The organism is Limnohabitans sp. 2KL-17 (assembly GCF_003063415.1).
Taxonomy (GTDB): Bacteria; Pseudomonadota; Gammaproteobacteria; order Burkholderiales; family Burkholderiaceae_C; genus Limnohabitans_A.
On the sequence record NZ_NESK01000025.1, the window covers coordinates 1 to 56,266 of the forward strand.

The 56,266-nt window shown below is 60.7% G+C and carries 52 protein-coding genes, 1 tRNA gene and 1 pseudogene; 24 read left to right on the plus strand and 30 right to left on the minus strand.

The features are described 5' to 3' along the window. Nucleotides 1–142: 142 nt before the first annotated feature. The 5 genes and pseudogenes from B9Z45_RS12935 to B9Z45_RS12955 all read right to left on the minus strand — a co-directional run bounded on the left by B9Z45_RS12935 (nt 143) and on the right by B9Z45_RS12955 (nt 4,553). Nucleotides 143–352, minus strand: a complete 210-nt coding sequence (locus B9Z45_RS12935) for a hypothetical protein (protein ID WP_108407641.1) — start codon at nt 350–352, stop codon at nt 143–145. 82 nt (nt 353–434) lie between these two features. After that, nucleotides 435–1,234: pseudogene (locus tag B9Z45_RS12940) on the minus strand (SDR family oxidoreductase). 33 nt (nt 1,235–1,267) lie between these two features. Then, complete coding sequence (locus B9Z45_RS12945) at nt 1,268–2,629, minus strand: MmgE/PrpD family protein (protein ID WP_158270427.1); 1,362 nt, start codon at nt 2,627–2,629, stop codon at nt 1,268–1,270. Continuing rightward, nucleotides 2,626–3,606, minus strand: coding sequence for a tripartite tricarboxylate transporter substrate binding protein (locus B9Z45_RS12950; RefSeq protein WP_108407643.1), 981 nt, complete (start codon nt 3,604–3,606; stop codon nt 2,626–2,628). The genes B9Z45_RS12945 and B9Z45_RS12950 overlap by 4 nt, the downstream gene beginning before the upstream one ends. A gap of 191 nt (nt 3,607–3,797) precedes the next feature. Beyond that, on the minus strand, nt 3,798–4,553 hold the full coding sequence (locus B9Z45_RS12955) for an IclR family transcriptional regulator (RefSeq protein WP_233252195.1): 756 nt from the start codon (nt 4,551–4,553) through the stop codon (nt 3,798–3,800). A gap of 164 nt (nt 4,554–4,717) precedes the next feature. Between B9Z45_RS12955 and B9Z45_RS12960 the strand changes: the two genes are divergently transcribed. Genes B9Z45_RS12960 through B9Z45_RS12970 form a run of 3 tightly spaced genes read left to right on the plus strand, consistent with a single transcriptional unit; the run spans nt 4,718 to nt 7,801 of the window. Then, on the plus strand, nt 4,718–5,992 hold the full coding sequence (locus B9Z45_RS12960; protein WP_108407645.1) for a Rieske 2Fe-2S domain-containing protein: 1,275 nt from the start codon (nt 4,718–4,720) through the stop codon (nt 5,990–5,992). A 40-nt stretch (nt 5,993–6,032) separates the two neighbouring features. After that, nucleotides 6,033–7,016 (plus strand): tripartite tricarboxylate transporter substrate binding protein, encoded by a 984-nt coding sequence (locus B9Z45_RS12965; protein WP_108407646.1) that lies wholly within the window; start codon nt 6,033–6,035, stop codon nt 7,014–7,016. 5 nt (nt 7,017–7,021) lie between these two features. Then, nucleotides 7,022–7,801, plus strand: coding sequence for an SDR family NAD(P)-dependent oxidoreductase (locus tag B9Z45_RS12970; protein WP_108407685.1), 780 nt, complete (start codon nt 7,022–7,024; stop codon nt 7,799–7,801). A gap of 67 nt (nt 7,802–7,868) precedes the next feature. On the opposite strand, the gene B9Z45_RS12975 is transcribed toward B9Z45_RS12970, so the two are convergent. Further along, on the minus strand, nt 7,869–8,396 hold the full coding sequence (locus B9Z45_RS12975; RefSeq protein WP_158270428.1) for a heme-binding protein: 528 nt from the start codon (nt 8,394–8,396) through the stop codon (nt 7,869–7,871). Between the two features lie 238 nt (nt 8,397–8,634). Here B9Z45_RS12975 and B9Z45_RS12980 point away from each other — a divergent pair, with 238 nt between their 5' ends. The 3 genes from B9Z45_RS12980 to B9Z45_RS12990 all read left to right on the plus strand — a co-directional run bounded on the left by B9Z45_RS12980 (nt 8,635) and on the right by B9Z45_RS12990 (nt 9,790). Next, a complete protein-coding gene (locus tag B9Z45_RS12980; protein WP_233252196.1) occupies nt 8,635–9,108 on the plus strand; it encodes a BLUF domain-containing protein in 474 nt (157 codons plus the stop codon). A gap of 124 nt (nt 9,109–9,232) precedes the next feature. Beyond that, on the plus strand, nt 9,233–9,679 hold the full coding sequence (locus B9Z45_RS12985) for a MerR family transcriptional regulator (RefSeq protein ID WP_108407648.1): 447 nt from the start codon (nt 9,233–9,235) through the stop codon (nt 9,677–9,679). A gap of 34 nt (nt 9,680–9,713) precedes the next feature. Beyond that, nucleotides 9,714–9,790 (plus strand) — tRNA-Pro (locus B9Z45_RS12990). Between the two features lie 325 nt (nt 9,791–10,115). Here B9Z45_RS12990 and B9Z45_RS12995 read toward each other — a convergent pair. Genes B9Z45_RS12995 through B9Z45_RS17070 form a run of 3 tightly spaced genes read right to left on the minus strand, consistent with a single transcriptional unit; the run spans nt 10,116 to nt 16,563 of the window. Next, nucleotides 10,116–12,920: a BPTD_3080 family restriction endonuclease gene (locus tag B9Z45_RS12995; RefSeq protein ID WP_108407649.1), complete on the minus strand. Its 2,805-nt coding sequence runs from the start codon at nt 12,918–12,920 to the stop codon at nt 10,116–10,118. Nucleotides 12,921–12,931: 11 nt separating this feature from the next. Then, complete coding sequence (locus tag B9Z45_RS13000) at nt 12,932–16,360, minus strand: site-specific DNA-methyltransferase (RefSeq protein WP_108407650.1); 3,429 nt, start codon at nt 16,358–16,360, stop codon at nt 12,932–12,934. 59 nt (nt 16,361–16,419) lie between these two features. Further along, entirely contained in the window at nt 16,420–16,563 is a 144-nt protein-coding gene (locus tag B9Z45_RS17070) for a hypothetical protein (RefSeq protein ID WP_158270429.1), read from the minus strand. Between the two features lie 62 nt (nt 16,564–16,625). Between B9Z45_RS17070 and B9Z45_RS13005 the strand changes: the two genes are divergently transcribed. Then, nucleotides 16,626–16,811 (plus strand): hypothetical protein, encoded by a 186-nt coding sequence (locus B9Z45_RS13005; RefSeq protein ID WP_146180915.1) that lies wholly within the window; start codon nt 16,626–16,628, stop codon nt 16,809–16,811. A gap of 283 nt (nt 16,812–17,094) precedes the next feature. On the opposite strand, the gene B9Z45_RS13010 is transcribed toward B9Z45_RS13005, so the two are convergent. Genes B9Z45_RS13010 through bchF form a run of 15 tightly spaced genes read right to left on the minus strand, consistent with a single transcriptional unit; the run spans nt 17,095 to nt 34,370 of the window. Further along, entirely contained in the window at nt 17,095–17,538 is a 444-nt protein-coding gene (locus B9Z45_RS13010) for a BLUF domain-containing protein (RefSeq protein ID WP_108407652.1), read from the minus strand. Beyond that, complete coding sequence (locus tag B9Z45_RS13015) at nt 17,535–18,656, minus strand: phytoene/squalene synthase family protein (RefSeq protein WP_108407653.1); 1,122 nt, start codon at nt 18,654–18,656, stop codon at nt 17,535–17,537. Before B9Z45_RS13015 ends, B9Z45_RS13010 begins: the two co-directional genes overlap by 4 nt. Beyond that, nucleotides 18,643–20,202, minus strand: a complete 1,560-nt coding sequence (locus tag B9Z45_RS13020; protein ID WP_108407687.1) for a phytoene desaturase — start codon at nt 20,200–20,202, stop codon at nt 18,643–18,645. Before B9Z45_RS13020 ends, B9Z45_RS13015 begins: the two co-directional genes overlap by 14 nt. A gap of 8 nt (nt 20,203–20,210) precedes the next feature. Next, complete coding sequence (gene puhE / locus B9Z45_RS13025; RefSeq protein WP_108407654.1) at nt 20,211–20,996, minus strand: putative photosynthetic complex assembly protein PuhE; 786 nt, start codon at nt 20,994–20,996, stop codon at nt 20,211–20,213. Then, entirely contained in the window at nt 20,990–22,072 is a 1,083-nt protein-coding gene (gene acsF / locus B9Z45_RS13030) for a magnesium-protoporphyrin IX monomethyl ester (oxidative) cyclase (RefSeq protein WP_108407655.1), read from the minus strand. Before acsF ends, puhE begins: the two co-directional genes overlap by 7 nt. A 29-nt stretch (nt 22,073–22,101) precedes the next feature. After that, nucleotides 22,102–22,581 carry a photosynthetic complex assembly protein PuhC gene (puhC, locus tag B9Z45_RS13035; RefSeq protein ID WP_108407656.1) on the minus strand — a complete coding sequence of 160 codons (480 nt, stop codon included), beginning with the start codon at nt 22,579–22,581 and terminating at the stop codon, nt 22,102–22,104. Further along, nucleotides 22,578–23,261 carry a photosynthetic complex putative assembly protein PuhB gene (gene puhB / locus B9Z45_RS13040; RefSeq protein WP_108407657.1) on the minus strand — a complete coding sequence of 228 codons (684 nt, stop codon included), beginning with the start codon at nt 23,259–23,261 and terminating at the stop codon, nt 22,578–22,580. The genes puhC and puhB overlap by 4 nt, the downstream gene beginning before the upstream one ends. Then, nucleotides 23,258–24,022, minus strand: a complete 765-nt coding sequence (gene puhA / locus B9Z45_RS13045) for a photosynthetic reaction center subunit H (protein WP_108407658.1) — start codon at nt 24,020–24,022, stop codon at nt 23,258–23,260. The genes puhB and puhA overlap by 4 nt, the downstream gene beginning before the upstream one ends. Before the next feature lie 32 nt (nt 24,023–24,054). After that, the gene (locus B9Z45_RS13050) at nt 24,055–25,506 is read right to left on the minus strand and encodes a BCD family MFS transporter (RefSeq protein WP_108407659.1); all 1,452 of its coding nucleotides are present in this window, start codon (nt 25,504–25,506) and stop codon (nt 24,055–24,057) included. After that, nucleotides 25,503–26,210 (minus strand): magnesium protoporphyrin IX methyltransferase, encoded by a 708-nt coding sequence (gene bchM, locus B9Z45_RS13055; protein ID WP_108407660.1) that lies wholly within the window; start codon nt 26,208–26,210, stop codon nt 25,503–25,505. Before bchM ends, B9Z45_RS13050 begins: the two co-directional genes overlap by 4 nt. A gap of 29 nt (nt 26,211–26,239) precedes the next feature. Further along, nucleotides 26,240–27,151, minus strand: coding sequence for a ferredoxin:protochlorophyllide reductase (ATP-dependent) iron-sulfur ATP-binding protein (gene bchL, locus B9Z45_RS13060; protein ID WP_108407661.1), 912 nt, complete (start codon nt 27,149–27,151; stop codon nt 26,240–26,242). Beyond that, nucleotides 27,148–30,921, minus strand: a complete 3,774-nt coding sequence (locus tag B9Z45_RS13065) for a magnesium chelatase subunit H (protein WP_233252197.1) — start codon at nt 30,919–30,921, stop codon at nt 27,148–27,150. Before B9Z45_RS13065 ends, bchL begins: the two co-directional genes overlap by 4 nt. Before the next feature lie 25 nt (nt 30,922–30,946). Next, nucleotides 30,947–32,542: a ferredoxin:protochlorophyllide reductase (ATP-dependent) subunit B gene (gene bchB, locus B9Z45_RS13070; RefSeq protein WP_108407663.1), complete on the minus strand. Its 1,596-nt coding sequence runs from the start codon at nt 32,540–32,542 to the stop codon at nt 30,947–30,949. Between the two features lie 17 nt (nt 32,543–32,559). Continuing rightward, nucleotides 32,560–33,858, minus strand: a complete 1,299-nt coding sequence (locus tag B9Z45_RS13075) for a ferredoxin:protochlorophyllide reductase (ATP-dependent) subunit N (protein WP_108407664.1) — start codon at nt 33,856–33,858, stop codon at nt 32,560–32,562. After that, nucleotides 33,855–34,370, minus strand: coding sequence for a 2-vinyl bacteriochlorophyllide hydratase (bchF, locus tag B9Z45_RS13080; RefSeq protein ID WP_108407665.1), 516 nt, complete (start codon nt 34,368–34,370; stop codon nt 33,855–33,857). Before bchF ends, B9Z45_RS13075 begins: the two co-directional genes overlap by 4 nt. 247 nt (nt 34,371–34,617) lie before the next feature. On the opposite strand from bchF, the gene B9Z45_RS13085 reads away from it, so the two are divergent. The 7 genes from B9Z45_RS13085 to B9Z45_RS13115 all read left to right on the plus strand — a co-directional run bounded on the left by B9Z45_RS13085 (nt 34,618) and on the right by B9Z45_RS13115 (nt 42,167). Further along, nucleotides 34,618–35,424 carry a B12-binding domain-containing protein gene (locus B9Z45_RS13085; RefSeq protein WP_108407666.1) on the plus strand — a complete coding sequence of 269 codons (807 nt, stop codon included), beginning with the start codon at nt 34,618–34,620 and terminating at the stop codon, nt 35,422–35,424. A gap of 131 nt (nt 35,425–35,555) precedes the next feature. Continuing rightward, the gene (gene ppsR, locus B9Z45_RS13090) at nt 35,556–36,944 is read left to right on the plus strand and encodes a transcriptional regulator PpsR (RefSeq protein ID WP_108407667.1); all 1,389 of its coding nucleotides are present in this window, start codon (nt 35,556–35,558) and stop codon (nt 36,942–36,944) included. A 73-nt stretch (nt 36,945–37,017) separates the two neighbouring features. After that, the gene (chlG, locus tag B9Z45_RS13095; protein WP_108407668.1) at nt 37,018–37,941 is read left to right on the plus strand and encodes a chlorophyll synthase ChlG; all 924 of its coding nucleotides are present in this window, start codon (nt 37,018–37,020) and stop codon (nt 37,939–37,941) included. After that, nucleotides 37,938–39,317, plus strand: a complete 1,380-nt coding sequence (locus B9Z45_RS13100; RefSeq protein WP_108407669.1) for a BCD family MFS transporter — start codon at nt 37,938–37,940, stop codon at nt 39,315–39,317. Before chlG ends, B9Z45_RS13100 begins: the two co-directional genes overlap by 4 nt. Then, a complete protein-coding gene (locus tag B9Z45_RS13105; protein ID WP_108407670.1) occupies nt 39,314–40,522 on the plus strand; it encodes a geranylgeranyl diphosphate reductase in 1,209 nt (402 codons plus the stop codon). The genes B9Z45_RS13100 and B9Z45_RS13105 overlap by 4 nt, the downstream gene beginning before the upstream one ends. A 64-nt stretch (nt 40,523–40,586) precedes the next feature. Next, nucleotides 40,587–41,093 (plus strand): TspO/MBR family protein, encoded by a 507-nt coding sequence (locus tag B9Z45_RS13110; RefSeq protein ID WP_108407671.1) that lies wholly within the window; start codon nt 40,587–40,589, stop codon nt 41,091–41,093. Between the two features lie 240 nt (nt 41,094–41,333). Then, complete coding sequence (locus tag B9Z45_RS13115; protein WP_233252198.1) at nt 41,334–42,167, plus strand: B12-binding domain-containing protein; 834 nt, start codon at nt 41,334–41,336, stop codon at nt 42,165–42,167. An 84-nt stretch (nt 42,168–42,251) separates the two neighbouring features. On the opposite strand, the gene bchO is transcribed toward B9Z45_RS13115, so the two are convergent. The 5 genes from bchO to B9Z45_RS13140 all read right to left on the minus strand — a co-directional run bounded on the left by bchO (nt 42,252) and on the right by B9Z45_RS13140 (nt 48,146). Beyond that, the gene (bchO, locus tag B9Z45_RS13120; RefSeq protein ID WP_108407673.1) at nt 42,252–43,139 is read right to left on the minus strand and encodes an alpha/beta fold hydrolase BchO; all 888 of its coding nucleotides are present in this window, start codon (nt 43,137–43,139) and stop codon (nt 42,252–42,254) included. 57 nt (nt 43,140–43,196) lie between these two features. Beyond that, nucleotides 43,197–45,176, minus strand: a complete 1,980-nt coding sequence (locus B9Z45_RS13125) for a magnesium chelatase subunit D (protein ID WP_108407674.1) — start codon at nt 45,174–45,176, stop codon at nt 43,197–43,199. Between the two features lie 15 nt (nt 45,177–45,191). Then, entirely contained in the window at nt 45,192–46,226 is a 1,035-nt protein-coding gene (gene bchI, locus B9Z45_RS13130) for a magnesium chelatase ATPase subunit I (RefSeq protein WP_108407675.1), read from the minus strand. Nucleotides 46,227–46,291: 65 nt separating this feature from the next. Further along, the gene (locus B9Z45_RS13135) at nt 46,292–47,542 is read right to left on the minus strand and encodes a Coenzyme F420 hydrogenase/dehydrogenase, beta subunit C-terminal domain (RefSeq protein ID WP_108407676.1); all 1,251 of its coding nucleotides are present in this window, start codon (nt 47,540–47,542) and stop codon (nt 46,292–46,294) included. Between the two features lie 13 nt (nt 47,543–47,555). Further along, nucleotides 47,556–48,146: an NnrU family protein gene (locus B9Z45_RS13140; protein WP_108407688.1), complete on the minus strand. Its 591-nt coding sequence runs from the start codon at nt 48,144–48,146 to the stop codon at nt 47,556–47,558. A gap of 201 nt (nt 48,147–48,347) precedes the next feature. Here B9Z45_RS13140 and B9Z45_RS13145 point away from each other — a divergent pair, with 201 nt between their 5' ends. The 10 genes from B9Z45_RS13145 to ccmI all read left to right on the plus strand — a co-directional run bounded on the left by B9Z45_RS13145 (nt 48,348) and on the right by ccmI (nt 56,066). After that, the gene (locus tag B9Z45_RS13145) at nt 48,348–48,674 is read left to right on the plus strand and encodes a high-potential iron-sulfur protein (protein WP_199221905.1); all 327 of its coding nucleotides are present in this window, start codon (nt 48,348–48,350) and stop codon (nt 48,672–48,674) included. A 215-nt stretch (nt 48,675–48,889) separates the two neighbouring features. After that, a complete protein-coding gene (gene ccmA / locus B9Z45_RS13150) occupies nt 48,890–49,543 on the plus strand; it encodes a cytochrome c biogenesis heme-transporting ATPase CcmA (protein ID WP_108407678.1) in 654 nt (217 codons plus the stop codon). Further along, nucleotides 49,540–50,247: a heme exporter protein CcmB gene (gene ccmB / locus B9Z45_RS13155; protein WP_233252199.1), complete on the plus strand. Its 708-nt coding sequence runs from the start codon at nt 49,540–49,542 to the stop codon at nt 50,245–50,247. Before ccmA ends, ccmB begins: the two co-directional genes overlap by 4 nt. 1 nt (nt 50,248) lies before the next feature. Then, complete coding sequence (gene ccmC, locus B9Z45_RS13160) at nt 50,249–51,007, plus strand: heme ABC transporter permease CcmC (RefSeq protein WP_108407679.1); 759 nt, start codon at nt 50,249–50,251, stop codon at nt 51,005–51,007. Continuing rightward, nucleotides 51,004–51,198, plus strand: a complete 195-nt coding sequence (gene ccmD, locus B9Z45_RS13165) for a heme exporter protein CcmD (protein ID WP_108407680.1) — start codon at nt 51,004–51,006, stop codon at nt 51,196–51,198. Before ccmC ends, ccmD begins: the two co-directional genes overlap by 4 nt. Further along, nucleotides 51,195–51,641, plus strand: a complete 447-nt coding sequence (gene ccmE, locus B9Z45_RS13170) for a cytochrome c maturation protein CcmE (RefSeq protein WP_108407681.1) — start codon at nt 51,195–51,197, stop codon at nt 51,639–51,641. The genes ccmD and ccmE overlap by 4 nt, the downstream gene beginning before the upstream one ends. Before the next feature lie 30 nt (nt 51,642–51,671). Next, the gene (locus tag B9Z45_RS13175) at nt 51,672–53,660 is read left to right on the plus strand and encodes a heme lyase CcmF/NrfE family subunit (RefSeq protein ID WP_108407682.1); all 1,989 of its coding nucleotides are present in this window, start codon (nt 51,672–51,674) and stop codon (nt 53,658–53,660) included. After that, nucleotides 53,657–54,277 (plus strand): DsbE family thiol:disulfide interchange protein, encoded by a 621-nt coding sequence (locus tag B9Z45_RS13180; RefSeq protein ID WP_370445842.1) that lies wholly within the window; start codon nt 53,657–53,659, stop codon nt 54,275–54,277. Before B9Z45_RS13175 ends, B9Z45_RS13180 begins: the two co-directional genes overlap by 4 nt. Then, nucleotides 54,274–54,789, plus strand: coding sequence for a cytochrome c-type biogenesis protein (locus tag B9Z45_RS13185; RefSeq protein ID WP_108407683.1), 516 nt, complete (start codon nt 54,274–54,276; stop codon nt 54,787–54,789). The genes B9Z45_RS13180 and B9Z45_RS13185 overlap by 4 nt, the downstream gene beginning before the upstream one ends. Then, nucleotides 54,789–56,066 (plus strand): c-type cytochrome biogenesis protein CcmI, encoded by a 1,278-nt coding sequence (ccmI, locus tag B9Z45_RS13190; RefSeq protein WP_108407684.1) that lies wholly within the window; start codon nt 54,789–54,791, stop codon nt 56,064–56,066. The genes B9Z45_RS13185 and ccmI overlap by 1 nt, the downstream gene beginning before the upstream one ends. Nucleotides 56,067–56,130: 64 nt before the next feature. Here the strand turns inward: ccmI and B9Z45_RS13195 are convergent. After that, on the minus strand, nt 56,131–56,266 hold a 136-nt coding region (locus tag B9Z45_RS13195), incomplete at its 5' end, for a uroporphyrinogen decarboxylase family protein (RefSeq protein WP_304481801.1).

The window sequence follows — 56,266 nt, forward strand, 5'->3', positions numbered from 1 at the left end:
CAGCCTGACCGCCTCCATCTTGAATTCCAGCGTGTACTTGGCCCGTTTCCTCGTTTCACTCATTTCGTTCTCCTTGAACTGATTTTTAACCATCAGCTAAGCAGTACGTTTTTCGGGGGCAAGGTCAAACCATTTGTTAGCATCAGGCTTTCGCGGGCTTGCACTCACCGCACATGAACATGCTCTGGTTGAGCAATCGCCTGAATATCCCCAGGGCTCGCGGTTTGTGAAGCCCACATTTGTAGCAACTGATCGATGACATGTTGGCCGAGTCCTGGAAGGGAGATCCGCCTTCTTTGGACTTGTAGCGCAACCCGTCCTTGGCGATTTTGGAATCTTGTTCTTTGCTCATAGGTGGATTCTAGGCTTGCAAGCTTGCAAAATGTTATTTAAGTTATGAGTGAGTGATCAGACCGTTGAACCGGAGTTTTCCCTCAAATAAGGGGCACCAGCGCACCATCCATCGCGATGTTGGCGCCCGTGATGTAGCTGGCCTGGCTGGATGCCAAAAATACCACGGCCTGTGCCACTTCCTCGGGCCGTGCGATGCGTCCCAGCGGCAGCTTTTCGGTGATCCGTGCCAATGCAGTCTCGGGTGAGATCTGGTTGCTTCGTGCATCGGCCGCAATGGCTTTTTCCAGGCGCTCGGTGTAGGTGCTGCCCGGATTGACCGCGTTGACCCGGACACCCTGGCTGGCGTAGGCATTGGCCAGACCCGCAGTGGCCAACATGAGGGCTGCGTTGGCCGATCCGCCAGGCAGGTGGATCGGGCTGGCCACCTTGCCGCCATTGCCCACCACGTTCACGATCGCACCTTTGCCGCGAGCAGCCATCGTTTTGATGGTTGGATCGATCATGTGGATGTAGCTGAAAAATTTCGATTGCATCGCATCGTGCCAGGCCTGTGGCGTGAGTTCTGCGGCCGGCGTGCGTTTGGAAGCGCCAGCGGAATTCACCAGAACATCGATCGGCCCGCCAAGGGCCTGGGCTTGCGCCAATGCCGACTGTGCTGCCACAGGATCGGTCAGGTCGGCGACCACCGTGTGCACCTGCCCGCCTGTGGGAGCGCTGGCACGCAAGGATTTCTGAGCAGCCTCCAGAGTTTCGGGGTTGCGAGCAACCAGTGTCATATGCGCCCCCTCTTGCAGGAAGGCTGCGGCACAGGCCAGGCCAGGCCAATGCCCTTGCTGCCGCCGGTGATCAGGACATGGTGGTTTTGCAGGTTCAGATTCATGGTGGAGTGTTTCGCTAAAAAGTGTGAAAAAGATTAGGCGTTTGGCCGGGTGAGGGTGAGCAGCTCGGCGGCATCAGGTGCAAAGAGAAAACTGTCCAGGGTCGCAAGCAAGTGGTCGGCGTTGCAGTGGGGTGCGCCATGTGCCACCAGTTCGCGGAACTTGCGCGTCAGCGATGCATTGCTCATGGCTAAGGGTGGCTGATCCAAGGGTTGGCAGATTTCTCGCACCTGGCTGCGCCCGTCGCGCCAACGCAGCTCAACTCGGGCGCACTCGGCGGTGAATTGATCGTCCGCGACCACCTCGGTCTTTGCTCGCAGGGCGCGTGCCCCATCGTCGCACACCGCCGCATCGGTAAAGCGTTGTACCCCCGCATCGCCATACAGTAGAGCGACGGCCACGGCGTGTTGGGTGCTGAGCTTGGATGCCAGCGCATCGGTGGGGTGGGGTCGATCAGCTCGCACAAGCGCCAAGGGGCTGACCGAGACAATGATCCGGTCAACCTGATCGATCGCGCCGGACGAGACCGATAACCGATCAGGGGCCGCCAGGCACGCATCCAATGCGGGGTGCAACAGAAAGCCACAGGGGTAGGGCTTGAACGTATTACGCGCTGCTTCCCAATGCTTCCCCAAGCCCTCGCACACTGAATCGTTCAGCGAACCTGAACCCAAGACATGGGCGAATCCGAAGCGCGTCTCCAGCGCCTGCTCATTGGCTGTGATGCTGTGACGCGCAAGTTGTGCTGCCACCAATCCGCTGCGGGCGGCGTGTGCGATGTTCAGGCTCTTGGCCATGGTGCCCAGGCTGGCTACCAGACCCGCAGACTGTGTGGCGGCGTGCCCCAAGGCCCAGGTCATTTGCTGAGGACTTAATTTCATCAGCCGTCCAACGGCAACCGCTGCGCCAAATACACCGCAGGTGCCGCTGATGTGCCAGCCCTTCTCATAGTGACCCGGTGAAACGGCAAGGCCGATCCGGCAGGACACCTCCATCCCGAGCAGGAAGGCGTGCATCACTTCTTGGCCGCTGACCCTTTCCTGGCTGCTCCACGCCGCCAGTGCCGATGCCACAGGGCCGGCTGGGTGAATAGCCGTGGCCCAGTGGGTGTCGTCGTAATCAAGGATGTTGGAGGCGAAGGCATGCAGCAAGGCCGCTGTTGCGGGGTCCGTCTGGCCGGGTCGCCCGATCAAAGGGGCCGTGCCGTTGCCGGCAAGAGGTTGAAGGGCCAAGACCAGACGGTCCATGGCCGGATCATTCGCCCCCCCGATGGCGCACCCCAGCCAGTTGAGCCATGAACGCGATGCAGCGGCTCTCGCTTCCTCGGAGATCTGAGGCCACTGAGAACCCACCACCCATTCGGCAAGGGTCTGGGTGGGGGAGGGTGAAACAGTCAATTGGCGACGATGCCAGCCCGTTTGACCACCGGGCCCCAGCGATCAAGTTCCTGGCGCATGAAGGCGGTGGCCTGCTCTGGCGTTCCCCCGATGGCCTCGGTCCCCTGCGCCGCAAAACGCTCCAGCATGTCCGGTGAGCGCAGTGCCAGATTCACTTCGCGGTTCAGGCGCGCCACCACATCCGTCGGGGTGCCCGCCGGCGCCATCAGGCCGTACCAGAGCGCCACGTTGACGGCTGGATAACCGAGTTCGGCGAAGGTTGGAACGTTGGGCAGCAGCGGGTTGCGCCGGGGGCTGGCGGCAGCCACTGCCTTGATCTTGCCCGTGTTGATGTGCTGCATCAGCGAGGGCGCGCCATCGAACATCACGTGAACCTGCCCACCCACGAGATCCGCGACCGCCGGACCACTGCCTCGGTAGGGGGCGTGGATCATGTCGAGCGACGCCGCAGCCTTGAACAACTCGCCAGACATGTGCGGAGCGCCACCATTGCCGGATGAGGCAAAGGCCAGCTTGCCCGGCCGCTCCTTGGCGACGGCGATGAACTCAGCGAGGGTATTGGTTTTGAGATCGGCGTTGACCGTCATGATCAGGGGCAGACTGGCCAGCATGCTGATCGGCGTGAAAGAGGCCATCGGGTCATACGGCAATTTGGCCATCAGGTGCGGGCCGATGCCATGCGTGGTGATGGAGCTTTGCAGCAGGGTGTAGCCGTCGGGCGCTGACTTGGCAACGAAATCGGCTGCGACAGAGCCACTGGCGCCTGCTTTGTTCTCGACCACCACCGGCTGGCCCATGGACGTTGCCAACTTGGCAGCCAGCAAGCGGGCAATAAAGTCTGCTGCGCCGCCGGGTGGCACGGTCACGATCAGTTTGATGGGGCGGTTGGGGTAGCCGCCAGTTGTCTGGGCCGAGGCCGAAAACACCCCAAAAACCAGCGCCATTGCCGCCATGCATACCGACAGTTTCGATGCCATCTTCAGGACCTTTCAAAAAGGAGATAAAAAAGTTCAAGCACAGTCTACTTGTTCCACAGCCTTGCTACACAGTCCAATGATGATTGACCCCTCACATCAGCGTGCGCAAAACCTGCCGTTTATAAATAGTAAAAAACATCAGCCATCACTGCATGTTTCACCGCTTGATTGGGGCCCGCTTTTTATGAAATTCAAACCTGCCCCAAGGCCTTTGACAGTGCGGCTGCCTCTTTCACCAAGATGGCACTGAACTGGCGTACCTTGTCTTCTTTGAGGCGAGCCCCCGGCCCAAAAACAGCAATGGAGCCTGCCACCTGGCCATGGCTGTCGAAAAATGGTGCGGCAATGGCCACAGCACCTTCAATCAATGCGTTTTTGCTGGTGGCATAACCGCGTGTCCGGATCTGCCGCAGTTCTTGTGCAAAGCGAATCGGGTCCAGGGCCATGCCTTCGGCGTAGCGTTCTATGGCCTCAATGGACGTGTTGGCATACGCCAAAATGACCTGACCACTGGCGCCCAGGACAATGCGCTCCTGGTAGCCCATGCCGCGTTTGAAACTCAGTGCCTGTGGGCTGGGCATTTCGGCAATGCAAAGCCGCATATTGCCCTGGGGCACAAACAGGGCCACGGTTTCCTGGGTGGATTCCCACAACCGGTGCAGCATGGGTTGGCCAAGGGCCGCGATGTTTTGACCCGATGACCAAACGTGCGTGAGTTGTCCAACGGCCGGCCCCAGCCTGAATTTTTGGGGCTCGCCCGTGGACACCACAAACCCCGATTGCACCAAAGTTTGCAGCAAGCGGTAAAGCGTAGGCCGGCTCAAGTTGACCCGTTGCAGCAACTGGGCGGCGCTCAGTTCATGGTCGTTCACCGTAAAGGCCTTCAGGATGTCCAAGGCCCGCTCGACCGCACGAACCCCATCGCCGCTGGTGGATTTCAAGTTCAAGTGTTTTCCTTCATGGCTTTGGAGGCGGGCTGACATGCAAAACCCTGTCCTCACTGTGTGTATAAAGTTGTCCGCCTGGTGGACTTAACTATGATTTTAATGAGACAGCTTCAGCCCTCATGGTCTGAGCTCTGGAATTCACTGATGCAATGGAGACGTTTTTTATGAACAAGGACATGGCTGAAACCCTGACACGGGTAGGTCCTGGCACACGCATGGGCAACTTGATGCGGCGCTATTGGGTGCCGGCCTTGATGACCCGCGAAATCGAGCAAGCCGACGGCCCGCAAGTTCGTGTTGAGCTGATGGGCGAAAAGCTGCTGGCCTTTCGCAACACCGATGGCAAAGCCTGCATCATCAGCGAGTTTTGTTCACACCGTGGCGTGTCGCTTTACTTCGGGCGTAACGAAGAAAACGGCATTCGCTGCGCCTACCATGGCATCAAATTTGATGGTGACGGCCAGTGTGTGGATGTCCCTTCCAACCCTCAAGCGTGTGCTAACCGGCACATCAAAGGCTACCCTTGTGTGGAGCGTGGCGGCATCGTCTGGACCTACATGGGGCCTGCGGACAAGATGCCCGAGCCGCCCGAGTTGGAGTGGTGCACCTTGCCTGCGAGCCATGTGTTCGTGTCCAAGAGGTTGCAATACTCCAACTACCTGCAAGCCATGGAAGGCGGTATCGATACCAGCCATGTCTCGTTTGTGCACCGCTACGAGGTGGACACCGATCCGATGCACAAAGGCGTGAAAGCGCTGGACTACATCAAGGCCGATGGCAACGTGGTGTTCGAGATCGAGAAGACCTCCTTCGGCATGACCTTGTTTGGGCGTCGCATGGGCGAACCCGACAGTTTTTATTGGCGCATCACGCAGTGGCTTTTTCCCTGGTTCACCATGATCCCGCCGTTTGGCCACCACGCGCTGGGCGGGCATGCTTGGGTGCCGATCAATGACCACGAATGCTGGGCCTGGAGCATCAACTGGCAACCCAAACAAGCCCTGACCGTTGAAGAAAACGAAGCCATGGCTGCAGGCAAAGGCATTCATGTCGAATACGATGCGCCGGGCAGTTTTGTGCCCAAGTCCAACCGCGACAACGATTACTTGATGGACCGAAAGGCCCAACAAGAAAAACGTGCCTACAGCGGGGTTTTTGGTTTTTCGGCCCAGGACTATTCGCTGCAAGAAAGCATGGGCGCCATCCAGGACCATGCTGCCGAGATGCTGCTGCCCTCTGACCGTGCCATTGTGATGGCGCGCCGCATGTTGCACGATGCAGCGGTGGCACTGGAGCAAGGCATCGAGCCGCCGGCCCTGGATGCAAGCGAGCAGCGCGTGCGCCCTGCGGGTGTTTTGCTGCCCAAGGGTGACGACCCCTTGGTGTGGGCAAAAACGCATTTGGCCAACGGCCTGGACGAGCCGGTTTTTTCGATTTAACCCCCGGATACCACATTACTTCACGACAACAGGAGACAACATGACAACTTTCAAACGCCGCCAGGTGGCCGCCCTGGCTCTGGCCAGTCTGGGCCTGTTGGCTGCAACGCAAGCATCGGCCCAAGAGTGGTCCCCGACCAAGCCTGTGCGCATCATCGTGCCCATTACGGGCAGCACCAACGATGTGCTGGCCCGGTTGATTGCGCCCAAACTGCAAGAGGTCTTGGGCCAGCCCGTGGTGGTTGAAAACAAACCCGGTGCGGGGGGGAACATTGGTGCCGACATGGTGGCCAAGGCCGCACCCGATGGGCACACTTTGCTGATTGGCTACAACGGCCCTTTGGCCATCAACGTGAGTCTGTTTGACAAGATGCCCTATGACCCGGTGAAGGATCTGGCCCCGATCACCCTGATGGTCAAGGCGCCGCAGTACCTGGTCGTCAATCCGGCATCGGGGATCACCAGCGTCAAGGATTTTGTGGAAAAAACCAAGGCCAATCCGGCCAAGTACTCTTACGGTTCGGTGGCCTTGGGCAGTGCTTCGCACCTGACCATGGAAATGTTCAAGTCGGCGGCAGGGTTTCACATCACGCACATTCCTTACCGTGGCGCAGGCCCTGCGGTCAGTGATTTGATTGGCGGAAACATCCAGGCCGCTTTTTTTGTGCCGGGCAATGTGCAGCAATTTGCCAAAGAGGGCCGGCTCAAGCTTTTGGCCACATCGGGCCTCAAGCGTTTTGCCAGCACACCCGATATTCCCACCCTCAGCGAGTCGGGCTATCCCGACTTTGAAGCCACCTCATGGATCGGATTTCTCACTGCGGGCGGCACACCTGCACCCATCATCGATCGCTACCACCGTGAGATCGTGAAAATCGTGCGCTCGCCCGAGATCACCAAGCGCTTGCTGGAAATGGAGTTTGAAATTGTGGCCACCACACCCAACCAGTTCCGGGACTGGATCGGCTCCGAAATCAAGCGCTGGGGCAAAGTGATCAAAGACACCGGCACCAAGGCGGAATGAGCGGTATGGGCCCATCGCGTCTGCCAGGCAAAGTGGCCTTGATCACCGGGGGAGGCTCAGGCATCGGTGCCGCCACGGCACACATTTTTTGCCAGGAGGGCGCCTCGGTGTTTTTAGTGGATGCCGATGCGCAGGGGCTTGAGCGAACACGCCAGTCGATTGTGCAAAACCTGCCCCACGCCCAGGTACTTTGTACCCAGGCGGATGTCACGGACCGTGACTTGGCCCTGCAAGCGGTGTCCGATTGTGTCAAGGCGTTTGGTGGCCTGGACATCTTGGTCAACAACGCCGCCATGCGCAACTATTCACCCGCAGCTGAGGCCTCTGCTGACGAATGGCACGCCATTGTGGGGGTCAACCTGGTGGGCATCACACACTATTGCCACGCGGCTTTGCCGCACCTGCGAAGCAAGGGCCAGGGCAGCATCGTGAATGTGTCGTCTTGCTATGCCGTCAAAGGCCGCAAAGGCATGGCTTTGTACGACGCCACCAAAGCCGCGCAATTGGCGCTGACCCGTTCATTGGCCTGTGAAGAAGCGGTGCATGGTGTGCGTGTCAATGCGGTGTGTCCCGGCTCAACCTTGACCGACTTTCATGTGGGCCGGGCCCAAAAAATCGGCAAAAGCGTTGAGCAACTCAAAACCGAGCGCAAAGACAGCTCCTTGCTGGGCCGCTGGGCGAGTCCTGAAGAAATCGCTTGGCCCATTTTGTGGATGGCTTCTTCAGAGGGCTCTTTCATCACCGGCAGCACCCTGGTGGTGGACGGCGGCTTGCACATCGTTTGAATCACACCGCAGGCATGCAGGCTTGGCGCGCGCTTTGGCTGCGCGTCGCGTGCACAGTCGAAACCGATCAGGGTTCGATCTGGATCAGAATTTCATTTCTGCGGTTCCAGGGCAGCGTGAACGGATCGTCGTACCGCGCGACCTGCACTTGGGGGCTGAGTTTCAATTTTTTGGCCAACGCCCAAGAACGCAGCTGATCGGTTTGCGCCTGAATGGTCGCCTGCGTTGTCCAGCCACTGAAGCGCACGGCAACCACCTCGTGCTCTGGGACCTTGCGCAGCTGAATTTGCGGGCTCAAAGGTTGCGGCAAGGATTGCAGGCTTTCTGCAGAAGGCATCACGAAATGAACACGCCAACCTTGTTCGATGGGGGCCACGGTCACTGGGGCGGTCATGGCAATTTTTCGTTGTTCACCCACTTCGGCTTGAAGGTTATTGCCAAAAATATAAGAGGCAATGCGCCTGAAACCACTGCGACTGGCCGCATCAAAGTCGCCATCCATTTGCGTCTCTGCCACAACGAAAGCCGAGTAAAGCCGGCGCTCAAATGGCGGGGCTGAGTCGATCACCGTGTATCGGGGCTCTTCAATGGCCATGGCGGCCTCACAAATAAAAATAAGAAGTGAAAGTATCCATCGCATCTTCGCATCCTGTTGGTGGTCAAAAAAGTGCAGTCCAGCACCCCGGCATTGGTAAATCCAGCTTTGATTTGGAGGCAAGCCCAGGCCATGCCCTTGGGTTTAAGTGTAGGATAAACCCACTGCTTGTTTCCCACCCCGAAAGTCCGGTTTGCCCACGGCTGAAGTCCGGTTTTTCAATCCAGCAGCATCCCTGATGAACACACAAACTATGCAAAATGATGAAGGCTATCGTGGCCACTCTGGCCCTTCACTTCATAACCTTGTTTACTGCAGCCGTGCAGCCCCCGGGATGGATGCGGCAGCGATCGCCAAGATCATTGCGACAGCCAAGCACCACAACCCCAGGTTTGGTATCACCGGATTGTTGGTATTTGGCAGCGGCATATTTTTCCAATGGCTGGAGGGGCCACGCGACAACATCACCAGCCTGATGCAGATCATCACCGCGGACCCCCGCCATACAAGTGTCGTTCTGATCAGTGAAGAAAATGAAGTGCGCGACAGGTTGTTCCCTGATTGGGACATGGAGTTGGTGGAGGCCGCCGATATCCGGGATGTTTTGGCAGACGCCATGCAAGAAGCAACCGATGCAAAACAAAAACAAGTTCTGGCTCAACTGCTCGATGAACTCAAGGCGGGGTCTCTCGGGGAGTTGGGCGCTGCTTGAGCGTTGGGGCTGAAGAAACACGGCGCGGAAGACACTTTCTGTGTAACTTCAAGACAAAGACGCTGGACGCCATTGGGTTAGTTGAAGTAAGCTACAAGGTTTTCAACGCAACTCGTTGTCGCCCATGGACAGTCCGCTTCCTTCCATTCCAGCCAAACGCTATTTCACGATCGGTGAAGTGGGCGAGTTGTGTGGTGTCAAGCCGCATGTCTTGCGCTATTGGGAGCAGGAATTCACCCAATTGCGGCCTGTCAAGCGCCGCGGTAATCGCCGCTATTACCAGCACCATGAGGTTCTGATGATTCGGCGCATTCGTGACCTGCTGTACGACCAGGGCTTCACCATCAGCGGTGCGCGCAACAGATTGCAAGAATTGGTGCACGGAGACAGGTCGCTAAATCGTGGCCTGAACGAGCCATCCGGTCTGGATGGCGAATCAACGGCACTCAACGAACATGCTGGCGAGTTTTCGGTTTTTGCCTTGGCCGATGTCGACTTTTCCAGCGACAACAGCCATGACACGTCGCTGCAAAAAGAGTTGGTCGCCATCAGAGCCTTGCTCACCATTTGAACGGCACTTTATACGGGTATAATTTGAAGCTTGTCGGCGTGTAGCGCAGCCTGGTAGCGCACTTGCATGGGGTGCAAGGGGTCGCGAGTTCGAATCCCGCCACGCCGACCATATGAATCAAGGACTTAGCTTCGAAAGGGGCTAAGTCCTTTCTTATTTGTTGCTCCAGGTTGTCAAATTGCCCCCACCATTGCCCCCACTGCTGCAAAAGCTGGCGGCTATCCAACTCAATTACCTTCACCAAATCAGTAGGGCAAAGTTAGCGTTGAACTTTCAGGGTAGCCCTCATGGGGGGGGCGGACGGGCAGATCAGCGCTCAGATCAGTTAAGTAGGCTGCGCGACAGTCGCACCCGCAACGACCGCTGCTTGAATATGGGCTTTAGCTCAAACATCAAAAACCATCAGGTGTCAGACTGAACTGATAGTCCCTGCCGCCTATTGAACATGCCTGTCCACCACATCCTGCATCCCAGCAGCATCCCCCACCACAACATCCCACGCCCAGGTGCCAAACCCACCATGGGCATTGACCGCCTCCACCCACTGCGCCAGCGCTGCACGCTTGGCTTGGTCTTGAGGTGAATCCACACCCTTGATCTCCAGCACCAGGGTTTTGCCCGACTCGTAACGCACCAAAAAGTCGGGAATGTATTTGCGTTTGGACCCATTCCACAAATACAGAATGTGAAACCCCAGGTGATCATTTTTGACCCAGGCTGCCACCTTGGGGTGCGCCTCGACCACATTGGCAGCGTACTTCTCCCAGCCACTATCGACCACGATGTGGCTGACCTGGCAGCGTTGCGTGGGCTCGGCAATACGGGTTGTGTACCAAGTGCGCATGTCGCGGGTGCTGCCAATGGGCCGTTCACCGTCAAACACAGGCTCCAGCTTGAGCGTGTTTTGCTCGATCACATACTTCATCAAATGCTGCGTGATCAGGTCGATATGCAACGAATACAAAATCCGCTTGCGCAGCGGGTCTTGGTGGAACAGCGACGGAATGTCGATCTTGTTCGACGCCAAAAACTCTTCCACCAACCGCACCAGTTGGAATAGCAGGTATTCCCGCTGGCCCTTGAACTGCTCTTGCAACAACTCAAACGCCCGTTGCGCAGCCTTGAACACCAGCCGTTGCAGGCGGAATTCTTCAGGCAGCTTTTCCAGGTCAATCGTCACCACCTGGCTCCAGTCGGCAGCGCCACCCAGAGCGGGCGCAATGTCGGCATGCAGGGCTACCGTGGCCGTGTCGATCTTGAGCACACCCACCTTGGTCCACTCCACCACCAGTTGCGGACGCACCACTTGGTCCACGCGCAAGATGTTGGGCCATTTGATCTCGAACAAATTGCGGGCAGGTAGCGATTCAATCTGCGTGCTGGGCTTGGGCGGTGGCGGGCTGGTGCCCCCGTCTCCCGGCTGCATGGCAATGGACAGAGGCACACCAAACACGTTGACGAACTCAGGCAGGTACAAGCCGTTTTCATCCTTGTCATAGGCCACGCGGCGCAGGCCCCGGCCAATCACTTGCTCACACAAGAGCTGGCTGGTAAAGGCGCGCAGTCCCATGATGTGGGTGACGTTCTTGGCATCCCAGCCTTCGGACAGCATGGCCACCGACACTACATTTTGCAGGTCTTGCCCCGCCTGTCCGCGCTTGCCCACCGTGTCCACCAGCTCGCGCAGTAGCTCTTCTTTCTTCATGGCGCGCAGGGCTTCTTTGCGACTTTCAGGAATGCGCGCGGCCTCCATGATCTCTTTCAAGCGCAGCTCGTAGTCCTTGTCTGAACTGGCGGTTTCGCCCAGCTCAGCTTTTTCCAAAACCTTGGAATCGACCCGGAAGGTGCGGGCCGCATCATGTAGCTCGGGCCATTGCGCATGGCCCTTGGCAAAGTAGTGCTCAACCCGTGCCGCAGTCTCGGTACGGTTGCACACCGTCAGCATCACCGGTGGTGACAAGTGGCCCAGCGCAGCCCATTCGGTTGCCGTGGCGCGCCAGTCGGCACCCAGGAGGGTATACGCCTGCTGCACTAGCGCGGGCAGGGCTTCATGGGCTTCGGCTTTGCGGTTCAGGTCTTCGGCTACATCGGGCTCGCGGTACAGGTGGTACAGCTTGGGGCGCAGGGTTTGCGCGTTGGGCAGGGCATCGTCGCGCACCACTACGCGCGGTGTCTTCACCAAGCCAGCTTCAATGGCATCGTTCAGACCAAAGTCAGACACTACCCAGCTAAACAAACCGGCTTCAGTGTTGGTACGCCCAGTCGGGGCAAAAGGCGTGGCCGACAAGTCGTAGCAACGGGTGATGCGCCGGGTCTTGTGCAGCCGGTCCAGCCCCTCTACCCAGCGGGTAGCCTCATCTGCATCAAAACCTAATGCCTCGGCTTCTGCCTTACTGATCTTGATGTCGGCGGGCGTGCGGTAGGCGTGGTGTGCTTCGTCATTGATCACAACCAGGTCTTTGTATGTGGCCAGCTTGCCCAGTACCCGCTTGGTAAAGGCTTCGTCGCTTTCCTTACCCTTCTTCACCACGGATCGTTCTTGCTGCTTCAACGGCATCAGCGTGTGCCAGTTCTCGATCAGCACCTCGGCTCGGTTGAGTTTCTGGCGCATGGCTTCCGACGGGCACAGTTCAAAACTGTCGTAGTAGTTGTCGGTGTGGCCCGGCATCAGCACTTGCAATCGGGATTTGACCGTCAGCCCCGGTGCGACCAGAAAGACGGCGCTGGAATACTTGCGTGGCGACTTGGGGTAGGTCAGCGCATTGAGCACCTGCCAGGTGATGATCATCGCCATCACCGTGGTCTTGCCGCTGCCGGTGGCCATCTTGTTGCACAGCCGCTCAAACGCTCCACCGTCGCCTTGCACGTTGATACCTTGGCGGTACTCGGGCTGTGCCTCCAGCATCCAGATCAGGGTTTCAATGGCCTCAAGCTGGCAAAAGTAAAACGGGTACTGGCGGCGTGACACTTTGTCTGCATCCCACCAATGGGTCAACAGTTCCAGCGTCACCGCAGTGACGCCCGGCCAACCGGCCTCGCGCCACTGGCCCACGCGCTGGCGAATGTCGTCCACAAGGGGAATAGAAACCTGACGGCGCGTGTTCTCACGGGTGTCGATGATCTCGTAGCCCGCAGCCCGGCGCTTAGGCTCCAGGCGCAGGGTGCGGTCGGTGTTCTCAGCCCAATGCTGTTGCGGCTCAACAAAGGCCGAATTGATGATGAGGGAGGTAGGGGCTGCCATTGCGCGCCCCTTCAAACCGTAGCGGTGGCAGCCACCAGCTTCATCACCTTGAGCGACTCAATGCCCCGGTCATCCACAATTTTGATGGCCACTGTGGCATTGGCCCCCGCCTCAAACGGCAGCGACACTGTGCCGACAAAGTGCTTAAGCAAGTCTTCGTCCAACTCGGCGCGAATGTCCTTTTTCAACTTCATCCAGCCTTCGTCCTTGCCCGCCATCGGGAAGAAGAACTGATGCGGGAACAGGCTGCGCCCGTCGTAATCGGTGTCCAAGCTCCATGCCGCAATCTTGGTCTTACCACCCGACACCAGTTCGCCTTTGGCGGTGTCAAAATAGTCAAAGCCATTCACCTCCACCTGCCAAAGGCCATCGGGCAGGGCAGTCAAATGCACATCGGGCTGGCCCATCAGCCAGAAGCTCTGGTTGGTGGTGGACTTGGAGCTGGCCTTCTTCAGGTCTTCCGTCAGCAAATCGGTGTTCATCTGCGCCTTGAGCGCGGTGATGCCTTTAAGCGCATCAATGTCTTTGGCCGCTTCGGGGTCAAAGGCAAAGGCGCAAAACACAATCATCTTGGGCCTGGGGAACAGGTCACCGGCTTCGCCCAAGGCGTGCTCCACCTGTCTTTGTTCGAGGGCGCCATGTTCGGGGCCGAAGCTGATCACAACGCGCTCGCCCGTGTCCAGGTGGCCGCTGGCGTGCAGGCAGGTGGTGCCGGGCAGCACTTCCAGCTCGGCAAATTTCAGCATCTGACCACCCTTGCCGCGAATACCCGCTTTGAGCAACTCATCGCGCCAGGTGTGCTGGCGGCTGGTGTTACCGCTGCGGGCGACCGACATATCCGCCAACGCAGAATTACTAGCCAAATTGGCCTCCGGACCCTGTGGAACGTGCGTAGCATGCTCCTGTAATGAGAGCACTGTTGGAAAGGGAACGGCCTCCACGGTGAACGGACCGGTGATGCGCAGCTTGTTCTTGGTCTTCTCCGGCTGATCGTACAAAGTCTCATTGTCAGCCTGCGCAGCGATGGATCGGTCCATCTCGGCCTGCATTCTCTGGCGCGCCGCGTGGAAGGCAGCGAAGGCTTCCACTACCGGGCCACTCAATGCATCCAGCTTCTTGCGGTCCGCAGGCCAACGCTCGGGGAAGTCAAACGGTACTTCCCATTCCAGTAGTGCGACGCCCTTCTTGCCCAGCGCCAACTTCTGGCCTTTGCGAGCGCCGTCCATCACCGTGAACTCATAACCCATCAGGTCTACGTCGGCAGTTGCCACGGCGGCCAATACCGCATTCAACCCGGCAAGCGCCACGTCAATGCCCGGGTGCAGTCGCTCGTAAATGGTATCTATCTCGGGGTTGTTGGCAATGCTTTTCAGGGTGACGTGGGGTACGGTTTTGTAGATGAAACCGCCCTTGAGCCCTTCGTGCGGGTAGCGCAGCGCAAAGTAGTCGTAGCTGGCAGTCATCAGCCGCTGCTTGGCCAGCGTGATGGCCACACGCGAGGTGTCGCAGGTAATCCAGCGGCGGCCCCATTTTTCGGCGACGTAGGCGGTGGTTCCGCTGCCGCAAGTCGGGTCGAGTACGAGGTCGCCGGGGTCGGTGGTCATGAGCATGCACCGCTCGATTGCTTTCAATGCGGTTTGGACTACATAGACCTTGTCTTCGCTGAATCCGGTCATCTTGGTGTCAGCCCAATAATTCGCAATTGGGGAAACCGCAAAGTCATCGAGATAGCGAACGTACATGAGGCTGTCGCCTATCGGGCGCAATCTCCCTGAAATTGAGAGGCGGCGTAGCCCTGTTGCTTCGGTCTTGAAAGTACCCTTGCCCGGCGTAAAGGACTTGCCCACGTACTTGAAGTCAACCACGTCGCCACCTTGTGGGGGACGTTGGCTTGTCAGGTTGTCTGCTGCAAATACGTTGCCTGGTCGAAGCGAATCAGTGCCGGTCAGTTCACTCGCAGTTAATCGAACGAATTTCCCAGAAGGTTCTCGTAAGTTCGTGTATTGCGTAACACCGTCGCCCCCAAGCACTTTGTTTCTGAATATTGCATTGAACTTTGTTCGTGATTTGTCTTTGCCATACCAGACGAGGTAGTCCGTTATTCCTGCAAGTTCATTGCCAGAAGCTGACGAAGTTTTTTCTAAGACGATAGTGGCGAGACAGTTGTTAACGCCAAACACCTCATCGCACAGCTCCCGCACATGGTGCAAGTTCTCATCCGAAATCTGCACAAACACACTACCCGTCTCACTAAGCAAATCCTTCGCTAGCAGCAACCGGTCGCGCAGATATGTCAAATACGAGTGAATGCCCAGCTCCCACGTATCCCGAAACGCCTTGATCATTTCCGGCTCTTGGGTCAGGTCGGCATCGCTGCGGTCTTTCACATCGCGCTTGTTGGTGAACGGCTGAAAGTTGCTGCCGTACTTGATGCCATAGGGCGGGTCGATGTAGATCATCTGCACCTGGCCAGCCATGCCTTCCTTTTGCAGCAAGCTGTTCATGACCAGCAGGCTGTCGCCCGCCACCAGCCGGTTCGCCCAGCCCCGGTCGTGTTTGTAGAAGTCCACTGCCGCGCGCAGGGGCATGCTCTCGAACGGGGCTTCAAACAGGCCGGGCTGAAAGCCTTGTGAATGATTTTGGCCTGTAGCCCCCGTACTACCTGAGGTAGAAGCTCCTTTTTTCATAGCGCCTTGGCGCTTGCTCACCGCGCTCAAGATGCTCATGGCATCAATGCGCTCGTGCACATGCAGACTCACCGTGTCCACCTCAAAACTAGTGCGCTCCGCTTTGCCCGTCCATTGCAAATACGGCGCGCTCATGCGGCGCAGCTCTTCCAGGGCGTGACGCATGGCGCCGGGGTCATCCCCAGCCAGGGCGTCTTCAATCAGCTTCTCGGTTCCGGCGCGGGCGGAGTCGAATTGCAGGGCCGGGTCCAGGTGGGGGTCGTAGGCCCAGGGGGTTTTGGCTTGCTCGGGGTCGCTGGCCTCGTTGACCAGGCCCACTTCGGGGTTGTTTTTGCGCCGGTCGTCGTGGCGGTATGCCAGTACTTGGGGCTCACCAACTGCTGTTGTTTTGGGAGCCGCTTTGGTTTTGGCGGTTTTGGCAGGTATGGTAGATTTTTTCTCAACCGCTGCGATCGTCATCGCGGAGGGGGCTTCTTCAGATTTGAGCGCAAAGTCGGGGCGGATTGCACCGGTTGCGCGCGCCAATGATCCGCCACGCCCCTTGCCCTTGACCGCCTGCCCACTGGCCACGAGTGCGTCGCGGGCTGCTTTGAAGTCGTCTTCTCCAATGGCTTGTAACCCGGCACCAAGGGCTGTGGCCAAGAGTTGCGCCAGCAGAGTGATGTTGCCTACGGGTGAGTGGTCGTCTGGCAGCAAGGCGAAAAGAATCGTTTTGAGTTGTTCTGGCGTTTGTGCGTGCTGCGCTGCATCCATTGGGTTCCCCTGAGTTCTTTATTAGAGTAGAGCGTACACCAGCATTTTGCGAAACAGATTCACCCCTCCAGCAACTTGTGCAAGAAACCCAGCTTGCGGCCAATGTCATGCAAGCTGACTTGCGCCCACGCATCGTGGTGGCTTTTGAGCCGCTGGTAGGTCTTCCAATGCATGCCTTTGAGTTTGCCGCCGTCGCCATTCAAAAATGAAACCTGGCAGGGTGGTAATTATTGCGCCTGAGCTTGTGAATGGCACAGCAGTTCGGGTGATTCTTGATCCACAGCCCGATGGTGGAGGTGGGCGCATGCTGGTCAATGCCTATGCACCAATGAGCTTCAATGGGGCCGTCATGGAGTCCAGGCGCATTCAAGGGCAGATTCGCAGGGGCACTGTGTCCTACGTGGACATGAAAAAGGCCTGTGAACTTTTAGGGCGTTCGGGGCTGCAGTGACCCCGCTTGCCTAACTTGAACACCGACCGAGTGAAAATTCTAACTAAAAAACCTATCTGGCTATCGCCGCCAGCAAGACCCATCCTTGAGCCGCAGCCAACCCCTAAAAGGCATGACCACCGAGGCGGCGCAAGATGTGGTGGACAGTATCAAGGCCCGATGGGCCAATGCGCCTGAGATCATTGTTGTCACTGACATGCAAGACCTGCGGGTTCCTGAAGATCCAAGGGAAGAGGACGCCAAGCAAAAGAGTCAGGGTGCCAGTGGGGGGTGCGACGCAAAACTATTCATCCGTCAAGTTGATGGGCTGGCCCGTCTCCAGCAGATCCATCAACAGCTGCATGACCTGCGTGCCCGAGGCAGAGTAGGGGTCGTATTCGGGGTGCTGGAGCCTGATCATGGGGTCGTCCACCGACAGGTTGACCAAAGCCATGGACCATTTGCCGAATTGGCGTGTCTGGATTTCTTCGTACTGCAGCAGTTCGACATCCTTGTGGCGCGGGTCTGCTGCAATGCGGCGAAAGAGCGCGTTGACGCGGCTGCGCTCACCTTCGAGCACCTGAATGAAAAAACCTTGTCCCTGGCACAACACACCCGAAATGCCTTGTGCGTTGTTGTGCCCCTGGGCCTTCTCCAGGATGGAGCGGGTGACCGTGGTGGTTTGTGGGCCCGCCGAGCGACTGACATAAAGCAGTCGCACCGTCATGCCGAGGCTGGGTGTCTTCATGACGCTTGTCGCAAGCTGTTGCGGTCGAGGCGTTCGTTTTCGCGGCGTTCAAACAAATTGAGCATCCAGGCCACACGCTGGGGCATGGCGCGGTTTGGGAAATACGCCTTGTTGCCGGTTTGTTGTGTCGCCGCCTGGCAGCCTTCCACCAGGCCCACAATGGCCGCAAGCGGTGGTGGGTTGTGGTCAGACACGCGAATCCAGTGCACCTGGGTCCAGGCGCTGGCCAGCAGCATGAGCTTGCGCGTGGTGCTCACCACGGTGCGCTTGTTGACCGAGTCCAGGCCTTCGCGGCGCAGCTGGTAGCCGATGTCGGCGTAGATCATGCTGGCGGCGCAAATGGCGGCGCGGCAATCGGGTGGCAAGGCTGCAATGCCCGAATGCGCTTGTTTGTAAAGGCGGTCTGCTTCTTCCAGCAGGCGGCTCACCACTTGCGCGATGGCGGGGGTGAATGTGGGCTTGTCCAGCCAGGCGTCTGGTTGCACACCGGCTTCGATCAACCAGCGCCGTGGCAGATAGAGCCGGCCTATGCTGGCATCGTGCCCCACGTCGCGGGCAATGTTGGTCAGTTGCATGGCCACGCCCAACTCGCAGGCGCGGGACAAGGTGTCCATGCTTTGTGGCCCCATGATCCAGCTCATCATGGCCCCCACACTGCCCGCCACGCGCGCGCCATAGGCGTGCAGGTCTTCGATGCTGTCGTAAGTCCGGCCAGAGGCATCCCAGGCAAAGCCTTCGATGAGCGCATCCAGCAAATGGCGTGGCAATTTGCACTGCTGCACGACCAGGCTCAGGGCATGGTCTTCCACATGGTCGTGGGGTGTGCCGGCATAGATAGCGTCCAGGCGCACTTGCAGCACTTCCAGGGGTGTGTCGCCAGGCTGGGCTTCGTCCACCAGGTCATCGGCCACCCGACAAAAAGCATACAGCGCGATGGCCGCAGTGCGCACACGGGGCGGCAGCAAGCGGCTGGCTGCAAAAAATGTCTTGGAGCCGCCTTGCATCATGGCCACGCAGGCCTGCAGGTCTTGCGAGTCGAAGTTCAACTCTTGCGTGACAGGCGCTGCGGGCAGGTCGGGGACCGCACGGATCGAGGGCTTGCGTTCAGGCTGGGACATGGGGGACCACCGTTTCCAATGCTTTGGCTGACATGAGGACGCCGGGAACACCTGCCCCCGGATGGGTGCTGGCACCGACCACGTACAAACCGGGCACATCTTCGCTTCGGTTGTGCGGGCGGAACCAGGCGCTTTGCAGTAGCAAGGGCTCCAGGCCAAAGCCTGCGCCTTTGTAAGACCAGAGTCGGTCATGAAAATCTTGCGGCGTGGTGACCTTGGAAGTCACGATGCTTTCTCGCAGACCCGGCAGCACGCTGGCTTCCAGGCTTTCGGCAATCGCTGCACGGTAGGTTTCGGCGTGTGTGGCCCAGTCGGTGCCACTGTCCAGGTGCGGCACCGGCGAGAGCACATAAAAAGTGTCGCAGCCTTCTGGGGCCAAAGACGGGTCGGTGGCGGTGGGGCGGTGCAAGTACAGGCTGAAGTCATCGGCCAGTTTGTGGCGCTTGAAGATGTCTTGCAACAGGCCTTTGTAGCGTGGCCCTAGTACCATCATGTGGTGCGGCAAATCCTTGTACTGGCGTGAGGTGCCGAAGTACCAGACGAACAGGCCCATGGAGTAATGGCCATTTTTGATTTTGCGGTCGGTCCAGACCCGGCGATGCTCGGGGGCCACCAGATTTTTGTAGGTCCAGGCGGTGTCGGCGTTGCTGACCACGATGTCGGCAGCAATGAACTCACCGGTGTCGAGTTCGACGCCGCAAGCCTTGCCGTTTTCAATGCGGATTTGGGTCACGGGCGCGTTGCAGCGCACGGGCACGCCACGCTCTTGCAGCAGACCCACCAGACCACGCACGATGGCACCTGTGCCACCCATGGCCGAGTGCACACCCCAAGTGCGTTCCAGCGAATTGATGAGGGCGTAGGCGCAGGTCACGGCAAACGGGTTGCCACCAATCAGCAGGGGGTGAAAGCTCATCACGATGCGCAGCTTTTCATTGCGGATGTGCTTGGCCACCAGGCTGTACAGGCTGCGCCAGGCCCCCATGCGCATGAAGTCCGGAATGGCCGCCAGCAAGTCGGTGATTTTGTCGAAGGCCATGTCGCCCATGCCTTCAAAGCCAAGCGTCTTGCAGCGTTCTGCATCTTGCAAAAATCGCTCATAGCCAGGCAGGTCGGCCGGCTCGAATCGGGCCACTTCTGCGCGCATGTGTTCGGCATCGCCGTTGTAGTCAAACCAGGTGCCATCGGAAAAACGCACGCGGTAAAAAGGGTCCATCGCCACCAGTGTCACGTCATCGGCAAAGCGCTTGCCGCACAACGTCCACAGCTCTTCCAGCAAAAAAGGGGCGGTGATGATGGTCGGGCCTGCATCGAATGTGAAGCCGTCTTGTAAGTGCACATAAGCACGCCCGCCAGGTGCATCCAATTTCTCGAGCACTTTGACCTGATAGCCCTTGACGCTTAGGCGAATGGCCGCAGCCAGTCCGCCAAAGCCGCTCCCGATGACGACAGCCGTGGGTCGGTTGTCTGTTGCCGTGCCTGGGCTCAGGGGGGGGCGCTGTTTCAGGCCCGGCGTGCCAAAACCTTCGGTGCGGTATGCGTTCATGGTGGCCTTCAGGGGGGGGTGATCAAAGCCGGCTTGGTCGTTGTCTGGCGCATGGCCCATCCCCACAGCCGCTCCAGTGGCCAGGGGAAAACCATGATGATGTGTTCAACAATCGCCAGCCCCAGCAGGGTGGCCAACATGACCCAGCCGGTGGTGATGGCCACAGCGCCTTGCTGGGCCAGCCACACCAGCCAGAACCAGGTGCCCATGGCCACGCCCATGGACAACACAAACCACAGCGTCATGTCGCGCGTGCGGAAATAGCTGGCCAGATAACTCAGGTGAGCCGGCAGGTATTGCGCGCCGTTTTGCGGCACGCCAAAAAACAAATTCAATTTGGCCGACAGGCGCATGAACCACAGCAGCGCATAGGTGCAAATGGCCACATGGCTGGACTGGCCTTCTTGCATCCACCACAGCAGGGCAAAGTTGGCCAGCAAGGCCAGCTCATGGTAGAGCATGACCTGCACCGATTGAACAAAGCGATCCCAGCCTTGGGCACCGGGTGTGAGGGGAGTTTTGCGTGGGCCGGTGATCCAGCCTGTCAAAAAAGCCAGTTCGTGCCAGCCCCACATCACGATCACGCTACCAAAGGCGAGGTAAGCATTGAACACGCTGACTTCGCGCATGCTGTGCGCGACGCCCACAAAACTCAGGGCCAACAACACGGTCCAGCCCGCCAGACTGAAGCGAAAGCTGCGCGTGGGCAAGCGGTCGAGCCACAAGATCACACCCGTGCCTAACCACCAGCAAAAAGCTGTGAATACGCAGGCCCAGATGACTTCAGTCACCATGCAGGTTCCATCCGGACCAGGGGTGACAGGTCTTGCTCAATCACGGGCATGAAGTACAGGCGGGCAAAGGTGAGGGCAGCCTTGACGGCGCACACGCCTTGCTGAAGCTTGCCCACCACACCGCCCCGAGCCTTGGCTTTTTCCATGGCTTGCGACAATGCAAACAGGCGCTCCAGCCCACGGCGAAATTGCGGGTTGTCGGTGTCCAGGGCCAGTGGAAAGACCTGTTTGGTGATCTCGGTGGTGATGCGGAACACCTGGTAGTCGTATTCGCTCGAATCAAGGCCCATGGCCTCGTGCAGCATGGGGCGGGTGTGGTCACGCACGTACATGGTGGCATACACGGCCAGCAGGAAAAAGCGCACCCACAGCTTGTTGACCCCAGTGAGCAGCTTCGGGTTGGCGCGCATGATCAGGGCAAAGGCTTCGCCGTGGCGGAACTCGTCGTTGCACCACAAATCGAACCAGCGAAAGATGGGGTGGAAGCGTTTTTCTGGGTGCTTTTCCAGTTGACGGAAGATGGTGATGTAGCGCGCGTAGCCAATTTTTTCGGACAAGTAGGTCGCGTAGTAAATGTATTTCGGCTTGAAGAACGTGTATTTTTTGGTGCGCTTGAGATTGCCCAGGTCAATGCCCAGGTTGAAGTCGCGCAGGGACAGGTTGATAAAGCCCGCGTGGCGTGATTCGTCACGCGCCAGATAGGTCATGAGCTGTTTGATGTCGGGGTTGGTGACGTTCTTGCGGATTTCGTTGTAAAGCACACAGCCCGAAAATTCTGACGTCAGCGAGCTGACCAGAAAGTCCATGAATTCCTGGCGCATCTCCGGCGACAGCGAGGCCATGCCAGCCGCGACTTCATCGGCAAAGGCCGCATCGCGTTGGAAGTGGTCATGGTTGTTGTCACCCTCGTACTCGGCCATCATCTTGTCCCACTCGGCGCGCACTGGTTCGATGTTGATGCGGTCCATCTCGGCGAAGTCGGTGGTGTAAAAACGCGGGCTGATCATGTCGCTGTGCACGGCTTTCTTGTTGGCGTCTTCAGCGGTTTCGATGGTGTTGACAGCGGGGGCGTTCATGGTGTTCTCCGGTGCAGTGTGGGTCAGGTTCAACGGGGTGTGGTCTCGGTGCCTGCCAGGCGCAGGCTGGCAAACACGGCCGCATTGCTGGGACCAAACGATTCGAGGTCAATGCGTTGATGGGTGCTGGGGTCGAGCAGGGTCAGACGGCCATCGGTGCGCCCAATCAACAGAAAAGGGCCATCGCCACTGATTTTTTCGCGGTGGCGCTCTCTGGCCAGGGCGCGCAAGCTGCTGCGCAAAAAGCCTTGTTCACCCGTGAAGCTGGCCACTTGCCGGCCTGTGCTCTGGTCGAGCACGGCGATGTCGCCACCGGGCAGGTCACGAAACTGCAAGGCACGTTGCCACTGCACGGCGGCGTCAGGGCTGCGGGGGTCCAGCCCTGACCACCTGGCCAGACCGATGGCCACCAGCAGAGCCAGCAGCAGCACGCCGATCCAGGCCATGGAGCGGTTCAGGCTCAGGCGCTGGTTCTGGGTGGACCAATGTGTCTTGGGCAAGGTGTTCATGCCAGCATGCCTTGTTGGTGAGGGGCTTGGGAAGCAGGCGCTGAGGATGCATCGGCCATGCGCAGGCTTTCCCCAGCGCGTTCTGCGCGCCACAAGTTCAGCAGTTGTTCACCCACCTGCGCACCATTGGGCACACAACGCAAGGTGGGTTGGGGCTGGCTGATATGCCAGGCACGCTGGTGCGGCCACAGGTGCGCCCAGCCAATGCGGTCTTCGGGGTTCAGGGCCAGGGCGATGTCACCCATGCCACGTGCATGGGGCTTTAGGGAGGCGGCTGCGATGCGTTTGAAGGGCAGGTTGAAAGTCAGCGTCAGCACGATGCCAATGCGCATGACCACCCGCTTGTTGGTCAGGGTATACAGCGTGCTGCGCGCTGACAACCAGGCGGTGCCTAACAGCAGCGCCAAAGCAACAGCGTAAAGACCGGCAGCCACCACCAGCGGTTTCCAGTCCACCACCGTCAGGGGTTTCATCCCGGCGCCGCCTTCAGGCGCCGTCAGGTTGATGGCTTGCACCGCCAGCATCAGCGCGAAGTACAGGGCAATCTTGCGCACATGGAAGGCATGCACCGCCAAGCTGCGCCAGTCTGGCGCACCTTGCCAGACCACGCGCTCGCCCTTGGGTAAAGCGCTGGGCAAGCCGGGAGCGGCTTCCCATTCGTGTTCGTGGGTGGCTTTCATATGATGGGTTCCTGGCGCTCAGGGGTCGCGTACAAGGTGCCTGCACCGTAATAGGCGGTGATTTTTTCTTCTTCGAGCAAGGTGATCTGCTCATTCGATTTTGTCTGGGGCACGTTGACAAACTGGTGGCCGAGGATGGCTTGCACGTGCGTGCCGTCTTTTTTGATGCGCGCAAAGGTCATGGGCAGCAAGACGCGTTTATCGGAGCCGGCCAGTTGCACTTCGGCGTAGCGAAACAGCATCTCCATGCGGTCTACCCAGAGTTCGCACACGGTGCCTGCGATCACTTTGTCAGCACCCCAGACGGGCAGGCCGCGGGGGTCCACATCCTGCTTGGCCACCGAGTGGTCCGTGGCGATGCGCAAGGGCACGATCTTGGGGTGGCCGTGCGGGTCCATGTCGGGCGTGTCGGCGCGCATGGCCCAGGCGCCAGGCCCCACGCCTGCCAGCAATGGGTCGCCCACAGGCTCAAGCGGCGCACCGTTCCAGCCGTGTGTGGGCTGGCCGCTGTATTCGCCATCAGGGCGGGCCAGATCGGGCGAGAGGTAGGTGTGGCCATCTTGTGTCTTGAAGACCTTGGGCTCGGGCACGGGTGGCCAGCCGTCGATCTTGGGGCCGTTTTCGCGGCCAGAGTCCATCGGGTAGCCTTCGCGGTGGTTTTCACGCAAGAGGTAATAAATCAGCCCCGCGAAGAACGCCCAGAACATGTACAAAACGATTTGGGCCACATCGATGTACTGTGTGATTGCGCCTGTTTCCATGGCTGTGCTCCTTCAAAAAAAATGGTCAATCGTCAGCTTGGCAGTTGCGCCAGGCCAAACGGGGTGGGTGGGTTGCTGCTGGCTGCACGGGCGGCCAGGCGGCTGGATCGCAACATGGGGCCCAAGGCCACCAGCACGACAAACAACAAATAAATCTCGAGGTGGTAGACAAAGCTGTAGGCCGTGATGGGTGTGACCAGGGCCTCGCCCATGGCGCCCGACATGGCCAGCACCGACACACCGTCGCGCAGTGCGCCGCCCAGCGCCATGGCCGCACCAGCGCTGGTGGCTTGCACGGCGCCCCAGGTGCCGATGACCAGACCGCCCAGCTCACTCAGTCGGCTGCCGTCTTGGGCCATGCCCATTGCGGTGACCAGCATGCCTACTGAAAACAGGCCGCCGCTGAAGCCGATCAGGCCCACGCCGCAGCGGAACAGCCAGGCCGCTTCGAGGGGGCCAGAAAAAATCACCATCGCAAAAGCAGGCAAGCCCAACAGCACGCCCAGACTGGCCAGGCGACAGGCATGCAGCCCACCAGACAGCCAGCGGGCCGAGACCATGAAGGCCAGCAAGGCGCCCCCTGAACTCAGGGCTGTGAGGGCACTGGTCATGCCCACGTCGAGCATCAAAATCTCGGCGGCGTAGGGTTCCAGCACGATGTCTTGCATGTTGAAGGCAAAGGTGCCCAAGCCCAGTGTCCACATGAAGCGACGCATCTGGGGTTGCGCCATCAGTTCACGCCAGCTGTGGGCAAAACCGCCTGCAGCGCGGCGACCACGTTTGGCTTGCCGAGCCTCTTGCTTCCACAGCGAGGTCAGGTTCATCACCGCCACCAGCACGGCACAGCCTTGCACCAGCTGAATCAGTTTTTGTGGAGTGAAGTCATCGAGCACCAGCCCAAACACCGTGCTGCTGGCGATCATGCCGATCAGCAGCATGCTGTAGAGCAAGGCGACCACACGGGGGCGCTTGTCGTCGGTGGCCAGGTCGTGGGCCAATGCCATGCCAGCAGTTTGCGTGACCTGGATGCCCGCGCCCACCAACACAAAGGCCAGGCATGCACCGATCTGGCCCACCCACAGGTTGGGGCTTTCTGGTTCCGACAGCAGCAGCAGGGCAAAGGGCATGATGGACAGACCACCAAACAACAGCAAGGTGCCTGTCCACATGTAAGGAATGCGGCGCAAACCGAGCGCCGAGGGGTGCGTGTCACTGCGGTAACCGATCAGGGTGCGCAGCGGGGCAAACACCATGGGAATGGCCACCGCCAGGGCCACCCACCAGGCGGGCACATGCAGCTCGACAATCATGACCCGGTTGAGCGTGCCCACCAGCAGCGCCGTGACCATGCCGATCACCACCTGAAACAGCGACAGGCGCAGCAAGCGCGCCATGGGCAGTTCGGGCGAGGCCGCATCGGCAAACGGCATGAAGCGCGTGCCGTAGGCCGTGATCCAGCGTGGAACCGGGATGCGCAGTTTCATGAGCGTGTCCACTCCCAGGCTTGTGAGGTGTAAAAGCCACTGGCCACGCGCTGCATGCGTGCGCCTTGCCAGCTTTGCAGGTCGCTGTGTCCTTGCATGCGTTGCAGCAAGTCGGCGTGCGCCACAGGCGAGAGTGAAGGGGAGCGGTCGCTGCGCGGAAACAGCCTGCCCGCGCTGTGCATCAGGGCCAGCAGCGGCGTGCGGGGCGCGAAAGTGAACACCATCGAGCCTTGTGTGCGTTGGGCCAGTCCAGCCAGGGCGTGTGCAATTTGTTCACAGTCGTAATGGATCAGTGAGTCCATGCACACCACATGGTCAAAGTGGCCCAGGTCTGCACTGAGCATGTCGCCCGACAAAAATTTCACCGAGCCGGGCAGTGTGGGGTGTTCGGCTGCCATGCGCTCGGCCGCCAGCTTGACCAGGGTGGGCGACAGGTCGATGGCCACCACCTCAGCACCGCGCAGGGCCGCTTGCAGAGCCAGTGCGCCGGTGCCGCAGCCGGCATCCAGCACGCGCAGGCCGCGCAGGTCTTGTGGCAACCACGACAGCAGGGTTTCGCGCATGGTGTCACGCCCGGCGCGCACGGTGGCGCGGATGCGGCCCACCGGCTCGTTCGATGTCAGGCGCGCCCAGGCATCGGCCGCGGTGCGGTCAAAGTAGTGCTCGATCTGGCTGCGGCGTTGTTCGTAGGCGGTGCTGTTCATGGGGTGCTTTCAGTCAGAAACCAGCGGGTTCAATCGAAACCGAGCAGGTCAAAAATATCGCGGTCTTTCATGGGCACGGAGGGCAGCGGGTCGGCTCCCAGCCAGAGCGCTGCAGCCAGGCGCATGTACTCGTCCTGCACGGCTTTCACGGCCGGTGTGGCTTCCAGCTCGAACAGCGTGCACTTTTGCAAGCGGCTCTTGCGGATCTCGTCGAGCATCGGAAAGTGCGCCATGGTTTTCAGGCCCACCACCGCGTTGTATTTGTCGATCTGGTCGGTGGCATCGCTGCGGTTGGCGATCACACCGCCCAGACGCACGTTGTAGTTCTTGGCCTTGGCGCCGATCGCCTGCACGATGCGGTTCATGGCAAAAATAGAGTCAAAGTCGTTGGCTGTGACAATCAGCGCCCGGTCAGCGTGTTGCAACGGGGCGGCAAAACCACCGCACACCACGTCGCCCAGCACATCAAAAATCACCACGTCGGTGTCTTCCAGCAAATGGTGCTCCTTGAGCAGCTTGACGGTCTGGCCCACCACGTAGCCGCCACAGCCAGTGCCAGCTGGCGGGCCGCCAGCTTCCACGCACATCACGCCGTTGTAGCCCTTGAAGACAAAGTCATCCAGGCGCAACTCTTCGGCATGAAAGTCCACCGACTCGAGCGCATCGATCACGGTGGGCATGAGTTTTTTGGTCAGGGTGAAGGTCGAGTCGTGCTTGGGGTCACAGCCGATTTGCAGCACCCGTTTGCCCAGCTTGCTGAAGGCCACCGACAGGTTGGAAGAGGTGGTGCTTTTGCCGATCCCCCCCTTGCCATAGACCGCAAAAACTTTGGCCGTGCCGATCTTGACGGAGGGGTCCATCTGGAACTGCACGCTGCCTTCGCCGTCTGCGCCGCGTACCCTCTGGATGCTGTTCACGGGGATGCTGGTGGTTTCGATCATGCTGGGAGTCCTTCTTGTATGCCTTCAAGGCGGTCTTCAAGTTCTTCGCCGGCACGCAGCAGAGCTGACATGGTTTCGGCGTCGGGTTGCCAGTACTGGCGGCGGGTAGCCTCCAGCAGGCGGTTGGCCACTTTGGCCGATGCGGTGGGGTTGAGTTGGGCCATGCGTTCGCGCATCGCCGGGTCGAGCACAAAGGTTTGTGCCAACTGTTGGTATACCCAGGGCTGGACTTGACCGGTGGTGGCGGACCAACCCATGGTGTTGGTCAGGTGGGCTTCGATCTGCCGCACGCCTTCGTAGCCGTGTTGCAACATGCTTTCATGCCACTTGGGGTTGAGCATGCGGCTGCGGGTTTCCAGGGCCACTTGCTCGGTCAGGCTGCGCACCACACCCTCGCCTTGGGTCTGGTCACCAATGAAAACCGGAGGGGCTTCGGCGGCGTTGCCGTCGCGTTGGTGTTTGGCTTGCAGCACGGCACGACTGATGCCGCCCAGGGTGTCAAAGTAGGTGTCGATGCTGGTCACGCCCAGTTCGACCGAGTCCAGGTTTTGGTAGGTGAGTGACACGCTGGCCAGCGCACTGGTCAGCACGGCGGTGTTGCGCACCGGACGGCCTTCACGGCCGTAAGCAAAGCCTTTGCGCTGGGTGAAGGCATCGCCCAGCTCGTTTTCGTTTTCCCAGCAGCTGCTGTCGATCAGGTGGTTGATGTTGGCGCCGTAGGCCCCTTCGGTGTTGCCAAAAACCCGCAGTGATGCGCACTCGAGGTCGCTGCCTTCGTGCTCGGCCATAAAGGCCAGCGCGTGTTTGCGGATGAAGTTTTGCTCGGTGGGCTCGTCGGCGCTGGCAGCCATGAATGCCGCTTCGGCCAGCAAGCGAATCTGCATAGGCAACAGGTCACGGAAGATGCCCGATAGCGTGATGACCACATCGATGCGCGGACGCTTCAGTTCGGCCAGTGGCACCAGCATGGCGCCTGCCAAGCGCCCGTAGCTGTCAAAGCGCGGGGCGGCGCCCATCAGGGCCAGGGCTTGTGCCAATGGGCCGCCTTCGGTCTTGAGGTTGTCGGTGCCCCAGAGCACCATGGCCACGGTCTCTGGCAGGTCCTGGTGGTCCTGGGCGTAGCGGGCCAGCAGCTTGTCTGCCTGGCGCTTGCCATCGAGTACTGCAAAGGCCGAGGGCATGCGGAAAGGGTCCAGGCCATGCAGGTTGCGGCCAGTCGGGAGCACGTCGGCATTGCGGATCAGGTCGCCGCCAGGAGCGGGTTGCAGGTAGCGACCATCGAGGGCGCGCATCAAGCCTTCCATTTCGTGGTCTTCACCCAGCAGGCGGTTGGTGCGTACCAGTTGGCGCAAGGATTCGGCCTGGCCTTTGTCTTCGTTGTCTTGCAGGCTGGCGCTCAACTGGGCTTGGCTGGCCCCATCGACCAGGGCTTCCATGAAGTCAGGGGTGTCCAGGCGGGTGCTCAGGCCCATCGCATCGGCCATGACCTTGAGTGTCTGCAGCCGTTGGGTGCGGGTGGGTGCTTGGCCCATGACGTGCAGGCCTTCAGGAATCAGCGCGTATTCGAGTTCGAGCAATTGGTTTTGCAGTTGCTCGATCCAGGGGGTGTGGTCATCGCCCAAGGCGGCAGGCACTGTCAGGTCGATGGCGCGGGCTTGTTCGTGGATGAGTTCACCCAGGCTGGTGCGGTCCAGTGCTTGGTCGGGGCCCATTTGCTGCCAGCGCTCTATCGATTGCTGCAGGCTGACCAGCTCTTTGTACAGGCCGGAGTGGGTTAGAGAGGGGGTCAGGTAACTGACCAGGGTCGCCGCGCCGCGCCGCTTGGCCAAAGCCCCTTCGGAGGGGTTGTTGGCTGCGTAGAGGTAAATGTTGGGCAGGGCGCCAATCAGGCGGTCGGGCCAGCATTGGGCCGACAAACCGGTTTGTTTGCCAGGCATGAATTCGAGTGCGCCGTGCGTCCCAAAGTGCAGCACCGCGTCAGCGGCATAGTCATCGCGCAGGTAGCGGTAAAAGGCGCTGAAGGCGTGGGTGGGGGCGCAGCCGGTTTCAAACAGCAGGCGCATCGGATCGCCTTCGTAGCCAAAGCCCGGTTGCACAGTCACCACCACCTGGCCAAAGTCTGCGCCCAGAATGAAGAGCGATTGCCCGTTGGTCAGGTGCTTGCCCGGGGCGGGGCCCCATTGCGCTTCGATCTCGTGGAGCCAGCGTTCGTTTTTCACATGGTGTGCGGTGTCCATGGCGTGCAACACATTGGCCTGCGTGCCGTACTGGCTGGCATTGCCTTGCAGCAGGCGGTTGCGCAAGTCGTCCACACTGTCGGGCAGCTTGACCCGATAGCCTTCGCTGGACAGCCTTTGCAGGGTGTTGAACAGCGACTGGAAGACCGACAAGTAAGCGGCGGTGCCCACGCTGCCGGCATTGGGTGGAAAGTTGAACAGCACAATGGCCAGCTTGCGCTCGGCGCGGGGCTTGTGGCGCAGACGCACCAGGCGTTCGATCCGCGAGGTGAGCATTTCGGTGCGCTCGGTGCAGGTGAACATGTCCTGGCTGCGCGGGCCGCTGGGGAAGGTGCAGTGCTTGTCGCAGCCATTGCACGTTTGTCCTGCGGGGCCGGGGCGGCCGCCATAGACCATGGGCAATATCGAGCCGTCCAGTTCTGGAATGGCCACCATGATGGTGTTTTCTACTGGCAGCAGGCCGCGCGTGGAGGTGCCCCATTGCTCAATTGTCTGGAACTCCAGCGGGTGCGCGGCGATGTAAGGCACATCAAGCTCGCTCAGGGCCACTTCGGCGGCGCTGGCATCGTTGTAGGCGGGGCCACCGACCAGCGAGAAGCCGGTGAGCGACACCAAAGACTGGATCTTCGAGCCGCTGTCCTCTTTGAAAAAACGGTCCATGGCAGGACGCGAATCCAGGCCACTGGCAAAAGCCGGAATGACCCGCAGGCCTCGCGCTTGCAAGGAAGTGATGACCGCATCGTAATGCGCGGTGTTGCCCGCCAGCAAGTAAGAACGAAGCAAAAGCAGGCCCACGGCAGGCTGGTCTTTGCGGCCATGGCCGGGCAAGTCGCTCAACTGTTCGCTGATGCGGTTTTTCATCTGCGGGTGGTACAGGCCGACCTCGGGGTATTCAATCGGATCTTCAGGCTGAGCCAGGGCGCGCAGGTGTTCGCGGGGCCCTTGGGCGTAACGGTGCACCAGGGTTTTGACCATCTGCTCGATGTTGTGCTCAGAACCGGCCAGCCAGTAGCGCATGGTCAGGAAGAAAATGCGCAAATCCTGGGCGGTGCCGGGGATGAAGCGCAGCAGTTTGGGTAGGCGGCGCAGCATGGCCATTTGCTTGGAGCCTGCGCTGGCCGAAGCGCCTTTGTCTTCGCCTGTGTCTTTGTTTTTGGCGCTGGGGCGGAGTTTTTTGAGCAAGGCCATCAACCCACCCGACTCGCGGCCCATGACCAGCTTGCCCATGTGTGTGAGTTGCGTGACCTGAGGCGCCGACATGATGCAAACCATGGCATCACAATGGCCACGCCGCGCCTGCAGGGCATCGAGCACGGGCAGGAAATGGTCTTCCATGAAGAGCATGGTGACGATGACGATGTCGGCTTGCGCCACTGCGGCCAGGCAGGCGGCCAGGGCGCTGTCGCTGTCGCGCCAGGCCGAGGCGCTGTGGGTTTGCAGGTGCAGACCAGGCAGTTGCTCGGCCAGGCGCTGCGCGGCGCTGTCGGCGGCACTGGCCAGGTGGCTGTCCATGGTGAGCAGCACCACGCTCATGCGGGGTGCGCTTGAGGGTGCCTGCTTACCGGCTGAAATGGGCTTTGGCATCGTAGAGGGTCTCCACGGTGATGGTGACCACGCCCAGGTCTTGGGCAAATCGCTCGGTGTTGCGGCGGGCTTTGCCACGCACAAAGAACGGAATCTTGCCCAGCTCCTTTTCGGCTTCGGGGCTCCAGGTGGCCTGGTTCGAAGCGGCTTGGGCCGGGGCTGCGACAGCTTGCACACTGACGGGTGTCAGGGTCTCTGTTGAAACTTTGGCTTCAGTGGTTGCGGGCATGGCCCTGTCTGCTGCCGGGCGGGTGCTGCCCAGGTGTGAGGGTGCCGCACCGGCATGAAATTCGAAGTCTTCCCGGAACATGCCGATCAGATGCTCTTCGAGGCCCATCATCAGCGGGTGAACCCAGGTGTCAAACAGCACATTGGCGCCTTCAAAACCCATTTGCGGGGCGTAGCGCGCCGGGAAGTCTTGTACATGCACCGGGGCTGAAATGACGGCGCAGGGGATGCCGTGGCGCTTGGCAATGTGGCGCTCCATTTGCGTGCCCAAAATCAGCTCGGGCTGCAGTGCGTTGATCTGGGTCTCGACCTCAAGGTAGTCGTCGGTGATGAGGGCTTCAACGCCATAGAGCTTCGCGCAATCGCGCACCTCTCGGGCAAATTCGCGGCTGTAAGTGCCCAGGCCCACCACCTCAAAGCCCATCTCCTGGCTGGCGATGCGGGCGGCGGCCACCACATGCGTGGCATCGCCAAAAATATAAACGCGCTTGCCCGTCAGGTAGGTCGAGTCGACCGATTTGGCATACCAGTGGGCGTGTGCGTTGTCGGGGTCGTGTGCGGGCACAGGCAGGCCGGTGAGGGTGCAGACCTCGGCCATGAAGTCGCGTGTGGCGTGGCTGCCCAGGGGCACGGTTTTGGTGAAGGGTTGGTCGAACTGGCGCTGCAGCCATTGCGCAGCGGCGAGGCCGATTTCGGGGTACAGCACCACATTGAAGTCGGCTTCAGCCAGCTTTTGAAGGTCGGCCACGCAGGCATTCAGGGGCGCAACCACTGCCACATCCACGCCCAGCTGGGTCAACAGTTGGGTGATCTCCTTGACGTCATCGCGGTGGCGAAATCCCAAGGCGCTCGGGCCCAAAATATTGCAGCTGGGACGGGCCTTGGCCACTTTGTCGCCAGGCTTTTGGACCAGATGGCGACACAGTTGGTAAAAGGTCTCGCTGGCGCCCCAGTTTTCCTTGCGCTGGTAAGAGGGCAGGTCGAGGGCCACCACTGGAATCGGCAGCTTCAGGGCCTGCGCCAGACCACCCGGGTCATCCTGGATCAGTTCGGCAGTGCAAGACGATCCGACCAGCATGGCCGCTGGCTTGTAGCGTTCCATGGCCTGGCGGGCAGCGTCCTTGAAGAGTTCTGCGGTGTCCCCCCCCAAGTCGCGCGCCTGGAAGGTGGTGTACGTGACCGGTGGGCGGCGCGGCAAACGCTCGATCATGGTGAACAACAAATCGGCGTAAGTGTCGCCTTGCGGTGCGTGCAACACGTAGTGCACATCGCGCATGGCTGTGGCGATGCGCATGGCGCCCACGTGGGGTGGTCCTTCGTAAGTCCAGAGCGTCAGTTGCATGGGGTGTTCCTGCGCTTTCAGGCAGCCAGCTTCAGGCGGCGCTTGAGCGGGCGACTGAACAGGCCTGCCAGATCGGCAGCTTGTTCGTAGCCCTGAATGGGGGTGAAGACCAGCTCGATGGCCCACTTGGTGGTGATGCCCTGGGCCTCCAGTGGGTTGGCCAGGCCCAGGCCGCACACCACCAGATCGGGCGCATCGGCGAGACACCGGTCGAGTTGCCGGTCCACGTCCTGGCCTTCGCTGATGCGGGTGCCTGCGGGCAACCAAGCCAGCTCGGCGGCCATGTGCTGGCGGTGCAAATAAGGTGTGCCTACTTCCACCAGGTCCATGCCCAATTCGCGGTGCACAAAACGGGCGAGGGGAATTTCGAGCTGCGAGTCTGGGAAGAAAAAGATGCGCTGACCTTGCAGCATTTCGCGTTGCACGGCCAGGGCTTTTTCGGCGCGCTGGCGCGGGGCAGCGGTGGCTTGTTCGAACACTTCGGGCGTTACATCAAATTCGGTGGCGGCTGCTTGCAGCCAGGCGGTCGTGCCTTCCACGCCCAGTGGGAATACCGCGGGCAGGTGCTGCGCGCCACGCGCCTGCAAAGCACGGGCGGTGTCGGCCAAAAAGGGTTGGGCCAGCAAAAAGCGGGTGTGTGGGCCGACAGCCGGCATGGTCTGGGAGTTGCGCGGTGGAAAAAAGCTGACTTGCAAGCCCATGCGTTCAAGCAAGTTGCGCAGCTGGTCTTCGACCACATCGGCCAGGGTGCCCACCACCATCAGCGCGGGGGCTGTTTCGTTGGACAAGGCTGTGGCTGCAAGGGAGGGCAATCCTGGAACCATCGCGGCCAAGCAGGCGTCTTCACCCTGGGTGAACGTGGTTTCGATGCCGCTGCCCGAGTAGTTGAGCACGCGCACGGCCGGTTGGTGGATCTGGTTTTGCCGCTCTGCAGCACGCGACAGATCTAGTTTGATCACTTCGGAGGGGCAAGAGCCGACCAGGAAAAGCAATCGAATGTCAGGCCGGCGCGCCAGCAACTGCTGGACCACGCGGTCGAGTTCTTCGTGCACATCGGCCAGGCCCGCCAGGTCACGCTCGTCGATGATGGCGGTGCCAAAGCGGGGCTCGGCAAAAATCATCACCCCGGCGGCCGACTGGATCAGGTGCGCACAGGTGCGTGAGCCGACCACCAAAAAGAAAGCATCCTGGATTTTGCGGTGCAGCCAGATGATGCCCGTCAGGCCGCAAAACACTTCGCGTTGGCCGCGTTCGACCAAAGGCACCACATCGGTGCAACCGGAAGCTTCTGCGCGGATCGGGATGACGGTGCTCATACGCTGGCCTGTGCACCCGAGTCGGGCAAAGTGTTGGGCTGGGTTGCGGGTTGTCTTTGCAGGCGCGCCATGCGCAGCTTGCGGATGTATTGCGCAGCGTTGACCGCGTAGCTCATGTAGGCGGCCAAGGCCAGCAGGAGCTGGTCGTTGGCGCTCCACTGTCCCTGCCACCACACCCACACATAAGCCGTGTGCAAGGCCATGACGCCCATGCTGACCACGTCTTCCCAAAAGAATGCGGGGGCAAAAAGGTACTGACCAAACACCACTTTTTCCCAAATGGCGCCAGTGACCATGATGGTGTAAAGCACGATGGTTTTGAGCACCACCGAGCCCAGTGCCCAGTCTGTGTGCTCGCCGGTCTGCAAACTGCGCACCACCAAGTAGAGGCTGACCCCGAAGATCAAAAACTGAACCGGGGCGAGTACGCCCTGCACCAGTGTCCAGGCGGTCGCGTCACGCCGGGCGCGTTGCGCTGGCGTGTACAAAACCTGGGGGGAGGATGCGGGCATGAAGAACCTTGTTTGGCGGTTGGGCGTAGAATGAATGTAAGACTGGACATACATTGTGTCAACATAAATTGACAATATTTTGTAACTCTAGGGTTTACACTCAATACAAGTGCATGGAATCAACTGACACTCGGTTTTGATTTCAGTCGTGGCGTTTCGGTGTCCGGCTCAATGCAGCTCTTGCGACACGCACTTCAACAAGTTGGAGTCTGCCGCTGGTGTATTCCTCTGATGATCGGTGCTTGTCATGGCGCAATTCAATGTCGAAAACCCGCTCTCCCTGCCTTCTGTGCCGGGCGTGGCACATCACTGGCCCGAAGCCCTGAGGCAGGGGGCGCCGGTTGGCCCTCGCTTGGTGGGGGGGACTTCTTTCACGGGCAAGTCGGCCATCGACCTGGCCCAAATCCAGATCCTCGCGCAGGCCTGTTTGCAGGGCCTGGACGCTGCGCGACAAGTCGTCTTTGGCTGGCAGCGCCAAGGGCAGTCCCTGGAAGACATCTATCTACAAGGCATCACGCCTTGTGCGCGTTTGCTGGGGCAATGGTGGGGGGCTGACCGCCTGGACTTCGCCATGACCACCATCGCGTCTTGTCATTTGCAGCAGCTGCTGCACGACTTCAGTGTCGAGTTTTTGCAGGAAGCTCCTCAGGAGCGCAACGGCTGGAGCCTTCTTTTGCTGACCGAGCCAGGCGCCCAGCACAGCATGGGGCTGTTCATGCTCAGTGAATTCTTCAAACGGGCCGGCTGGACTGTGACGGTGGGGGTGCCGCAGGATGTGCCCGAGTTCAAGCGCCTGTTTCAGTCCGACTGGTTTGATGCCGTGGGCTTGTCGGTCAGCACCGATCGGCATCTGGACACGCTGGCGGCTTTGTTGCCCCAGTTGAAAGACAGCTCTGACAACCTGAGCATGCAGATTTTTGTGGGTGGCCCGATGGCTTTGCTGGCACCAGATCGCTTGCGATGCTTGGCTGCAGAAGTCATTGCTGAAGATGCGCCTGTCACGGTCCGCCGAATCAGTCAAAACATGCCCTCGGGCGGCCCCAAAGCCTCATGAACCCCCTTGTTTTGTGTGTTGTATGACATTGGAAACTCAATTAAATGGTTCTAACCTGTTGATAAGGCCTATACTGGTATGACAAATTCAAGTGTCAACTTCTTGATACTCAAACGTGTTTGGTTTACAACATGAAGCTTCCCTCTCTGGATCCGTCCACCTTCTCCCAGTTGCTGGGGGTGGTGTCGGATCTCACCTTGGTCATGGACCCTCACGGGGTGATTGAGGACGTTTCAACCGGACGCGACACCTTGGCTTCTCTGGGCTGTCAGGCCTGGATCGGCCGCCGCTGGATCGACACCGTCACCAGCGAAAGCCGAATCAAAATCCAGGACATGCTGCAGTCTCAGGGGGTGCCCGAGGTGATGCGCTGGCGCCATGTCAACCACACCTCTCCCATGGGCAACGAGGTGGCTTTGCAATATGTGGTCTTGCCCCTTGGCGGCGGAAAATTGCTGGCTATGGGTCGCGATCTGGAAAGTCTGGCCGAGTTGCAGCGTCGGCTGGTAGAAACCCAGCAGTCGATGGAGCGCGATTATTTGCGACTGCGCCATATCGAGGCGCGTTACCGGGTGCTGTTTGACACCTCGTCTGAAGCCGTGTTGATGGTGGACGCCAGCACCCAGAGGGTGCTCGAAGCCAACGTGGGTGCACAGTCGTTGCTCAAGGACGCAGGCAAACGCCTGGTGGGTCGCGATGTGCGCGAATGTTTTGAAGCCGACAGCCAGGGTGAGGTGCAATCCTTGTTGCGCATGGCGCTGGCCACTGGCCGAATCGAAATGTGCTCAGCCCGCGTGGCAGGCCTGCCCTCTGCCTGGACCGTCTCGGCCACGGTGTTTCGCCAAGAGGGCGGGGCCCAGTTCCTCGTGCGTCTGGTGACCCGCGAGGCCGTGACCGTATCGCGTACGGTCGCCGGTTCCTCGGCTGCGCTGAGCGAAGCCATGGAGCGTTTTCCGGATGGGTGGTTGCTGACCGATACCTCAGGCGTGATCAAAAGTGTCAACGAAGAAGGCATGGCTTTGCTGGGCCTGACGGCTTCGTCGCAGGTCGTGGGCCAAAGCATGGAGCGCTGGTTGCTGCGCGGTGCGGTTGACTGGGGCGTGCTGAACACCAGCTTGCGTCAGCAATTGCCGGTTCGTAATTTCGCCACTGAAGTGCGCACTTTGTCGGGCATGACCCTGCCTGTCGAGGTCTCGGCAGTGTGCCTGGCCCGGCCCGAGCCGATGTATGCCTTTTTTGTGCGCGACATGGACCGCAGGCTGCAGGGTGGCGCGTCTTTGGCACAAACCCAGGCGCACCCGTTTGCCGAGTTGTCGCAACTGGTGGGGCGTCGCCCGATCAAGGACATCGTTGGCGAGACGGTCGATACCATCGAGCGCATGTGCATCGAGGCTGCGCTCGAGTTGACCCACAACAACCGCGCGTCGGCAGCGGAAATGCTGGGCTTGTCGCGCCAAAGTCTGTACGTCAAACTCCGCCGATTCGGCATGGTGGCCGAGGTTGAGGCCGAAAGCCACTGAAGTGTGACGCGCCAGGTTGACACTCAGTGTCAACCCCGGTTGACATTTTAAAAACTCTCTCCACAATGGGGGCATGGACACCCCGCCCCTCGCCCTCACGCCCCCACGCACGCGTCCTGCGCTGGGCACGGTGGCTGAATTCCTCAAACCCATCACCTGGTTTCCACCCATGTGGGCTTTCGCCTGTGGCGTGGTGGCTTCTGGCCAAAACCTGAGTGAGCAATGGGGGCTGCTGTTGCTGGGCCTGGTGCTCACAGGCCCCTTGGTGTGTGCCAGCAGCCAGGCCGTCAACGACTGGTTTGACCGCCATGTCGACGCCATCAACGAACCCCAGCGCCCGATTCCCTCGGGGCGCATGCCTGGCCGCTGGGGCTTAGGCATCGCCATTGGCTGGACGGTGCTGTCCTTGCTGTGGGCAACCTTGATGGGGCCATGGGGCTTTGCCGCCTGTGCTTTGGCAATTGTGTTGTCTTGGGCCTACAGCGCACCGCCAGTGCGCCTGAAAAACAACGGGTGGTGGGGCAATTCCGCCTGCGCCTTGAGCTACGAGGGACTTGCCTGGCTGACCGGCACCGCCGTCATGCTGGGTGGCGCCTGGCCTGGCTTCCATTCGCTGGCGCTGGCGTTGTTGTTCAGTGTGGGCGCACACGGCATCATGACGCTCAATGATTTCAAGGCCATCGAAGGTGACCGCCGCATGGGCGTGGCCTCGTTGCCAGTGCAATTGGGTGCGCAGGGCGCCGCAAAAGCTGCCTGCTTGTTCATGCTGTTGCCTCAGGGCTTGGTGGCGGCTTGTCTGCTGAACTGGCAATTGCCCTGGCATGCCGTCGCTGTCTTGGTGTTGGCCTTGTTGCAGTGGCCATTGATGGCGCGGTTTTTGCGCGAGCCGATTGCGCGCGCCTTGCACCTGTCGGCTTTTGGCGTTCCGTTGTTTGTGAGCGGCATGATGGTCAGTGCCTGGGGCTTGCGCCAACTTCAACCCCTGGGGGTCGCATGAGCACATCGACGTTTGGTTGGTTTCAAATCATCCGCCTGGGCCTGGTTCAGGCCTGTCTTGGCGCGGTGGTGGTGGTGACCACGTCCACACTGAACCGCATCATGGTGGTCGAACTGGCGCTGCCCGCTTTGCTGCCCGGCTTTCTGGTGGCCTGGCATTACGCCGTGCAGATGGTGCGCCCGCGCATGGGCTTTGGCGCTGACAAGGGCCGCCGCTGTACCCCCTGGATGATGGGCGGCATGCTCGTGTTGGGTGTGGGTGGTGTCATGGCCGCCTCGGCTACGGTCTGGATGGCAACCCAGCCTGCATGTGGTTTTGCGCTGGCGCTGCTGGCGTTCAGTTTGATCGGATTTGGCGTGAGTGCTTGCGGCACATCGCTGCTGGCCCTGATGGCCAAGCAAGTGCCCGAAGACCGCCGTGCGCCGGCGGCCACCACGGTGTGGATGATGATGATTTTGGGTTTTGCCGTGACCGCCGGTGTGGTGGGCAAACTCATTGACCCGTACACCCCTCAGGTGTTGCTTCAGGTGTCGGCAGCTTTGAGTTTGTGCACCGCACTGCTCACGGCGGTGTGTTTGTGGGGGCTGGAAAAATACCCCCACAAAGACGCTGACACTGACGCCCACATCGGCTCTGAGCGCTTTCCGGGCATGGGCAATGAGCGCTTGCAAAAACAGAACTTCAAAGAGGCTTTTCGCGAAGTCTGGTCCGAGCCCGCCGCGCGCACTTTCACTGTGTTTGTTTTCATGTCCATGCTCGCCTACAGCGCCCAGGACCTGATTTTGGAGCCCTTCGCCGGCGCGGTGCATGGTTTTTCGCCGGGGCAGACCACGCAGCTTTCGGGATGGCACCACATGGGCGTGCTGATCGGCATGCTGATGGTGGCAGGGGCTGGTTCGCGCTGGGTCGGCGGGCGTCTGGGTTCGGTGCAGGCCTGGATGGTGGGCGGCTGTTTGGTGTCGGCACTGGCCACCGTGGGTCTTTGCAGTTCAGCCCTGGCAACGGTCTGGCCGCTCAGGGCCAATGTGGTGTTTCTGGGCGTGGCCAATGGCGCGTTTTCAATTGCTGCCATTGCCACCATGATGCGTCTGGCGGGTCAAGGTGGCGCCGGCCGTGAGGGCACGCGCATGGGTTTGTGGGGCGCGGCTCAGGCCGCGGCCTTTGGCTTGGGTGGTTTACTGGGGACAGCGGCCAGCGACCTGGCCCACGCCCTGCTCGGGGAAGAACGCACGGCTTATGCCGCTGTGTTTGCCATGCAAGCGCTCATGTTTACGGTGTCTGCTGCACTGGCCTCGCGACTGCGCGATGGCCCGCAACAACGTGCCAATTTGCAATTTGACAGTTCCTTATTGATGAAAGGTGGGTCGACCTCATGAACCAGACCGATTACGATTTTGTCGTCGTGGGTGGTGGGCCTTCGGGTGCCACGGCCGCGCACGACCTGGTGCGCCAAGGATGGCGTGTCTTGTTGCTCGACCGTCAGGGCCGCACCAAACCCTGCGGCGGTGCGATCCCCCCCCGACTGATCAAGGACTTTGACATCCCCGACCATTTGCTGGTGGCCAAAGTGCGTTGCGCCCGGATGATTTCACCCTCGGACAACCAGGTCGACATTCCGATCGACAACGGCTTTGTGGGCATGGTGGATCGCGATCAGTTCGACGAATATTTGCGCGAGCGCGCCGCCCAGTCAGGCGCTGTGCGATGCCAGGCGCTTTTTGACAAACTGGTGCACGACGAGAGCGGTCAGTTGTGGGTGCATTACACCCCGGTGACGCCCAAAGAACACGCGGCCAGCGAGCACGCCAAACCCGTGAGGGTCAGCACCCGCATGGTCGTGGGGGCCGATGGCGCAAGGTCGGAAGTGGCGCGCCAGGCCATTCCGAATGCGCACAAAACCAAATACGTGTTCGCCTATCACGAGATCATCGAGTCCCCTGTGGGGCAGCCAGGTTACGACGCGGCACGTTGCGATGTTTATTACCAGGGCGAAGTTTCACCCGACTTTTATGGCTGGGTGTTTCCGCACGGCAAGACCATGAGCGTGGGCATGGGCAGCGCCGACAAAGGCTATTCCTTGCGCAGCGCCACGGCGCGTTTGCGTGCCATCGCGGGCTTGACACACGCGCCCACATTGCGCCGCGAAGGCGCGCCGATTCCCCTCAAGCCCTTGCCGCAATGGGACAACGGCCGCGATGTGGTGGTGGTGGGTGATGCCGCAGGGGTGGTGGCACCGTCTTCGGGCGAAGGCATTTATTACGCCATGGACTGCGCCCGTCGCGTGGCAAAAGCGGCCCACCAGGCTTTGCAGACCGGCAACGGCGCCTGCCTCAAGCAAGGTCGCAAAAGCTTCATGAAACAGCACGGCCGCGTGTTCTGGATTTTGGGGGTGATGCAGTATTTCTGGTACCAGAATGATCGCCGCCGCGAGAAATTCGTCAAGATTTGCGAAGACCGTGATGTGCAACGCCTGACCTTTGAGTCGTACATGAACAAGGAGTTGGCGCGCAAAGACCCGATGGCGCATGTGCGCATCTTCCTCAAGGACATGGCCCACCTGCTGGGCTTGGCGCGAACATGAGCCGGGTGGACAGTGCAACAAGCCCCGCCGCAATGGGCCGCATGCCTGGCAAGAGAGGGCGTTCATGAATCCACGCTTGAGCCGACAATCCTTGGCCCAACTGGCACTGGCCATTGTCTTGAGCTACGCCACGGCAGGCATAGGTGGCGCCCTGACCGATCTGGGGCCTTGGTACTTTGCCTTGCGACACCCCGCCTGGAAACCACCCGATGCCGCCTTTGGCGTGATCTGGACCACCATCTTCACGCTGTGCGCCGTCAGTGCTTGGCTGGCCTGGCAAGCGGCTGATTCACCAGCGCTTCGCCGTCGAGTCGCCTGGCTGTTTGGTGTGAACGCGCTGCTCAATATTTTATGGAGCGCCCTTTACTTCAAGCTGCAGCGCCCGGACTGGGCGATGTACGAGGTTGTTTTTCTCTGGCTGTCCATCGTGGCCCTGATCCTGGGCCTGTGGCGCCTGTCCCGATGGGCCAGTTTGCTGCTGACCACCTACTGGGTCTGGGTCAGCATTGCCGCAGTGCTGAACTGGCAGACGGTTCAACTCAACGCGCCTTTTGTGGGGGTTTTGGGATGAAATGAATCGCTGTGGCCAAAGCGACATGAAATCCAGACCATTGATATTCAATATGAACTGGTCGTTAATAACCTAGCCTTTTGGGTTTGTCAATCTAGGGTTTCTCATGCTTGCCTGGAAAGGACAATGATTTTATAAATCAGTCTGCAGCAGCGGACCGGCATGCTATGTCGCTGGCGGATAGTCGCCTCGGTTTTCACCTTACCCAAGGGTGATACGCTCATGCTGCAAGGAACGCGCATGTCTGAGTTCAATGGCTTGGGGGGGCAATCACACGTCTTCAAACAGGTTGGCAACCTGCAAGATGGTTGCAAAGAGTCACTGTTGGCGGTGATTGAAAAGCAGATCATTCCGAGATTGCTGAATGTCCAGCAATTCTTTCCTGCAAAGGCCAAGGCCCAACCAGAGATTTTGACGGCCGATTCACAGCCTGAATTTTTGGCATTCACGCAACATTGCGTCTCTGGCGATTCCCTCAGTGCCAACCGCATTGTCGACGCCCTGATGGCCAGAGGACTGGCGCAAGACCGAATTTTTCTGGAACTGATTACCCCCGCTGCACGCCATCTGGGTGTTTTGTGGGATCAGGACTTGTGTGACTTCACGCAGGTCACTTGCGGTTTGGCCATGATGCACCAGATGATTTACCGGTTGGGTTACGAGTCTCAGGCAGGTCCCCATGATGGGGGGGACAAGGAAAGGGTCATGCTGGCCTGCGCCCCTGGATCCCAGCATTTTCTGGGGCTGACGATCGTGGCTGACTTTTTCCGCAAGGCTGGCGCCGATGTGGTGCTCGAAATTGCTTCAACAGCGTCAGAATTGTCGCGCGCACTGGCCAATGAATGGTTTGACGTGGTGGGCATTTCTGTGGCGCTGGAAGCACAGTTGCAGAGCCTGCCTGCCTTGATTGAAAACCTGAGGGCAAACTCGGGCAACCCGAAGGTCAAGGTGGTGCTGGGCGGGCCGATTTTCTTGCTGAAAACCTTCAGCCCTCAGACTTTGGGTGCCGATGCGATTTTCACCGACGCGCGAGAGGCTGTTGGCGCCGTCAAGCAACTGATCCGGTCGGCCTAGCCCGACGCCCACTGACAAGCCGTCAACCGACAAACCGGTGCCTGTGCGTCACCGCGCCTTATGGGCTGGTGGCAACCCCAGAACTTATCCTTGAGTACACCACCGCAAGATGTGCTGCACGGTACCTATGGGGTCTTCTTCGTGGGCCAGGTGACCCAGTCCGGCTTGAATTGTTTTGTGGGCTTGCCGCAAACGATGACAGGCTTCATCGGCCAGTGCCGGCGGAACAGTCTGGTCGTTTTCTCCGATGGCCATGAACACCGGGTTACGCAGCTCGTGCAGGTGAGCTGCCAGGGGCTTTAGGCGCCAGGCCGCCATCATGGACAGCACGCCATGGACATGACCCGAGTCGCTCAGCACGCGCGTATAGAGCGCAAGCCCTTCTTTGTCGAGGGTGGAGCCGGTGCGCGACAGCCAGTCGGCCACCGCACCCGGTTTGGCCGCCATTTTGCCGGTGGCCCAGGCTGACAATGGGTTCAGGGCGGCCAACTTGGCCGCAGGACCAAACAACCACGAAGCCACGCCGGGCAGTGGCAACCAGGCTGGGTTCAGACCGATCAGGGTGCTGTGAGACATGCTGTCGATGTGCAACGCCATGTGAGCTGCAATGGCTGCACCGGCAGAGTGGCCCACAATGACCTGTGGCGTCAGTTGCAGTTGCAGCATCAAAGCCCGCAGGCCTTCGCTCATGCCCGGCAACGACAGGGCGTGTTCCGGTCCCCTGCTGGTGAAGGCATGGCCAGGCAGGTCGGGGGCGATCACCGTGAAGTGTTGCGCCAGCGCAGGCATCAGGCCGCGCCAGCTGAAGTTGCCCGAGCCGGTGCCGTGCAAAAGCAGCATGCAAGGGCCTTGGCCCATGCTTTGCACATGCCACTGAATGCCGCCCGCTTGCACAAAACGGCTGTGCTGAGCGTGTGGCCAATGGGCCCGGTGATCGGCCCAGGACATGCTGGGGTAAAAGCTTTCAAACATGTGGGTCTTGGCGACGATGGGATGGCGTTGTCAAGGGGCTAGGGCGCATGGGGTGCTTCATGCGCTGGGGCTGCGCACCAGCTCCATCGCCCGCGCCATGCGCTGGGCCTGCACTTGCGGCATGGGCAGGTAGCTCGCGCCCATGGTGGTGGCCAGTTGCTGGGCTTGTGCGTCGGGCTGCAGGGAGGTGTCGATCCACAAGGACCGGTGCCCGCTCAGGCGCCATTGCTGGCCCCAGCTTTGTGCATCGGTCTGTGCCTGCGCGCGGCCCCCCAGGCCTTGCAGGGTCACGTTGGCGCGGCCATCGCTCAGCACCACCAAAATTGGCGTGATGCCTTGACGCTGCAACTGCGCGGCCTGTTCGTGTGCCATTTTGAGGGCCAGCGCCAGCGGTGTACCTCCACCACCGGGCAAGCCTGTCATGGCGCGTTTGGCCCGCACCAACGAGCGCGTCATGGGCAGCAGCAGCTGTGCTTGTGCGCCCCTGAACGACACGATGCAGACGCTGTCGCGCCGGGCATAGGATTGCTGCAACAGCAACTCGACGGCGCCCTTGGCTTCGGCCAGGCGCTGCAAAGCGGCCGAGCCCGAAGCGTCCAGCGCCAGGATCAGGCAACTCGACGCGCGCTGCTGGTAGCGCTGGATGTGGAAGTCTTCGGCGCGGATCGCCACGCGGCCACTGGGCAGGGTGGAGGTCGGGTTGGGCGTGCCTGCGAGGTTCTGAGCAGTCTGTGCGTGCAGTTCGTTGGGGGTGTTCGGTGCGTTCAGCGGATGAAACTGTGCGCTTTGGCGCAGCCGCTGCTTGGGCGCAGCGGCCCGCAAGGTGGCCAGCACATGAAGCCGGGCATGACCACCGGGACGGCCCGGTCGGGGCGGCAAAGGACGCCCGCGTTGCTGGCCTGCGCGGGTTTGGCCGCTGCGGCCAGAGCTGTTGTGGCTGGGCGCGCCTTGGCGGGTCATCAGCGCGTCCAGCATGTGCGGCGGCAAGCTGGCCAGGGCGGCCGCGACCATCATCTCTTGCAGGTCTTCGGCGCTGGGTTCGGGTGCTTGTTTGGGGGCATCGTCCGGGGATTTGTCTTTTGACTCGTCCGCCAAATCCTTGGGCGCTTCGCCAGGGTCTTGAGGCGGTGTTTCGGTGGTTGCGGTGTCACTCTCGGGCGGTGGAGTCTGAGGAGCGGCTTCCTCTGAGGTGGGCTCGGCAGGCCATTGCGTGGCGCGGGGGGCCAGCACACAACGGGCGGCAAAGCCCAGGTCCTCGTCTTGCAGTGTGCTGCGCCCGTTCAGTGCCGCATGGCCGCAGGCCACACGCAGCGCCAAGCTCGGCACCCTCAAAGAGCCGATGCCCAGGCCCAAAGCGGCCGCGCACAACGCCTGAACTTGTGCATCGGTGGCCAGCACCTGTGGCAAGCCTTGGCGGGCGCGGGCCAGTGCCTCCGGGCCAAGCTTGATGTGCAGCTTGTCCGACTCGATTTTGGAGCCATCGAGCCACCCTGCATGGATGTCCGAGGGAGAGAGTTCGTGCAGATCGAGCCATATGCCCAGGCGTTCCTGCAATGCGGGGCCAACGCCAGGTTCGTCGGGCAGGGATTCGTCCAGTGCAATCACCCCAAAGCGGGTGGCAGTAGGCGCGCCGCTGTGCCTTGTGGGTGGCACCTGGCCTTGTTCAAGGGCCTGCACCAAGGGCGCCAGCAGGGCAGGCGGCAGGCGCTCGGCCATGGGCAAAAGCACCAGGCCCTGGTCAGCTTGCTGCAACAACCCAGCCTGTGTCTGCAATTGCCCGGTTTGCAGGGTGCGGGCCAGGTCGATTCCGCCCAGCAGGCGTTCGGCGTCCACCGAGCCTGGCACCTTGACCATTGCCAACCCCAGGCTGGCCAAAGCACCCAGCCAGCATTCGCGCACCGGGCCATGCGGTGCCCGCAGGCAAATACCGCCAAAGCCCTGCGGGTCCATCTGCAGCAGTTGCAGCGTGGTCAGTGCCTCTGTCCACCGCTCAAAGGGCGTGGTGTCAGAGCTTGATGTGGCGGGTTTGAGTTTCATGCGTGCAGGCCCACTTCAGGCAGCCAGCACTTCTTGCAACCTGCGCTGCACGCGGGCACCCGAATCGGTGTCGTCCAGAGGGTTGCGCCGCAGGCGGTGGCGCAGTGCCAGTGGGGCCATGCTTTGCAAATGTTCGGGTTTCACGGCCAAATGGCCTTGCAGCGCGGCAAAGGCGCGGGTGGCACGCAACAGCGTCAGTTCGGCCCGCAGGCCATCGGTGCCCAGTTGCTGGCACAGCCGGGCGCACAGCATCAGCATGTCGTCGCTCACCTGCACCTGGCCGAGCAGTTCACGCGCCTTGACGATGCGTTTTTGCAGTTTCTGGTTGTCTTTTTGCCACAGCGCCTTGAAGGTGGCTGGGTCTTTGTCGAACGCATCGCGGCGCTTGATGATGTTCACCCGCAGCGCCAGGTCTTGCGGGGTACGCACCTGTACCGACAGGCCAAAGCGGTCGAGCAACTGAGGGCGCAATTCGCCTTCTTCGGGGTTGCCGCTGCCCACCAACACAAAACGGGCGGGGTGGCGCACGCTCAGGCCTTCACGTTCCACCAGGTTTTCACCCGAGGCCGCCACATCGATCAGCAGGTCCACCAGGTGGTCGTCGAGCAGGTTGACTTCGTCGATGTACAAAAAGCCCCGGTGCGCCTGGGCCAGCAAGCCGGGTGCGAATTGCTTGATGCCCTGAGACAGGGCTTTTTCGAGGTCGAGGGCACCGACCACCCGGTCTTCGGTGGCCCCCAAAGGCAAGTCGACCACCGCCACAGGTTGGCGCTCGCTGACAATTTTGTTTTTCGGGTCCTTGGCCTGGCTGGCTTGACAGACCGGGCAGGCGCCTGCAGCTTGGTCGGGGTCACAGCGGTAAGGGCAACCCTTGACCACCTTGATCGGGGGCAGCAGGTCGGCCAGCGCCCGAACGGCGGTTGATTTGCCGGTGCCCCGGTCACCCAGAACCAGCACACCGCCAATCGAGGGGTCAACCGCCACCACCTGGATGGCGAGGGTCATTTCATCTTGGCCAACGATGGCCGCGAAAGGGAAGGTCAAGGCCATGGGGCGTTCCGCAAAACTGTTCTCGGGCCATCATCCAAAAGACGCGGCAAAGTGTCAAGTTAAATTTACAGTTTGTCGGCCGATGTGTCCACTTTGTCAGATTCGGGTTTCAGGCCGTAGCGGGCCGCCAGGTCCCAGACATGCCGGGGCAGCATGTTCTTGATGCGGGCAGGTGCCTCGCGGCGCAGGTGCAGGATCGACTCAATGGCCTTCATCTCGACCCGCGCACGGGCAAACTCCAGGCCGCGCGGCCCCACACGGGGCATGAGCCAGTTGACCAGCGGCTTGATCCAAGCCGGCATGCGTCGCAAGGGCAGGCCGCCGGCGGCACGCTCGGTGTTGGCCATGAAACCCCGCACCGGGCCTTCGCGCCTGCCTTTGCTGATGGGAGCGCTGGTGACCAACTGGCCTTGCAGCCCGTCCAGCAGCGCCTGGCCCCTGGCGTTGCGCACCAGCAGCCACTGCTGGCCGTGGCCGCCCATGTAGCCCACGGTGATGTCGGACAGCACATTGGTGTAGTCCACACACGTACGGCAGGTCAGCGGGAAAAAGTCAGGCGGCAATGTGGACAAGGGCAGGTTCAAAAAGGGGATCAGGCGCTTGCCGCCCTGGTCGGTGCGTACCTCGACCTTGTAGTCGGCACGAAACTCCACGTAGCTGATGTCTTGTGGGCGGTCCGAGATCAGCCCCAGAAATTGGTGGAAGTTTTCAGTCGTGGTGTTGTCCGAGCAAGGCGTGCCGATCACATAAAGCTGCTCCAGGCCTTGCTCCCTTTCCAGTTGTGGCTGGATGGCGCGCAGGGCATAAATCTGGCAGGGGATGCCGATCACGGCCAGGCGTTTGTGCCCCTGTGCCAGCGCAGGCTCGACCAGGCTGAGCAAGGGCGCATAGCCCATGCGCATGCCCCGGCATTGCTGCATATCCTGAGCGCGTGTCACCACCACCGGGCGTGGGCGCCAGCGGTCGTGTGGGTCTGCCGCCATCGCGATCACCGCATCGACCAGGCCTTTTTCCAGCAGCACTTCGGCCAGACGTGTGGTGATGCCTGTCCATTGCGCGCCTTGGGTGGGCGGGTCCATGCGGGCGCTCAGGATCTGCTGGTAAGGCCCAAAAAACAGCTCATCGGTTTGCGTGGTGTTTTGCTGGCGCTGGCGGCCGTGCACCCGCTGCTCCAGTCCGGGGTAATCGGGCTGGATGAACTGGCAGGCCTGACCACAACGCTTGGGGTCGCTGGTGCGTGACAGGCCGCAATCGGTGCACAGCTTGCGTTGGGGGGCCGGGTCTGCTGGCCCGGCGGTTTGACGTTCCTCCAGCACGGCAGACCTGGGTTCAGCCTGCGCGGGTAAAGGGCATCACGCCCACCAGCCAAAGGTGCAAGCCACCCATCAAAAATGCGGCCCAAATGCCCGTGCCCAGCACCACGGCCAGCAAAGTGCCCAGCAGTTTGCCTTCGGGCGCAGAATGCAGGCTCATGCGGTCACGCTGTCGGGCTGCACGGAACACCAGCACCGACCAGACCAGAAAACCGCCAAACAAGACCATATCGGCCAGGTTGCCGTTTGACAGCAAGTGGCCCAGCGCCCAAACCTTCACCGCCAAAGTCATGGGGTGTCGCAGCTTGGCCTTGATCTGGTTGCCAGGCACATACGCGGCGACCAACAACACCATGGCCACCCACATCAACAAAATAGTGGCGTGCTGCATGCCGCGCGGCGGCGTCCACAGGACCATCGGCTCAAGGCGGGCCAGGGCATAGCCCTGCACCAGAAGGTACAGGCCCAGCAGCGAAACCGTCGCATAAACGCCTTTGTAAACCAGTGCCCCCCGACGCTGGATCCAGTTTTGCCGCCACCTGGGTGCCAGGCTTTGCAGGGCGTGTATGCCCAAAAAGAGCGTCAGACCGATGAGCAGTTGCAACATGTCAATACCTTTGGGCAATGGAATGGTGAGGAATCCAGCCCGCATTCTGACATGGGCCTGTCCATCACGGTTGACATTGAAATGCCCGGGCTTTCCCGTGTGAATTGCTCAGGTATCACGGAGAAAATGACAAAGTAACTCTTCTGACGCACAATGAACTGTCCAGTATTTTCTGGCTCCTTCATTTCACAGGAGACTTGTATGTCCCGTTTTTCTTCAGTCCCCTCCAATCGTCGTGTGTTCATGATGCAAGTCGCTACGGCCGCAACCGCCGTGATGGCTGTGAGCGAGGCTTCGGCCCAAGCCATGGTCGACGAAAAAGACCCTCAAGCTGTCGGCTTGGCTTACAAAGCCGACGGCACCAAAGTCGACAAGGCCAAGAACCCCAAGTTTGCTGCTGGCAACAACTGCGCCAACTGCGCACTGTTCCAGGCTAAAGCCGGCGCTGCAGCTGGTGGCTGCCCCTTGTTTGCAGGCAAACAAGTGGCTGCCAAAGGCTGGTGCTCGGCTTGGGCCAAAAAGGCCTGATGCCCCACTTGTGCTGAACAGGCCCCGGCCTGTTGAGTACGCCAACCGCCCTCGGGCGGTTTTTTTTCGCGAGTTGCATGCAAGAGGTGGGTCGAGTGGCCTCACCTGCTTGGTGCTTACCCTGATTTCCCTGCAATATCGGAGGCCTTGAATGCGCAAAGTGTCAATCTGTCGTTACACTTTGTTTTGTCTTCAACCGACCGGAAAGCCCTGTAATGGCGTCTTGGGTAATGAAAGCGATGGACCTGGCCTGCCAAAAGGCCCACCGAACTTTGTTCGATGGCGTCAGCTTTTCCGTGGCGCCCGGCAGTTGGTTGCACATCGAAGGGGGCAATGGTTGCGGCAAAACCAGCCTGTTGCGCATTTTGTGCGGGCTGGCACCTGCGGCACATGGGCAGGTGCTCTGGCCTGCTGCCCATCTTGAGGCGCAAGAATCGCCATCCCCCAGGCCCGACCGCTCGGTGCTGCATTACATCGGCCATGCGCTGGGCCTGAAGCCAGATTTGACCGCTTGTGAAAACCTGTGCCTGGATGCCCAAGTCAGCGGCCTGGCGCTCAGCCGAGAACAAGCCCTGAGCGCGCTGGCGGCGCAAGGCCTGAAAAGCCGGGCCGATTTACCGGTTCGTGTTTTGTCACAGGGCCAGCGTCAAGGCGTTGCCCTGGCGCGCTTGCGTTCCAGCCCGGCGCCGCTGTGGGTGCTGGACGAACCGCTGGTGGGCCTGGACGCGCAGGCCACGGCTGTCGCCAGAGCCTTGCTGCAATCGCATGTGGACCGTGGCGGCTCGGTGGTCATGACCAGCCACCACGATGTGCACTTGCAAGGCCCCGGTGCCCGTTACAGCCTGGGCGGCGGGGCGCATCTGTCATGAACATCAGCACGGGTTCCCCCATGGGCTTAAGCCCCTGGCAAGCCATGGGCGGCTTGTTGCGACGCGATTTGCGCCTGGCCTTTCGCCGCAAGTCGGAGTGGCTGGGGGTGGTTTTTTTCTTTGTGCTGGTGGCCGCCCTGTTTCCGCTGGCCATTGGGCCCGAGCCTGCCACGCTGCGCCTGATCGGGCCAGGGGTTTTGTGGGTCGCTGCCCTGCTGGCCAGCATGCTGAGCCTTGGCCGTTTGTTTGACGCCGACCACCAGGACGGCAGCTTGGAGCAAATGGCCTTGTCTGCTGCGCCCTTGTCTTGGCTGGTGTCTGCCAAGCTGGGTGCCCACTGGTTGATGTCGGGCCTGCCACTGGTGCTGTTGTCGCCATTGTTGGGTTTGCAATTTGCCCTGGATCCCGATGCCCTGGCCATGCTGGCCTTGACACTATTGATCGGAACGCCCGTTTTGACCTTGCTCGGTGCCATCGGTGCTGCGCTCACATTGGGTGTGCGCGGCAGCGGCATGCTGCAATCGCTCTTGCTGTTGCCCTTGTACGTGCCGGTGCTGGTGTTTGGCACGGGCGCGGTCGATGCACAGGTTCGCGGCCTTGGCGCCGAGGCGCATGTCTCGGTCTTGCTGGCCCTGTTGCTGGCCGCTGCGGCTTTCAGCCCCTGGGCCTGTGCCGCCGCTTTGCGCCTGGCGTTGGAGTCGTGACATGAAGCTCTTTCATTACGCTGCGCCGCAAAACTTTTACCCTCTGGCCGGGCGATTGTGGCCGTGGCTGGCGCTGCTGGCCAGCGCCTTGGCACTGGTGGGCTTGTGGGTGGGTTTCATGCTGGCCCCCGCCGATGCCCAGCAGGGGCAGGCTTACCGCATCATTTACATCCATGTGCCGGCGTCCTGGATGGCCATGCTCATTTACCTGGCCATGGCCTTTTGGAGCGTGCTGGGCTTGGCTTTTCAGACGCGACTGTCTGGCCTGATGACCCGTGCCCTCGCGCCCACCGGCGCCTTGCTGGCTTTCTTGTCTTTGTGGACCGGGGCCTTGTGGGGCAAACCGATGTGGGGCACTTATTGGGTGTGGGATGCGCGCCTCACCTCGATGCTGATCTTGCTGTTTTTGTACCTCGGCTACATCGCCCTGACCTCGGCCATTGAAGACCCGCGTCGCTCGGATCGCGCCGGCGCTCTGGTGGCCTTGGTGGGTGCGGTCAATGTGCCCATCATTTATTTTTCGGTGAAGTGGTGGAACACCTTGCACCAGGGCGCTTCGGTGTCGCTCACGCAGTCGCCCCGCATGGCCAGCGTCATGCTGACCGGTATGTTGCTCATGAGCCTGGCACTGTGGTTGTATGCGGCGGCCATCGCGCTGTGGCGAGTGCGCAGTTTGATCCTGGCGCGTGAATGCCATGCGGCCTGGGTGCAGCATTTGCCCGAAGTGCAGGCGCACCGGTTAGGCAAGGGCGCAACATGACCTGGCAAAACGCAGCCGAATTCTGGGCCATGGGTGGCTATGGTGTTTACGTGTGGGGCAGCATGGGCGTGACAGCGGCCTTGTTGGCACTCGAAGTGTGGCTGGCACGCATGGGCCGACAAGAGGCTCTCGATGAGGTATGCGAAGCCATGGCGGCCGAGCCTGAAGAAACACCGGGAGGCAGCGCATGAAAAGCCGTCACAAGCGATTGTTCGGCATCGGCTTGGGCTTGATGCTGGTGTGTGGTGCCGTTTATTTCGTGCTGAATGCCTTTCAAAGCAACCTGGTTTTTTTCTTCACGCCCACACAGGTGGCCGCTGGCGAAGCCCCCAAGGATGGCAGTTTTCGGGTGGGGGGGCTTGTCAAGGAAGGCAGCATCCGGCGCCAAGACTTGGCGATCGAATTCACCGTGACCGATCTGCACCAGGACGTGCAAGTGCGCTACGTCGGCTTGCTGCCCGACTTGTTCAAGGAGGGCAAAGGTGTGGTGGCGCAGGGCCGACTGGATGCGGGCCGCCTTTTTGTGGCCAGCGAGGTGCTGGCCAAGCACGACGAAAACTACATGCCACCCGAAGCCCAGCACGCGCTGGACGAGGCGGCCAAGGCCCGAAGTGGTCCGATGGTGCCACGATGACGCACAGCGGCTTCCTTACAGGAGAAAAACATGTGGCCTGAAGCGGGGCATCTGGCCTTGATCATGTCCGCCTGGGTGGCCTTGTTGCAGGCGGTGTTGCCGCTGTGGGGCAGTTTGTCACCAAGGCGTGCTGGCTGGCAAGCCTTGGCAAGACCTCTGGCAGTGTTGCAACTGGGCCTGATCGCGCTGGCCTTTTTGGCTTTGTGGCACGCCTTTTACGTACACGATTTCAGTGTAGTGTATGTGGCGCACCACTCCAACACCTTGCTGCCCACGCCTTATCGCCTGTCGGCCATCTGGGCGGGCCATGAGGGCTCCTTGTTGCTGTGGGTGCTGATGCTGTCGCTGTGGTCGGTGGCTGTGGCCACGTTTTCTCGCCGCTTGCCGCAGGCCCTGGTGGCCCAGGTGCTGGGGGTGATGGGTGCGGTGTCTGTGGGTTTTCTGGCCTTCATCCTGGCCTTGTCCAACCCGTTTGCGCGGCAGTTTCCAGCGCCTGCTGAGGGGCGCGACCTGACGCCGCTGTTGCAAGACCCCGGTCTGGTGATTCACCCGCCCATGCTCTACATGGGCTATGTGGGTTTGTCGGTGGCTTTTGCCTTTGCCATGGCGGCTTTGTTGTCGGGTCGGCTCGATGCGGCCTGGGCGCGCTGGGCCAGGCCCTGGACGGTGGCGGCCTGGGGATTTTTGACCTTGGGCATCGCACTCGGTTCGTGGTGGGCGTATTACGAGTTGGGCTGGGGCGGTTGGTGGTTTTGGGACCCGGTGGAAAACGCCTCGCTCATGCCCTGGCTGGTGGCCACGGCCTTGATCCATTCGCTCATGGTCACCGACAAGCGTGGGCAGTTCAAGGCCTGGACGGTGCTGTTGGCCATTGGCGGGTTCTCGCTCAGTTTGCTGGGCACCTTCCTCGTGCGTTCGGGGGTGTTGACCTCGGTGCACGCCTTTGCCACCGACCCGGGCCGGGGCATTTTCATCTTGTTGTTTTTGTCTGTGGTGGTGGGTGTGTCACTGGCCTTGTTTGCCTGGCGGGCCCCGCAGTGGGCCGGCAACTCCCAACCCGTGGTGGGCTCGCGTGAATCGTTCTTGCTGCTCAACAGTGTGTTGTTGGTGGTGGCCATGGCGGCGGTGCTGTTGGGCACCTTGTACCCGCTGATCATCGACGCGCTGGATTTGGGCAAACTGTCGGTAGGTCCGCCTTATTTTGACCGTGTGTTTGTGCCCCTGATGGTGCCGCTGCTGCTGGCCATGGTGCCGGGCCCGCTGGCACCCTGGCATGTGGCGCGTTGGGCCCCACTGCGCGCGGTGCTCGTGCCGGGTGTGCTGGCGCTGCTGCTGGCCAGTGCCTGGGCCAGTTGGGGCGGTGCGCCCCATGCCGAGGCCAGCCAAGGCACCACATTTTCGGGCTGGCTCACGGTGATGGGCGGCACGCTGGGCGGCTGGATTGTCTTGTCGGGTGCCTGGCAAATCGCTCAGCGTCTGCGTTTACCGGGCTCGCCGGGTCTGGCCTGGTGGGGCATGCATGTGGCGCACTTGGGCGTGGCGGTGCTGGTGCTGGGCATCACCGGCGTCAAGTCCTTTCAGGTAGAGCGCGATCTGCGCATGGGCCTGGGCGATGAAGTGAGCGTGGCCGGTTTCCGCTACAAACTGGTGGGCGTGGACAACCACCTGGGGCCCAATTACATGGCCTTGCGCGCGCAGGTTCAGGTGCATAAGGGCGACACCCTGGTGCGCACTTTACAGCCCGAAAAGCGCCGTTATGTCTCGAGCGCCATGCCCATGACCGAAGCCGCGATCGACAGTTCTTTGTGGCGCGACCTTTACGTGTCGCTGGGCGAGCCGCTGGCCAGTGATCCGCCGCAATGGACCTTCCGGATTTACCACAAGCCCTTTGTGGTGTGGATCTGGCTGGGGGCGGTGTTGATGGTGCTGGGTGGCGGATTGGCGGCATTTGACCGGCGCTATCGGCAACTTGCACCAAAGCAGGCTCACCCGTCAGGTCTTCAAGGTGTGCGGTCATGAGCGCACCCTTGGCCGCATCCCCCAAGCCGCCAGGCATGCCCCGCTGGGTGTTCATCCCGTTGGCGCTTTTTTTGGGCGTGGTGGTTTTCCTGGCCATCGGCCTGAACCGCAACCCCAAAGAAATCCCTTCGCCGCTCATCGGCAAGCCCGCGCCCAGCTTCCAGTTGCCAGTGGTGGGTGGCGCTGGTGTTTTCAGCGCCGACCAATTCAAGGGGCGTGTGACGCTGGTCAACCTGTGGGCCACCTGGTGTGCGGGGTGCCGCGAAGAACACCCCTTGTTGTTGGCGCTGTCCCGGCAGCCGGGTTTGCAAATGGTGGGACTCAACTACAAAGAGCTGCAGGCTTCCGAGTTGTCGGGCCAAGACCCAGGCAGCCCCGAGGCCATGCAAAAAGCCACCGACCGCAACCAGGCCTGGCTGCAAAAGCACGGCCAGGCTTTTGGCGTGAACCTGCTGGACTCAGATGGCCGTGTGGGCATGGACTTTGGCGTCTATGGCTTGCCTGAAACCTATCTGGTGGACCGCGATGGTGTGGTGCGCTTCAAGCACGCCGGGGCTTTGACGCCCGAGGTTTTGCAGCAAAAACTGCTGCCCTTGTTGCGGAGCTTGCAGCCATGAGCAGTGTTCTGAAAACAGGCGGCCGTTGTTTGTGCTTAGGGCTGTTGCTGTGGGCCATGGGGCAGGGCATGGCCGTCCAGGCGCAAGGGGCGCCATCCTTGCCGCCAGTTCAGGCCCCTGTCTCGTCATCAGCCGAAGCCCTGCTGTCGCCACAGGCGCAAGCCCGTTGGGACCATATTGCATCCGAGTTGCGTTGTCTGGTGTGTCAAAACGAGTCACTGGCTTCTTCGAACGCCGAGCTGGCGGTGGACCTGCGGCGCGAGGTGCGAGGCCTGATCGAAAAGGGCCAAAGCGATGCCGACATCCGGACATTCCTGGTCAGCCGTTACGGTGACTTTGTGCTGTACCGGCCCGAGGTCAAGCCCGTCACCTGGCTGTTGTGGTTCGGACCATTTGCCTTGCTGCTGCTGGCGCTGGGGGTGGCCTTGCGCCTGATGCGCCGCCAGCCCGCAGCGCCCCCTGCGCTGACCGACAGTGAGCGCGAACGCGTGCGCCAAATTCTGGAGTCCTGATGTCTTTCATGCCGCCCTGGTTTTGGTTGTTGTTGGCGCTGCTGTTCTTCAGCGCTCTGGCGGGTTGGGTGTTGCAGCGTGGCCTGAAAAAACAAGCACTGTCGGCTGATGCAAACGACGTGCAAAGGCAGGCCAACCGCCGCATTCAGCAACAACACCTGACCGATCTGGACCAGGCTTTGGCCGAAGGCCGATTGAGCCCGGCGCAGCATGCCATGGCGCGTGACGACATGTTGCGACATGTACTCAGCGATGCCACGGCCGCGCAAGGCAACGGTATGCGGCCTCAAGTCAATGCAGCCAGCGCTGGTCCTGTGCGCGTGGTCTGGATCGTGCTGTGTTTGGCCGCACTCAGCGGCTGGAGCTACGCGCAGTTGGGTGCAGCCCAGACCTGGTGGCCTTTGCCCTTGAGCCAGCGGGTGCAGATCACGGCCACCACGCCTGAACAATTGGCCGAGCAAACGCGCGCATGGCAGCAAGCCACGCAGTCTCGACCGGCTGATGCGCAAGCCTGGTTGACCCTGGCGCGCTTGCACGCCGCACAGAACCAACACGCGCTGGCCGAACAAGCCTTGGCGCGGGTGCTGGTCTTGGCGCCTGAGCACGATCTGTGGGTCGAGCGCGCGCAGATGAAGGCCTTGAGCGCCGGTGGCGTGTTTGCTGGCGAGCCCTGGCAGTGGATTCAACAGGTGTTGACCGCGCAACCGCTGCACTTGAATGCGCTGGTGCTGGCGGGCAGTGCCGCGTGGTCTGAAAAACGCCACGACGCAGCGAGGGCTTATTGGCAGCAAGCGCTGGGCCTGGTGCCCGCTGACAGCGACGCTGCCCAGGGTTTGCAACAAGCCCTCGCGCAAGCGACAGAAATGCCCAAGCTCGCCGAGGCGCAGGCATCGCAGGTGGTGCCCGTCTTGACCCCGACCCCTTCTGGGGGCGATACCCGGCCCCTCATTCAGGGCGAAGTTCGCGTTACGCCTGAGGTGCAAAGCCAGATCGGTGCCGGGGCAAGTTTGTTTGTGTACGCGGTGGCCGAAGAGGGCTCGCGCCGGCCTGTGGCCATTTGGCGCAGCACGCCCACAGCCTGGCCCGTCCGGTTTGGCTTGAGTGACAGCATGGGCATGGGGGCACCCCCGGTTTTGTCTTCACTGGCACAGGTCCGTTTGGTGGCCCGAATTTCCAAAACCGGTTCAGCTCAGAAGCAGCCCGACGATTGGCAGGTGGAGCTGGAAGGCGTCAAGACCGGTGTGCAAGGCGTGGTGCTGAACATCACCGGGCGCTGACCCCGTGCGCTCAAGCCTGGGTTCTGAACCCCGGGCGCTGACCCCCAGGGGCTTACTGGATCGATCAGGCCTTGCGCAGTGCACGCGAATGGCTGTGCACCGCCTCCACCAGCGCTGTCACGTGCTCTGGCGGCGTGAACTGGCTGATGCCGTGGCCCAGGTTGAAGATGTGCGTTGGCCCGGTGGTGGTCAGGTCGGTG

Bases quoted from the DNA above. Each gene is read 5' to 3' on its own strand.
- ccmC (WP_108407679.1), top strand. From the start codon at position 50,249: ATGAAGCTCTTTCATTACGCTGCGCCGCAAAACTTTTACCCTCTGGCC.
- puhC (WP_108407656.1), bottom strand. From the start codon at position 22,581: ATGAACACCTTGCCCAAGACACATTGGTCCACCCAGAACCAGCGCCTG.
- B9Z45_RS12995 (WP_108407649.1), bottom strand. From the start codon at position 12,920: ATGGCAGCCCCTACCTCCCTCATCATCAATTCGGCCTTTGTTGAGCCG.
- chlG (WP_108407668.1), top strand. From the start codon at position 37,018: ATGGACACCCCGCCCCTCGCCCTCACGCCCCCACGCACGCGTCCTGCG.
- puhB (WP_108407657.1), bottom strand. From the start codon at position 23,261: ATGAAAGCCACCCACGAACACGAATGGGAAGCCGCTCCCGGCTTGCCC.
- B9Z45_RS13125 (WP_108407674.1), bottom strand. From the start codon at position 45,176: ATGAAACTCAAACCCGCCACATCAAGCTCTGACACCACGCCCTTTGAG.
- B9Z45_RS13050 (WP_108407659.1), bottom strand. From the start codon at position 25,506: ATGAAACTGCGCATCCCGGTTCCACGCTGGATCACGGCCTACGGCACG.
- ccmI (WP_108407684.1), top strand. From the start codon at position 54,789: ATGTCTTTCATGCCGCCCTGGTTTTGGTTGTTGTTGGCGCTGCTGTTC.
- B9Z45_RS13010 (WP_108407652.1), bottom strand. From the start codon at position 17,538: ATGAAGACACCCAGCCTCGGCATGACGGTGCGACTGCTTTATGTCAGT.
- bchB (WP_108407663.1), bottom strand. From the start codon at position 32,542: ATGCAACTGACGCTCTGGACTTACGAAGGACCACCCCACGTGGGCGCC.
- B9Z45_RS13175 (WP_108407682.1), top strand. From the start codon at position 51,672: ATGTGGCCTGAAGCGGGGCATCTGGCCTTGATCATGTCCGCCTGGGTG.
- bchO (WP_108407673.1), bottom strand. From the start codon at position 43,139: ATGTTTGAAAGCTTTTACCCCAGCATGTCCTGGGCCGATCACCGGGCC.
- bchM (WP_108407660.1), bottom strand. From the start codon at position 26,210: ATGAACAGCACCGCCTACGAACAACGCCGCAGCCAGATCGAGCACTAC.
- B9Z45_RS13015 (WP_108407653.1), bottom strand. From the start codon at position 18,656: ATGTCCCAGCCTGAACGCAAGCCCTCGATCCGTGCGGTCCCCGACCTG.
- B9Z45_RS13115 (WP_233252198.1), top strand. From the start codon at position 41,334: ATGTCTGAGTTCAATGGCTTGGGGGGGCAATCACACGTCTTCAAACAG.
- bchL (WP_108407661.1), bottom strand. From the start codon at position 27,151: ATGATCGAAACCACCAGCATCCCCGTGAACAGCATCCAGAGGGTACGC.
- B9Z45_RS13085 (WP_108407666.1), top strand. From the start codon at position 34,618: ATGGCGCAATTCAATGTCGAAAACCCGCTCTCCCTGCCTTCTGTGCCG.
- ccmA (WP_108407678.1), top strand. From the start codon at position 48,890: ATGGCGTCTTGGGTAATGAAAGCGATGGACCTGGCCTGCCAAAAGGCC.
- B9Z45_RS13075 (WP_108407664.1), bottom strand. From the start codon at position 33,858: ATGAGCACCGTCATCCCGATCCGCGCAGAAGCTTCCGGTTGCACCGAT.
- bchI (WP_108407675.1), bottom strand. From the start codon at position 46,226: ATGGCCTTGACCTTCCCTTTCGCGGCCATCGTTGGCCAAGATGAAATG.
- B9Z45_RS13180 (WP_370445842.1), top strand. From the start codon at position 53,657: ATGAGCGCACCCTTGGCCGCATCCCCCAAGCCGCCAGGCATGCCCCGC.
- puhA (WP_108407658.1), bottom strand. From the start codon at position 24,022: ATGGAAACAGGCGCAATCACACAGTACATCGATGTGGCCCAAATCGTT.
- ccmB (WP_233252199.1), top strand. From the start codon at position 49,540: ATGAACATCAGCACGGGTTCCCCCATGGGCTTAAGCCCCTGGCAAGCC.
- puhE (WP_108407654.1), bottom strand. From the start codon at position 20,996: ATGGTGACTGAAGTCATCTGGGCCTGCGTATTCACAGCTTTTTGCTGG.
- B9Z45_RS12975 (WP_158270428.1), bottom strand. From the start codon at position 8,396: ATGGCCATTGAAGAGCCCCGATACACGGTGATCGACTCAGCCCCGCCA.
- B9Z45_RS12970 (WP_108407685.1), top strand. From the start codon at position 7,022: ATGGGCCCATCGCGTCTGCCAGGCAAAGTGGCCTTGATCACCGGGGGA.
- B9Z45_RS12985 (WP_108407648.1), top strand. From the start codon at position 9,233: ATGGACAGTCCGCTTCCTTCCATTCCAGCCAAACGCTATTTCACGATC.
- B9Z45_RS13145 (WP_199221905.1), top strand. From the start codon at position 48,348: ATGTCCCGTTTTTCTTCAGTCCCCTCCAATCGTCGTGTGTTCATGATG.
- bchF (WP_108407665.1), bottom strand. From the start codon at position 34,370: ATGCCCGCATCCTCCCCCCAGGTTTTGTACACGCCAGCGCAACGCGCC.
- acsF (WP_108407655.1), bottom strand. From the start codon at position 22,072: ATGAACGCCCCCGCTGTCAACACCATCGAAACCGCTGAAGACGCCAAC.
- B9Z45_RS13105 (WP_108407670.1), top strand. From the start codon at position 39,314: ATGAACCAGACCGATTACGATTTTGTCGTCGTGGGTGGTGGGCCTTCG.
- B9Z45_RS12960 (WP_108407645.1), top strand. From the start codon at position 4,718: ATGAACAAGGACATGGCTGAAACCCTGACACGGGTAGGTCCTGGCACA.
- B9Z45_RS13000 (WP_108407650.1), bottom strand. From the start codon at position 16,360: ATGGATGCAGCGCAGCACGCACAAACGCCAGAACAACTCAAAACGATT.
- B9Z45_RS13140 (WP_108407688.1), bottom strand. From the start codon at position 48,146: ATGTTGCAACTGCTCATCGGTCTGACGCTCTTTTTGGGCATACACGCC.
- B9Z45_RS13100 (WP_108407669.1), top strand. From the start codon at position 37,938: ATGAGCACATCGACGTTTGGTTGGTTTCAAATCATCCGCCTGGGCCTG.
- B9Z45_RS12935 (WP_108407641.1), bottom strand. From the start codon at position 352: ATGAGCAAAGAACAAGATTCCAAAATCGCCAAGGACGGGTTGCGCTAC.
- B9Z45_RS12980 (WP_233252196.1), top strand. From the start codon at position 8,635: ATGAACACACAAACTATGCAAAATGATGAAGGCTATCGTGGCCACTCT.
- ccmD (WP_108407680.1), top strand. From the start codon at position 51,004: ATGACCTGGCAAAACGCAGCCGAATTCTGGGCCATGGGTGGCTATGGT.
- B9Z45_RS13185 (WP_108407683.1), top strand. From the start codon at position 54,274: ATGAGCAGTGTTCTGAAAACAGGCGGCCGTTGTTTGTGCTTAGGGCTG.
- B9Z45_RS13065 (WP_233252197.1), bottom strand. From the start codon at position 30,921: ATGAGCGTGGTGCTGCTCACCATGGACAGCCACCTGGCCAGTGCCGCC.
- B9Z45_RS12965 (WP_108407646.1), top strand. From the start codon at position 6,033: ATGACAACTTTCAAACGCCGCCAGGTGGCCGCCCTGGCTCTGGCCAGT.
- B9Z45_RS12950 (WP_108407643.1), bottom strand. From the start codon at position 3,606: ATGGCATCGAAACTGTCGGTATGCATGGCGGCAATGGCGCTGGTTTTT.
- ccmE (WP_108407681.1), top strand. From the start codon at position 51,195: ATGAAAAGCCGTCACAAGCGATTGTTCGGCATCGGCTTGGGCTTGATG.
- B9Z45_RS13110 (WP_108407671.1), top strand. From the start codon at position 40,587: ATGAATCCACGCTTGAGCCGACAATCCTTGGCCCAACTGGCACTGGCC.
- B9Z45_RS13020 (WP_108407687.1), bottom strand. From the start codon at position 20,202: ATGAACGCATACCGCACCGAAGGTTTTGGCACGCCGGGCCTGAAACAG.
- ppsR (WP_108407667.1), top strand. From the start codon at position 35,556: ATGAAGCTTCCCTCTCTGGATCCGTCCACCTTCTCCCAGTTGCTGGGG.